Consider the following 57671-nt stretch of genomic DNA (forward strand, 5'->3'; position numbering starts at 1 on the left):
ATCGTCGGGCAGGCCTTCCACGTCTGCGGCCAGGACGAAGCCGGAACTGAACAGGACGACGCCGGCGGCAGCGGCGATGACGATCGGGAGTCGCATGGTCTTCCTCCGTGTCTTCGGGGTTGCACCGAGCATGACGCGCACCGGGCGCGTCGCGGGATGCGCGACCCAGTCCCACCGGATCGATGGCACCGCAGTCCGATCTCCAGTTCCTTGACCGAGATTAAACACGAGCATCACCTCGGCACGCCGGCGACCTGAGCCGCCGGAGGCATGGCCGAGCGCCGCCACTCGCCAGCCGATCGGATCAATGCCGGCATTTCCGCTTCGACGCAGCTGCGTGCTCGCACCCGGCGTGCGACCGTCCAGGGGGAAGGAGCGCGCAAGGGCTTCCATCGCGCTGCAGGCCAGCCGCTCTCGCGGATGCGAAGCCGCTACTCCGTCGCCTGCTTCTTGGCCGGCTCCTCCGCGAGGGCCCAGCCCGCGAACACGACGATCAGGGCGCCGACCACCACCGCGTTCCACATGAGCGCGGCCGACGAACTGAACCCGAGCACCCAGGGCGACACCAGCAGCCAGCAGCCGAGCGCGAGGTTCAGCCAATCCTCCCAGGGTTGGAAGGCGACGAGGGCTGCTGCTGCGAGCAGCGCCACGGCGATGCCGACCAGATAGTCGTCCCACATCGCCGCCGCGCCGACGCCCTCAGCGCTGGCGATGGCTTGCGCAACGGCCCAAGGCGACACGACGACCCAGAGGCCGAGCACCAGGTTCACCCACTCCTGCCAACGATGCTTCTTCATGATCGCGCTCCCGTCGTTGTCCGGTGCCGCCTATCCGCCGCAGCCACCCCTTGCCCATAGACCATCGCGGGGCGCGACAGTCCTTGATCGATGTCTAAGAGCGGGGCCGCACGTGCGCTGGACCGCCGTGTCCACTCTTTGATCGGCATTAAGGACCGATGGCCCGGGACGATGCAGGGTCGTTGCCGGCGGCTGGAGCTGCCACCGCAAGGAAAACCCCCGGGAGGCACCGATGCATCTCTTTCACTGCGACGCGGAGGCCGGGCACGACGAGGCGACGGGCGGGAGAACCTGGCTTGTCGTCGCGGACAATCTCTGTGAAGCCCTTCTCCTCGTTCCGGGCAGCTATACGGTCAAGGCGGTTTCGGTGCAGCTGGCTGCCGCCTCGGGCTCAGCCCGACTCATCGGCTGGATGGGCCCGTCGCCGGAAATCTCTGGGGGCGCGGGGGCCAAGGTGTCGCCAGCGGCGCGGCTGCGCTTCGGCTTTCGGCGCCCGAGCCTGGGCTCGCCACTCCGCGATCCGGCATCCGGACTCGACCGGCAGCCGATTTGAGACGGCCATGAGCACCCGCGAAAGCCGGGTCGACCCGCGGCGCAAGGCGAGCGGACCGGTCACGGTCGTCGGCGCGGGGCCTGCCGGGCTCGCCTGCGCCGTGGCCTTGGCCCGGGCGGGCTTGCCCGTGATCGTCCGCGAGTGGCACCGGGACGTCGGCACCCGGTTTCACGGGGACTTTCAGGGCCTCGAGAACTGGAGCGACGAGCAGGACGTGCTCGACGAGCTGATGGCGGCCGGCATCCGGGCCAGCTTCGAGCACCATCCGGTTTCGCGGGGTATCGTCTTCGACTCCCGGGGCGGCCGCTACCCGGTCCAGAGCCGGCAGCCGCTGTTCTATCTCGTCCGGCGCGGCAGCGACGAGGGGAGCCTCGATCGCGCCTTGCTGCGGCAGGCGGTCGCCGCCGGCGCCGAGGTCAGGTTCGAGGACCGTGTCGGTGCAAGCCGGGGCCCGAGCGTTCTGGCGATCGGCCCGCGGTCGGCCGACGCCATCGCGGTCGGTTACCTGTTCGAGACGGACGGTCCCGACGGAGCGTGGCTGATCCTCGACCATCGGTTGGCGCCGCTCGGCTACGCCTATCTCCTGATCCAGGGCGGACGCGGCACGGTCGCGACCTGCCTGTTCGGCGACTTCAGGCGGCAGGCGGACTACCTCGCCCGGACCGTCGCCGCGTTCCGCGACCGTGCCGACCTGGAGATGCGCGATCCGCGGCCGTTCGGCGGCTTCGTCAATTTCCGCCTGCCGCGCAGCGCGGTGCAGGGCGGCAGTCCGGTCGTCGGCGAGCAGGCCGGCTTCCAGGATGCCTTGGCCGGCTTCGGCATGCGCTACGCTCTGCGCTCCGGTCTCCTTGCGGCGAGGAGCATTCTCGAAGGGACGGACTACACGATCCTCTGGCGCAGCGAGCTGCTGCCTCTGCTGCAGGCGGGCACGGTGAATCGGTTCGTCTTCAACCTCACCGGCGAGCGGGGCTGGCGCGCAGCCGCCAGGAGGCTCGGCCAGGGGGACGCGCGCGAGGCGCTTGGCAGGTTCTATCGTCCTTCGGTGGCGAGCCGGCTTCTGTTTCCGGTCGCGCGGCTCCGCTACCGCGCGCCGCTGCACGATCCCAGCTGCGATCACATCGACTGCCATTGCGTCTGGTGCGAATGCCGAGCGGAGATCGACCGGACGGCAATCGCTTGAGAACGCAAGCTCTCCTCGCCTCCAATGGTGGGTGGCTCCTGGTCGGCCAGCGCCTGCTTAATCGAGATTAAAGACGCACCGGCCTGTCCGGGCGAGGGTGATGCCGTTCGATGCCGGTGCGCGGCTAAGAGGGCCGCTTCAGCCGGGCATGCCGTGGACGAGGCTCTACTTCGCAGGAGCGAGCGATGAACGACCGTAGCGTACACCTGATGCACGATGGAGCTTCGAGAGAATCGGCGCCGGCACAGCGGATAGGAGAAGCTTCGCCTTCGCGCAGCGGTAGCGGGCTCTCGGACGGCGCCGGGATCTACACCTGCCCCATGCACCCGGAGGTCGAAAGCCCGTCGCCCGGGGCCTGCCCGAAGTGCGGCATGGCGCTCGAACTGAAGACGCCCAGTGCCACGCGCACCGAGTGGACCTGCCCGATGCATCCGGAGATCGTCCGCTCGGAGCCGGGCAGCTGTCCGAAATGCGGCATGGCGCTCGAGCCGCGCGAGGTCGGCACGGGCGAGGACGAGGAGAATGCCGAGCTGCGCGACATGACGCGGCGCTGGTGGTGGAGTGCCGGGCTCGGCCTACCCGTCGCCGCCCTCGGGATGACGCATTACGTGCCTCAGCTGATCTCGGACTGGGGGCAGCTTGTGCTCAGCACGCCGGTCGTCTTGTGGTTCGGGTGGCCGATCTTCGTGCGGCTCTGGGCGTCGTTCCGCAATCTCAGTCCCAACATGTTCACGCTGACCGGCCTGGGGATCGGCTTCGCCTACGGCTACAGCGTCGTCGCCATCCTCGCGCCCGGCGTCTTCCCGGCGGTCTTCCGGACCGAAGACGGCCTGCCACCCGTCTACTTCGAGGTGGCGGCAGTCATCATGGCCCTGGTGCTGCTCGGCCAGGTGCTCGAGCTGCGCGCGCGCAGCTCGACCAATGCCGCCATCCGCAGTCTGCTGGGGCTCGCGCCGAAGACCGCGCGCCGCGTTCGTGCGGACGGAGCCGAGGAAGACATCCCGCTGGCCGAGGTGCAGCTCGGCGACCGTCTGCGCATCCGGCCGGGCGAGAAGGTCCCGGTCGACGGCGTCGTTGTCGAAGGCAACTCCTCGGTCGACGAATCGATGATCACGGGCGAGCCGATCCCCGTCGAGAAGACGGCCGGCGAGCGCGTCATCGGCGCGACGGTCAACGGTACGGGCTCGCTGATCATGGAAGCGCGGCGCGTGGGCAGCGACACCCTGCTGGCGCAGATCGTGCGCATGGTGAGCGAAGCCAGCCGGAGCCGCGCGCCGATCCAGAGGCTCGCCGATGCCGTCTCTGCCTGGTTCGTTCCGGTCGTCGTGCTCATCGCGGCGGTGACCTTCGCCGTCTGGGCCTTCTTCGGCCCGGTGCCGGCGCTCGCCTTCGCGATCCTGAATTCCATCGGCGTCCTGATCATCGCCTGCCCCTGCGCCCTCGGGCTGGCCACGCCGATGTCGATCATGGTCGCCTCGGGCAAGGGGGCGACCTTCGGCGTGCTGTTCAAGAACGCCGAGGCGATCGAGACCCTGCGCAAAGTCGACACGCTGGTCACCGACAAGACGGGAACCCTGACGGAGGGGCATCCCCAGCTGCAGGACGTGGTCGCCCTCGGCTCCCATGCCGAGCAGTCGGTGCTGCAGCTCGCCGCGTCCCTGGAACGCGGCAGCGAGCACCCGCTGGCGTCGGCGATCGTCAAGGGCGCCGAGGAGCGTGGCGTGAAGACCTCGCAGGTCGACGGCTTCGAGGCGGTCCCCGGCAAGGGCGTGCGCGGCCGCATCGACGGGCGGAGCGTCGCCCTCGGCAACGATGCCCTGATGCAGATGCTCGGGACCGACATCGCCAAGGCCTCGTCGCAGGCGAACCAGCTGCGCGCGGAAGGCAAGACGGTCATGTTCGTTGCGGTCGAGCGCGGGTTGGCGGGTCTCGTGGCGGTCGCGGACCCGGTGAAGGAGACGACCCCGGCGGCGATCGCGGCGCTGCACGAGGCGGAGATCCGCATCGTCATGCTGACCGGCGACAACGAGACCACCGCCAAGGCCGTCGCGAGCCGCCTCGGCATCGACGAGGTGGTCGCCGGCGTCCTGCCCGACCAGAAGGCGGAGATCGTCAAGCGCCTCCAGTCGGAAGGCAGGTTCGTCGCGATGGCCGGCGACGGCATCAACGACGCCCCGGCGCTCGCCCAGGCGCAGGTGGGGATCGCCATGGGGACCGGCACCGACGTGGCGATGGAGAGCGCCGGCGTGACGCTGGTCAAGGGCGACCTGATGGGCATCGTGCGCGCGCGCCACCTGAGCGAGGCGACGATGCGCAACATGTACGAGAACCTCTTCTGGGCCTTCGCCTACAACGTTCTCGGCATCCCGATCGCTGCGGGGGTGCTGTTCCCGTTCTTCGGGATCCTGCTGTCCCCGATGATCGCCGTCCTGGCCATGACCCTGAGTTCTCTCTCGGTCATCGGCAACGCCCTGCGCCTGAGGACGGTGCGCGTCTGATCGCCGAGGAGAGCGCCTTGCAGACCCACATCGCCCACTCGGAACTCTGGGGCCTGGCGGTCATCATGATCGTCGTGGTGTCCTGGATCTTCTACCGCTATTTCGCGCCGAGCTCCTGGCACGAGTGGGCGGGCGCCGGGCTGGTGCAGGCCTTCGTGATCGCGCTCTACGCCGAGATGTACGGTTTCCCGCTGACGATCTATCTGTCGGTCAGGCTGTTCGGCCTGGACCGCAGCAACCTCGACGCCAACCTCTGGTCGACGCTCGTCGGGATCGGGGAGGTTGGCATGCTGGTCGCGATGATCATCGGGTATGCGCTGGCCTTCACGGGCATAGGGCTGTTCATGGAGGGCTGGCGCGAGCTCTACCGCGCTCGCCAGCAGGATAGGCTCGTCACCGATGGGCTCTACGGCCTGGTCAGGCATCCGCAGTACACGGGGCTGTTCGTCGCGCTGTTCGGCGAGGGCGTGGTCCACTGGCCGACCGTCTTTTCCGTGATCCTGTTTCCCGCCATCGTCGTCGCCTACGTGCTGTTGGCGTACCGGGAGGAGCGGCAGATGCTCGGCCGCTTCGGCGAGCAATACCGGACCTACCGGAAGCACGTACCGATGTTCCTGCCCGGCCGCCGCCGGTGGCGGAAGTTCCTCGCAGGCGCGCAGATGCGGTCTTGATCGGTCGCAGCCCGACCGCGGCCACCGCATGACAGGGCCTGCGCAGCAAACTCGAAGCCGCGCCATCGCCGCGGCAGCCCAACAGGAGGGCCGGCAGATGCATGCAGATGCCATCATGACCAGCAGGGTGGTCACGGCGGATCCCGACGAGGAGGTAGCCGTCGTCGCTCGACGGCTGCTCGACAACCGGATCAGCGCCCTGCCGGTCGTCGGGCACGACGGCAGGCTCTGTGGCATCGTCAGCGAAGGCGACCTGATGCGGCGCGCCGAATGCGGCAGGAGCCGGAGCTGGTGGCTCTCCCTGATGGCCGACGAGACAGCCGACTTCAGGAAGACTCTCGGCACCCGCGTGCGCGATGTGATGACGCACGACGTCGTCACCGTCGACGAAGAGACACCGATCGCAGAGATCGCGCATATCCTGGAGATGAAGGGGATCAAGCGCGTGCCGGTGCTGCGCGGCGGCCGCCTCGCCGGCATCGTCAGCCGGGCGGACCTGCTTCGCGCGCTGGCAGCGATCGGGGATCGAGACGACGTCTCGCCTTCCGACGACGACGGGCAGATCCGGGCGAGGATTCTCGCCCTGCTGGAGCAGAGGACCACGGCTGCGCTTCATGCCGTCAGCGTGATTGTGGTCAACGGCTCGGTCTATCTCTGGGGCACCGCCGAGACGCAAGCCGACAAGGACGCGATCCGCATCGCGGCGGAAAACGTCGCCGGCGTGGCGAAGGTCCACGACTTCCTGAGTACGTTGCCCGAAGTTCTCCGAAGCGTTTGACGTCACCGCCCGGAGCAGACGGGCCGATCCCGCGCATGATCGCACGCCCCGATCGCACAGACTTCGACGGCATTTCCGCCCCGGTCGACCCGCCGCTTCGGCTTTCAAGGTGCTTCGTCTGTGGACGAAGCACGGCGCAGCATGCGGCACTGGCCTTGCCTCTGAAGGCAAGCCGACCTAACGACGGCTGAATGCGGCATAGGAGAAATCCTGGGTCGTGCCGAAGGGAGTCTGATGGGCCTCCGAAGCCTCGAAATCGAGCGCGAAGTCGGCGCCCAGCCGGGCCGCCAGGCTCCCGGGGCTGTACCTCTGGACCGGCAGGCCGCTGCACCTTTCGGGGCCGGTGGGCGCGAAGGTCGCCAGGATCACCGCCGAACCGGCATGCGTCCCGCGCTTGAGTGCTGCGATGTAGGCGTCCTGCGCATCGCGATCCGTCAGGAAGTGGAACACCGCCCGGTCGTGCCAGACGTCCCAGGTCCGCCGAGGCCGCCACCGCGTGACGTCGGCGACGATCCACGCGACCGAGTCTGCCCGTCTTCGGAGCCGGGCCCGCGAGCGGGCGATCGCGATTTCGGAGATATCCAGGACCGTCAGGTCGGAACGGCCGTCGCGAAGCAGCTCGTCGACGAGGCGAGAGGTTCCTCCACCGACGTCGATGATGCCTGCCGACCGCGATGGCGCTGCCGCCCTGATCAGGTCGAGCGAGCGTCGCGGCAATGGCTGATACCAGCTTGTCTGGGTATCCGTCTTGGCCGCGTAGGTGTCGTCCCAATGGTGGCGTGCGTCGGTCATTGGCGTCCCTTCACTCGACGGGTTGAAGTGGCGTGCCCGTCGGTAGTGCTCATCACTCGTCGATGGCGTCAGGCTTCCCCCAGCCGACTGCGAGCTGCGGATCGATTCCCGAGACATCGATCAGCCGGTCCGGGTCCAGGATCGTCAGGCGCCGATAGTGAAAGCCGACGATCCCGTCGTTCCGCAGTTCGCGCAACACCCGGTTGACGTGAACGCCGGTGAGCGCGGTCGCCTCGCCGATATGGGCCTGGGTCAGAGGCAGATTGAGTTCGGCGACCCGATGGCAGGGCCACTGTGCACGGGCCCGCACGAACAGCTCGAGCAGCAGGTGCGCCACCCGCTCGCGCGCGGAACGACGCCCGACACTCGTCAGATGATCGTAGGAGAGGCTTCGATCGGACGACATCACTTGGGCAAGCCTCAGACCGACCTCCGGATGGGAACGAGACAGCCCGTCCAGGGCTTCCTGGGGCAACAGGGAAACGACGGCGTCGGTCAAAGCCTGAGCACCGTAAGCCGCGTTGGCGCGGAGGACCGGGCCGAAATCGAGCACTGCGCCGGGCAACGCGAAATGCAGGATCTGGCGCCGGCCGTCGGGCAGCAGGCTGTAGAGAGACACCCATCCGTCGTCGAGGAGACAGACCCCTCCTGGCCGTCGCCCCGGGCCGAAGATCTCCTGGCCGGCCCGGACCTTTCGGCCATCGGACTTGGCACGGGCGATCATGTTCAGGGCTTCGGAGGAGCATCCCTCGAAGAGCTCTTTCCAAGGCGCTTGCCATCCGCCACCCGGCAGGGGGTCCTTCGAATCATTGCCGCCTTTCGCCATGCACCCACCTCTCGGGGAAGTCCCAATGACCGTCCACGGCCGGCGGGACGCTCCCGCCGGCCGGCGCGCTGCGTTCGCGCAACACACCGGGAAAGAGACGGTTGAGGTGCAGGGAGGATTACATCGGTGCTGTCCCTCTCTCCGGCCGCCGCGCGAATCTGAGGCGCTTCGTGTATTCGCAGCCGCAGTCCAGGTAGCCGTGAATCGGGCAGGTCTCGCAGGTGAGCTCGAGGACGTCTCGAAGCGCCCGGCGAGCGCGATGAAGCCGCACCGAGAGATTGCCGGGCGTGAGCCCCATCGCGGCGGCGACGGCTTCGCGTGACTGTTCCTGCAGGTCGACCCGGCGCAGAACTTCCGCGTATTCCGGCTTCAGCGCCGGCAGCACCTTGTACAGGCACAGACACGCGACGCTGTCGAGCTCGGCCTCGACAGGCGGCAGAGCCGCTTCCTTGCGCGCGAAATCCGCTTCCGCGCGCCGCCGTGCGGCCTGCCTTCGCAGATGGTCGTTGAGAGTGCTCCGCAGCACGCGGCGCAGCCACGCGCGGGCGCTGCCTTCGCGCTTCAGTTGAGAGGACCGGAGCAGGACGCGCGTGTAGAAGTCCTGCATGACATCGTCCGCATCCGCTTCGTTCTGCAAGGTCCGGCGGAGGAACTGCCGAATGTCGGCATGGGCCTCGGCGAGGCCGCGGACGACCGCCGGAGTGAGCTCCGCCAGAGCAGTCTGTTCGGGATCGTCCGCCGGTTTCTTGAAGCCAGCCACTGTCCGGACCTCTTAGCGAAAGCGCTCAACGGTGGCGCTGCCGTCTCTGATCGCAACGACGGAGCTGTCGGCTCATGCCGGCCGACTCAGCAGGCGCATCGCTGGTTCGCCAACCGGACCACCGGATGGGCCGAACGTTGTGCCTGAGACCTGCCGAAATGCGCCGCTCCCGATGCTCCTCGGCGGACTTCCGTGAACGGTGCCACGCATCCATCCTGCGCCTGCCGGGGGCCGTCGACACCGGTCGAAGCGAGACCCCTGTTCAGAGTCTCGGCACCTGGCTCCTGCTCGATGACCCCATACTGGATCCACGACTGCACGAGCCCAGGATCGGCTTCCGCCACGTCTACCAGGCGATCGGGATCCAGGATGACTAGGCGTCGGTAGCTGAACGTGAGGATGCCGTCCTTCTTGAGATCGGCCAGCACCCTGTTGACGTGGACGCCGGTGAGACCGGTCGCGTCGCCGATGTGCTCCTGCGTCAACGGGAGATGCATTTCCTCGATTCGATGGCCGGGCCATTGCGACCGTCGGCGCACGAAGAGCTCGAGCATCAGGTGCGCGACGCGCTCGCGTGCCGATTGTCGTCCGATGCTGGTGAGGCGGGCGAAAGCAGCATCCCGATCACGGGCTATCGACGAAGCGAGATGCAAACCGATTCCCGGATGACGTCTCGACAGCGGCCCCAGAGCCCTGCGCGGAACGACGCAGAATACGGCGTCGGTCAGCGCTTGCACGCCGTAGGTCATGGCCGCTCCGGACAGGCCGTCGAAGCCGAGGACCGCGCCCGGCAGGGCGAAGTCGAGGATCTGCCGCCGGCCGTCCGCCAGGAGCTGATAGTGGAACGCCCAGCCCTCGACGAGGTTGAATATGGCGTCGCAGGGTTCGCCGGCGCTGAACAGGTCCTGGCCGCTCTTTGCCCGCCTGTCGCAGGACTTGTGGTCGGCCATTGCCTGGAGGATTCCTTGCCGATTGTTCGAGCAGAGACCGAAAGCACGGCACCCGCACGACGTACAGGTATCGCCAATGACCTCTGTTTCTTGAGCATGCCTGATCAAGACACCGCTCCTCTTCGCGATCGAAGGTCCGCCTGGCATGGATGTGGGCAATGCGAGCAGCCGGCGAACCAAGTCGTTGCCTAGCGGTCGAACGATCTCTTATGTCCGACCTCGCGTCTTGCCTGCAGGGTCCGGGCTTCGAGTCATCCAACTCGGCGACAGTGCACGGCGCACGGTCCCGACCCGGTCCATCTCGCAGGCAGCGGCGGGGTCCTTTGGCTGTTCCGCCGGTCCGCCGCCTCCCGTCGTTCAGACGAGAGATCTCGGTATCGGCGGATCGCGCTCGAGAATGCGAGCACGCACGCCATGCTCGTTCTGCACCGGGCGCCTCTCCGAGCGTCCGTTCAGACCGGACGAGCCCATGTTCGCTCTCGGGAGAAGGGGCTGAGCATGTGCGGCGTGGTGACAGCCCTCCAAGGCCATCTTCTCGAGGTCGCCACCCCGGTCGCAGGTCCCGGCGGCGTGCGGCAGTTCGACCAGGACGGTTTGGCTGCCGGCTTGGGCTATATCTGCGACGCTCCAGCTTCCGCCCTGCCCGAGCGCGAAAGCCATGACGAGGGCCAGAGTTACCAGCAGTCGCAGCATGCGCGTCCCGATCCGTATTCCTCGTCCTCCCGGCGACATGGGCAGATGCCACGTCGATGTCGGACTGGACCAATGAATCTAGTAGTCGCCTCTCGCTTCGTCCTCATTGACACATGTCAAGCCCTCTTGGGGACGGCGCCAATCCCGACTGGTCGAAATCGCTCGGTGGCTGCTGGGCGACGAAGCGGAAGCCGTGTCGTGGAGAAGCCGTGCCAGTCGCCGAGTGGTTCAGGAGCTACGTCCGCGCCAGGCGTCGGCTCCTATGTTTGACCGAGTTTATAGTTTCGTCATTTCGAATGTGTCCTATGGTGATTCTCCTCGGGGCGAAGGCATCCCGATACTTCGGCGGGGCTGACGGCTGATGACACATAAGACGCTCGAATCCCGTTCCGGGTTGCGCATCGCGGTCACCGTCATGGGGGCCGGCTCAGGCCCGGCACCTTGTCCCTTCTTCGGCAAGTGCGACGGGATCGTCGTGACCGACACCGAATCCGGCGCGCGAGAGTTCCATCAGAACCCGCTTCGCACGCCGGCTACCCTGTGCGACGTGATCCTGGCCAGCGGCGTCGACGGGCTGGTCTGCGGCTTCATCGCCCCACCTGAGGTGGCCAGGCTGAGGGCCTGGGGCATCGACGTGCGCATGGGATCGGGCAGGTGCTCCGTCGACGAGCTCGTTCAGTGCTTCTGCGATCTGCCTGAGGCGTAGGTCGGCGCTGCGGCGCGACGACGGGCCGGGCGACCCGCGTCGACGTCATTCCGCTAGGCATTTAACCGCCATCAAAGAAATCCACCAGGTCGGGTGGCACGATCGCCGCGACGAAGCAGATCGGTCTCGAATCTCGTGACCCCCTGGCCGATCCGGGACGTCGCACGCGCGTGCCGGATCGGCTCGCCCCAATCGAAGGTATGGTCATGACGCGCATCGCCATCGTCTCGAACCGCCTTCCCTCCCTCGATCGGCAGGCGGCGTCGGCCGGTGGCCTCGCGGTCGCCTTGAGCGCTGCCCTGGCGGAGTCGGGAGGGATGTGGCTCGGCTGGAACGGAACCGTTTCTTCAGAGCCCGACGACGGCGTCCGTCTCCGGCAGTCGACGCCATACGAGATCGTCTCTCTCGCGCTTTCGGAGCAGGAGCACGCCGGCTACTACCAAGGCTTCGCCAATCGCGTGCTCTGGCCGCTGCTGCACGGCCGGATGGATCTCGTGCGGTTTGATCCGCAGGAATTCGCGATCTACCGGGGCGTCAATGCCCGCTTCGCGAAACAGCTCGCGGCCCGCGCCGCCGGCGCGGACGTCATCTGGGTCCACGACTACCACTTCCTGCTGCTGGGCGAGGAACTGCGCCGTCTGGGCGTCGGGACGGCGGCGGGCTTCTTCCTTCATGTCCCGTTTCCCGCTCCCGATACGCTGCTCGTCTTGCCGCGCAGCCGGCAGATCGTCCGGGCGCTCACGGCCTTCGATCTGGTCGGCTTTCAGACACAGAACGACCTGCGCAACTTCCGGGAGTTCGTCGTCCGACATCTCGGCGGGACGGTGTCGGACGACGGCTCCGTCCAGGTGCCGGGCAGGCGCTTCGTGGCGGACGCCTTTCCGATCGGGATCGACACGCGGCGATTCACGGAACTGGCGGCATCGAAAGAGGCTGGCCAGCTCCGTGCTCGCCTGAGCGGCTGCCTCGGCGGCCAGCTCGGCATGATCGGCGTCGACCGCCTGGACTACACCAAGGGGCTCGAGCACCGCCTGCTGGCCTTCGAGCGGATGCTGGAGGCTCGGCCCGCCCGGCGCCAACGGGCCTCCCTGCTTCAGATCGCCGCCCCGTCGCGCGAGGGAATCCCCGAGTACCACGACCTGAAGGACAGGCTCGAATCGCTTTCCGGAAGGATCAACGCCCGCCATGCCACGATCGACTGGACACCGGTCCGCTACCTGAACCGGGCGTTCAGCCAGACCCGCCTCGCAGCCCTCTATCGTCTCAGCCGGATCGGCCTGGTGACGCCATTGCGCGACGGCATGAACCTGGTCGCCAAGGAGTACGTCGCGGCCCAGCGTTCCGACGACCCCGGTGTTCTTGTGCTCTCGCATTTCGCCGGGGCCGCCGAGCGGCTTCGCGGCGCCCTCCTGGTGAACCCCTACGACATAGGCAGCATGGCCGGCGCCATGCGGCAGGCGCTCGACATGTCGCTCGACGAGCGCCGCGAGCGCTGGTCGGCGATGATCGCGGAGCTTCGGGACAACGACGTGCATCGCTGGCGGGACGATTTTCTCGGAGCCCTTCTCGCGAGCCGTGCCCGCTCGAATCGAGGGAGTGCGGCACCGGGTCCGTCGGCGGAGCCGAACGACGGCGACCCGTCCGACGGGTGGTCGTGTGGTGCCGCGGTGCCGAGCGACCGTCCGCTGCTCGGGCGGATGACCGCAAGCCGTCGGGACGGCTACGTCGTGCACTTGCAGGGACACGCAAATGGAAGCGCCGATCCCCGTTACCTCTGACGCCGCACAACCGGCACGCCTGGGATCCGGGTTCCGGCGCCCGTTCGGCATTGCGACAAGCGGGCTGCTCGTCTCGGTGCTGCTGCTTCGGGCTCGCCGACAGGTTCGGCGTCGGCGCTTGGGCCGTTGTTGGCGGCCCGGGACATGTGCTCGAGCAATGCCGGGCCGCCGCGGGTCCCCGCAGACGGGAGCCCGTATAGCCCTGAACCCCGAGCGCAAGGCGGCATGACCAAGAAGCATCGGAAGAGCGCCGGTCGAGCGGATCCCGACGGCACCGAGAGGGACGCGTACCGGGACACCCTGCACGCGCTGCAGGTCGAGCTCGTCAAGCTCCAGAAGCATTTCATCCGCTGCGACGACAAGATCCTGGTGCTGCTCGAAGGCCGCGACACCGCCGGCAAGGACGGAGTCATCAAGCGGATCGTCCAGCATCTGAGCCCGCGCGAGACCCGCGTCGTGGCCCTGGGCAAGCCGTCCGACCGGGACCGCACGGCATGGTACTTCCAGCGCTACGTGCCGCATCTGCCGGCAGCTCAGGAGTTCGTTCTGTTCAATCGTAGCTGGTACAACCGAGCCGGCGTCGAGCGCGTGATGGGCTTCTGCTCCGATGCGGAATACGAGGAGTTCATGGAGACCGTGGTCGACTTCGAGCAGATGCTCGTCCGTTCGGGCACCAAGGTCCTCAAGTACTACCTCGACATCAGCCGGCACGAACAGGAGAAGCGGCTGAAGGACCGCCGCAGGGACCCGCTCAAGCAATGGAAGGTGAGTCCCATCGACGCGGAGGCGGTCAAGCGCTGGGACGACTACGGCCTGGCGCGAAACGAAATGTTCGCACGCACGCACAACGCCGTGACGCCTTGGACCGTGGTGCGTGCCGACGACAAGCGCCTGGCCCGCTTGAACCTGATCAAGGACCTGCTGTCGCGCCTGCACTACGGCGGCAAGTCCGATGGACTGCTGCTCGCCGATCCCGAGATCGTCTTCCGCTACCAGGAGGCCTACGTCCGGAACGGCACGATCGCCCCCTGAGCCGGCGTCGGATCATCGAGAAATTCCCTGTCGGGAGCGGCAACCGGGGAGCGCCGCGGACTGCCGCTCCAGCGCTGGGCTACCGGGCGTCAGCCGTTCGAATTGCGCCGCGGCGAGGCCTTGCCCTTTGGCGCTGCAGGGCGCTTAACCGAGATCAAAGACTTGCCCCTATGGGCCGATAGTCTCGCATCGGCACAATGATCGGCGGACGTCGGGAACGGCCCCCAAAGCTCGGCTTTCATGCTGGCCTCGGGAGTGAGCCTGCGCAGGCGCGATCCCGGGTCTTCGCCGGCGGAAGTCTGCGAGAGATTGCATCGTCATGGCTGACAGCACTTACGTCATCGGGTTCGAGGCGCTGCGCCGCCACGACGTGCCGCGGGTCGGCGGCAAGAACGCCTCGCTCGGCGAGATGGTCGGCGAGCTGGGCGCCAAGGGCGTCAAGGTGCCGCCCGGCTTCGCGACCAGCGCCGACGCCTATCGCCGCTTCGTCGCCGCCAACGGCCTGGAGCGGCGGATCGCCGAGGCCCTTGCCGAGCTGGAGGCCGGCCAGGCGGTCCGCCGGGCGTTCCTGCGCGGCGACTGGCCGGAGGAACTGGCGGAAGCGATCCGCGCAGCCTATCGCGAGCTCTGCCACCGGATCGGCCGCGACGACGCCGACGTCGCCGTGCGCTCCAGCGCGACCGCCGAGGACCTGCCCGACGCCAGCTTCGCCGGCCAGCAGGAGACCTATCTCAACATCCGCGGCGAACGCGCCCTGCTCGAGGCCTGCCGGCGCTGCTACGCCTCGCTGTTCACCGACCGGGCGATCAGCTACCGCCAGGCCAAGGGCTTCGACCACATGAAGGTCGCGCTCTCGGTCGGCGTCCAGGTGATGGTGCGCTCCGACCTGGGCGGCGCCGGCGTGATGTTCTCGATCGACACCGAGACCGGCTTCGACCGGGTCGTGCTGATCAACGCCGCCTGGGGCCTCGGCGAGAACGTCGTGCAGGGCGCCGTCGACCCGGACGAGTACGAGGTCTTCAAGCCGCTGCTGTCCGACGGCTCGCTGACGCCGATCATCGAGAAGAAGCGCGGCGGCAAGGCGCAGAAGATGGTCTACACCAACGACGCCGGCCATCCGACGAAGAACGTGCCGACCTCGAAGGCCGAGCGCGCCGCCTTCGTGCTGGAGGACGCCGAGATCCTGACGCTGTCGCGCTGGGCCTGCACGATCGAGGCACACTACGGCTGCGCGATGGACATGGAATGGGCCAAGGACGGCGACAGCGGCGCGCTGTTCATCGTCCAGGCCCGGCCGGAGACCGTGCAGTCGCGCCGCGAGGCCAGCGCGCTCAGGACCTACCGGATCGGCCGCAAGGGCAAACGGCTCGCAACCGGCCTCTCGATCGGCGACGCCGTGGTCGCCGGCCGGGTCTGCGTCCTCGAGAGCGCCCGCGACATCGACCGCTTCGTCGACGGCTCGGTGCTGGTCACCGCGACCACCGATCCCGACTGGGTGCCGATCATGAAGCGCGCCGCCGCGATCGTCACCGACCACGGCGGCCGCACCTCGCACGCCGCGATCGTCAGCCGCGAGCTCGGCCTGCCGGCGGTGGTCGGCACCGGCGACGCGACCCGGGTGCTGCACGACGAGCAGGAGGTCACGGTGTCCTGCGCCGAGGGCGACGAGGGCTTCGTCTACGAGGGCACCGCCGAGTTCGAGGCCGAGGCCCTGGACCTCCAGGCGATCCCGGCGACCCGGACCAAGGTCATGCTCAACCTCGCCAACCCGGCCGCGGCCTTCCGCTGGTGGCGGCTGCCGAGCGACGGCGTCGGCCTGGCGCGCATGGAGTTCGTGATCAACAACCAGATCAAGGTCCATCCGATGGCCCTGGTCCGCTACGACGAGCTCTCGGACCCGCAGGCGCGCGAAGAGATCGACGCCCTGACCGCCGGCTACGCGGACCGCACCGACTATTTCGTCGAGCGCCTGGCCCGGGCGCTCGCCCGCATCGCCGCCGCGCAGCACCCGGCGCCGGTCATCGTGCGGATGAGCGACTTCAAGACCAACGAGTACGCCAACCTGGTCGGCGGCGCGCAGTTCGAGCCGAAGGAGGAGAACCCGATGCTCGGGTTCCGCGGCGCCTCGCGCTACTACTCGCCGCGCTACCGCGAGGGCTTCGCCCTGGAGTGCCGGGCGATCCGGCGCGTCCGGCAGGAGATCGGCCTGAAGAACCTGATCGTCATGATCCCCTTCTGCCGTTCGACCAAGGAGGCCGACCGCGTGCTGGAAGTGATGGCCGAGAACGGCCTCAGGCGCGGCGAGGATGGCCTGCAGGTCTACGTGATGTGCGAGATCCCCTCGAACGTGATCCTGGCCGGGTCCTTCGCCGAGCGCTTCGACGGCTTCTCGATCGGCAGCAACGACCTGACCCAGCTGACCCTCGGCGTCGACCGCGATTCGGAGGCCCTCGCCGAGCTGTTCGACGAGCAGGATCCGGCGGTCAAGTGGATGATCCGCTCGGTGATCGCCGAGGCGCACAAGGCCGGCGCCAAGGTCGGCCTGTGCGGCCAGGCGCCGAGCGACCACCCGGAATTCGCCGAGTTCCTGGTCCAGTGCGGCATCGATTCCATGTCGGTGAGCCCGGACAGCTTCGTCGCCGTCAAGCGCCACGTCGCCGAGGCCGAGACGGAGCCCCGCACGGCAGCCCGGGCGGGTCAGGCCTGATGCCGGAACCCTCGACCCGGGCTCGTTCGACCAGAGATCCTGAAACAGGAGCGAACGCACCCTTTCCGTTCGCCGACAAGCGGCCGGCGCCGGCCGGTCCTGAACGGTGCGGGGCGTGCGGCGATGCAGGACTGCAGGCCGGGGACTTCGACGCGGCGATCTTCGATCTCGACGGGGTGGTCACGCGCACCGCCCGGGTCCATGCGGCAAGCTGGAAACGGCTCTTCGACGAATACCTGCGCGAGCGGGCGGAGAGAAGCGGGGAGGTCTTCCGCCCGTTCGACATAGAAGGCGACTACGCACGCTATCTCGACGGCAAGCCGCGATACGACGGGGTCGAGAGCTTCCTCAAGTCGCGCGGCATCGTCCCGGAGAGAGGCGATCCCTCCGACCCGCCCGATCGGGAGACGGTCTCCGGGCTCGGAAACCGCAAGAACCGGTATTTCCGCGAGACGCTGGAGAAGGAGGGCGTCGAATCATTCGACAGCACGGTCGACCTCGTCCGCCGCCTGCGCAACCGGCGGATCGGCACGGCGCTGGTTTCGTCCAGCCGCAATGCCCGACTCATACTCGAGGTCGCCGGGCTCTCGGACCTCTTCGATGTCTGCATCGACGGCAACGACATCGCCCGCCTCGGCCTGAAGGGCAAGCCGGCGCCCGACCTGTTCCTGAAGGCGGCCGAGCTGCTCGACGTGCAGCCCGATCGCGGTCTCGTCTTCGAAGACGCGATCAGCGGCGTGCAGGCGGGCAGGGCCGGCGGCTTCGGTCTGGTGATCGGAATCGACCGACACCAGCAGGCCTCCGAGCTCAGGGCGAACGGCGCGGACATGGTGGTGAGCGACGTCGCGGACCTGCACATCCGTCTCCGTCCTCAGGCTGCATGTCGCGCCCTGCACCTCATACCGCGCGCACTGGAGTGCTACGCCGAGATCGAGAGCCAGCTCGATGCCAGGCGAGCGGCCGTCTTCCTCGACTACGACGGAACCTTGACGCCGATCGTCGAGCGGCCCGAGCTGGCGGTGCTCTCGCAACGGATGAAGGGCATCGTCGAGCGCCTTACGAGGTTCTGCACGGTCGCCGTCGTCAGCGGCCGCGACCGCGCCGACGTGGAGCATCTCGTCGGGATCGACAGCCTCATCTACGCCGGCAGCCACGGCTTCGACATTGCCGGCCCCGAAGGCCTGCGCATCCAGCATGAGGAAGGAGCGGCCTTCGCCGGCGTTGTTCAGCGCGCGGCCGCCCTTCTCCAGAAAGACTTGGCTCCCATCGCGGGAGCCCTCGTCGAGCCCAAGCGCTTCGGGGTTGCCGTGCACTACCGGCAGGTCGCATCCGGGCAGGTGCTGATGGTCGAGGCGACCGTCGACCACCTTCTCGAAGAAATGCCGGAGCTGCGCAAGACCTTCGGCAAGAAGGTCTTCGAGCTGCGCCCGCGGCTCGACTGGGACAAGGGCAGGGCCGTGCTCTGGCTGCTCCGGGCGCTCGGGCTGGAGCGGGACGGAGTCCTGCCGTTCTACCTCGGCGACGATGATACCGACGAGGATGCCTTCGCGGTGCTGGAAGCGAAGGGTATCGGCATCCTGGTCGGCTGCCCCGCACGCGAGAGTGCCGCGCGCTACGTTCTCGACAGGCCCGCCGACGTCGGCCGCTTCCTCGACCGGCTCGCGACCACGCTGGAGTCCGGTGGCCATGGCTGAGGCCGGCTGGAATCTCGTCTACGACGGCTTCGAACCGTCGCAGGAGCGGCTGCGCGAGGCGCTCTGCACGCTCGGCAACGGCTACTTCGCGACGCGAGGGGCTGCGGAGGGGGCCGACGCCGACGGCATTCACTATCCCGGCACCTACCTCGCCGGCGGCTATAATCGCCTCGCGACCGAGATCGCAGGCCGGACGGTCGAGAACGAGGATCTCGTCAATCTGCCCAACTGGCTGCCGCTCGCCTTTCGCCCGGAGGGCGGCGACTGGCTCGACCTGCCGCACATGGAGCTGCTCGACTTCCGTCAGGAGCTCGATCTCCGGCAGGGGCTGCTAGAGCGGCGCCTGCTGCTCCGCGACGCCGAGGGCCGGGAGACCTCGCTCGTCAGTCGCCGGATCGTGCACATGGGGTTGCCGCACCTGGCGGCGATCAAGGTCGTGTTGCGGCCGGAGAACTGGTCGGGCCGTCTGGAGGTGCGTTCCGCGCTCGACGCGAGAGTGACCAACGCCGGCGTCGAACGCTATCGGCAGCTCGGCAGCCGGCACCTCACGACCCTGGAGCGATCCGCCTTCGGCGACGACGGCATCTTCCTCGTCGCCGAGACGAACCAGTCCCGGCTCCGGATCGCCGAGGCGGCCGTGACGCGCGTCTTCGACGGTGCCGACCTGGTCTCCGTCACGCGGCATGCCGAGGATGAAGAGGGCATGGCGGGACAGCACTTCGTTTTCGCCGTGACCGAGTGCCGGGCTGTCGCCGTCGAGAAGGTCGTGGCCCTCTACACCGCCAGGGATCGCGCCGTCTCCGAGCCGCGCGAAGCGGCGGTCCAGGCCGTCGGGAAGGCCGGGCGCTTCGACGAGCTTCTGGCCTCCCACGTCCAGGCATGGCGTTCCCTCTGGGAGCGTTGCGACGTAGCCTTGGAGAACCATGCTCCCACGCAGACGGCCCTCCGTCTCGACATCTTCCATCTTCTGCAGACGGTTTCTCCGAACACGGTCGATCTCGATGTCGGGGTGCCTGCGCGCGGTCTCCACGGCGAGGCCTACCGCGGTCATGTCTTCTGGGACGAGCTGTTCATCCTGCCTTTCCTGAACTTCCACCTTCCTCGGGTCAGCCGCGCGCTGCTGCTCTACCGCTACCGCCGGCTGCCTGCGGCACGGCGGCTGGCAGGCGAGGCCGGCTACCGGGGCGCCATGTATCCCTGGCAGAGCGGCTCGAGCGGCCGCGAAGAGAGCCAGACGCTGCACCTCAACCCGCGCTCCGGCCGCTGGACGGCGGACAACACGCACCTGCAACGCCATGTCAGCGCGGCCATCGGATACAACGTGTGGCGCTACTGGCAGACGACCGGCGACCGGGATTTCCTGTCCGGCTACGGCGCGGAGATGCTCATCGAGATCGCCCGTTTCTGGGCGAGCATCGCCTCCTACGACGACGAGGCCGACCGATACGATATCCGCGGCGTCATGGGTCCGGACGAGTTCCACGACGGCTACCCCTGGCGGGATGAGCCGGGGCTCGACAACAACGCCTATACCAACGTGATGGCGGCCTGGCTGCTCTGCCGCGCCGGGGACGTGCTGGAGCTCGTCGGCGCCGAGCGTCGTCGCGAGCTGGACGGCCTTCTCGGGCTCGGCGCGGACGAGATCGCGCTCTGGGATCGCATCAGCCGGCGGATGCGTGCCGTCTTCCTCGACGGTGGCATCATCGCCCAGTTCGAAGGGTACGACCGGCTGCAGGAGCTCGACTGGGAGGGCTATCGGCAGAGGTACGGCGACATCCAGAGGCTCGACCGGATCCTCGAAGCCGAGGGCGACAGCGTCAACCGCTACCGGGCGTCGAAGCAGGCCGACGTCCTGATGCTGTTCTACCTGTTCTCCCACGAGGAGCTGCGCGCGCTGTTCGAGCGACTCGGCTATCCCTTCGAGCCGGACTCGATCGCCAAGTGCATCGACTACTATGTCAAACGCACGTCGAACGGCTCGACGTTGAGCCGGGTCGTCCACTCCTGGGTCCTGGCCCGCGGCGACCGGGCCCGCTCGTGGTCGCTGCTCGCGGAGGCCCTGGACAGCGACCTCGCCGACATCCAGGGCGGCACCACGGCGGAAGGCGTCCATCTCGGTGCCATGGCCGGCTCCGTCGACCTCGTCCTGCGGGGGCAGACGGCGCTCGAATTCCGCGACGACGCGCTCTGGATCAGCCCTTGCCTCCCGAAAGAGCTCCAGGGCATGTGCATGAAGCTCCTCTACCGCGGCCACTGGCTGCATCTGCAGATCGGCTGCGAGGAGCTCACGGTCTCGGCTCCTGACGGATGGGCGGGGCCCGGTCATATCGGCGTCCGCAATCGGCTGCACGCCTTCAAGGCAGGAGACGTGCTGAAATTCTCCTGTCGCCGCGTCGACGAGGGCTACAGGCCGGAACCGAACACCGCGGCCCGCGAAAGGGTGATGGCCGAAGGAGAGTGACTCTGTGACCGTGCCTGGGCCTCCGGCGTCGCCGCGAGGCCGCTTGCCGGCGAGAAGCTCGGCAGGAAGCCCGGCAAGAGGAGCCGAGGCCGCTCAGGCCTGACCGCAGGGCGCGTCTCGCAGACCGGTCGAACGCGGGTCGGCGCAGCGAGGAGGGCCTGATGGCGGAAGAACGACGCAGGACCCGGATCGAGGCGACCGGCGCCGTCCGCGCTCTGAGCCGGATTTCACGATCGCTTGCCGTCTTCGCGGCGACGGCGTGCCTGGTGTCGGCGCCGGCCATGGCTGCCGAGCGCGAGATGCTGCCGCCCCGCTACCAGGGCGTCGCCGCGGAGCGGTGCCTGCGCGACCTCGATCGGTTCGACAGGAGCCTCCACGAGGCCGGGTTCGGCGTGCTGGGGCCCGACAGCGACAGCCCCTTCGTGCCTCCTGGCTACTTCGACTCGACCGGCACGCCCCGGCATCGGATCCGCGCCTTGCGAAGCGCAGCCTACGCATTGGCGATGGAGGGCAGCGAGGCGCGGTGTCAAGCCGTGCTCGATGACATGCGGAGCCTGTTTCGCCGACACCAGCAGGCCATCGAGGGCCGGCCGGCGATTGCAGAAGAACGGTCGCGCTGGCGGCACGCCCATCTCGCGCGTTCCCACCCGGTCTCGGCGATGAGCGCACCGCTCCCGGTCGGCGTCCTGATCGGCGCCGACCTCCGGAACCGGCAGGATGAGCGGCTGGGTGAGATCACCGATGTGGTTCTCGATCCGGCCGACGGGCGCGTCGCGTTCGTGCTGGTCGCGCGCGGCGGCTTTCTGGGCATCGGCGCCGACCTCGTTGCCGTGCGCTGGCAGGATCTGCGCGCGACCGAGGACCACGAGACCTTCGTGCTCGACGTGCCGTCGTCGCTGTTCGACAGCGCGCCGCGCGTCGAGAGGCGCTCCTCCACGGGAACCGCCCGCGACGCCTGGCGGGAGCCGCTCGAACGCTTCTGGGGCAGGATCCCGAATCGGGAAGGCAATCAGCGATGACCGGCCGCGCGACCACGGAGCCGTCTGAATGAGGAGCGTCCTTACCGTCACCATGAGTCCGTCGATCGATCTCTCGGCGGCCACCGACAGCGTCGTTCCGGTCCGCAAGCTGAGGTGCACGGCGGTTCGCCGGGATCCGGGCGGCGGCGGGGTCAACGTCGCGCGCGTCCTCAAGCGCCTGGGCGGACACTGCAGCGCGCTCTTTCCGGCTGGCGGCTCGCCCGGGCTTCTGCTTCATCGTCTGCTGGACCGCGAGGGCATTGTGAGCATGCCCGTCGACATTGCCGCCGACACCCGCGAGAGCTTCACGGTCGCCGATCGAGCCAGCGGCGACCAGTACCGCTTCGTTCTGCCCGGAGCCGAGCTCGCCCCCGAGGAGTGGCAGGAGTGCCTCGACCGGGTATCCGCGCTCGCCGAGCCGCCGGACTACATCGTGGCCAGCGGGAGCCTGCCGCCAGGGGCGCCGCAGGACTTCTACGCAAGGCTGGCGCACGTCGCCGCTTCGGCGGGCAGCCGCCTGGTCGTCGACAGCTCCGGGCCGGCTCTGGCCGCCGCGCTCGAGGCGGGCGTCTACCTCGTCAAACCCAATCAGCGCGAGCTCGAGGAGCTGACAGGCTCGCCGCTCGCCCGGGAAGCCGACTGCACGGCCGCAGCCAGACGGCTGGTCGACTCCGGCAGGGCCCAGATCGTCGCGCTGTCGCTCGGAGACCGGGGGGCTTTGCTGGCGAGCCGGGAGGGCTGTCTCAGAGCCGCGGCCATTCCCGTGAAGATCGTCAGCGCCGTCGGCGCGGGAGACAGTTTCCTGGCGGCCATGGTCTGGCGTCTCTCCGCAAGCGACGCTCTCGATGACGCCTTTCGCTATGCGGTGGCGGCGGGGACCGCGGCCCTCCTCACGCCCGGAACCGAGCTGGCCTGCAAGGAGGATATCGAGCGGCTCTACCGAGACGTTGCAGTGGAGCAACCACCATAGACGGGCCGCGGAGATGCCTACACCCCCGACGGGAAGGAGTGCCAGGTGACGTGGTCGTAGACGCCGGCCCAATAGGCTCCGAAGGCGGCGGCGAACAACAGTTCCTCGATCGGGATGCCGGCGACGGTCAGTCCCCACAACGCTGCGAGATTCCATACGCTTTCGATGTAGCCGGGCGCCGTCCATTCGAGTCCGAGCAGGAACAGAGCGTAGTACGCGAGGAAGAGCAGCGCGCCGACCCAGGTCTTCCGGACCAGGTCACGCCGGCAGAGCATCGCTGCGATCGCGCCGAGGGCCATGGCGACGATCGACGGATAGATCGGGTTCCACGGCCAGGGATAGAGGACAGGAAACGCCAGGAAGGGGGCCGCCAGCGCCCAGCGGTGCAGCCTGTGCGGCGGCAAGCGTCGCTGGAGCGGTGGCATCTCCTCGAGCGTCTGACCGGTCAGGATGTTGTAGAGGACCGTGCCGATGCCACCGATTCCGAAGCAGAAGACGAGACTTTCGATGTCGAAGCCGGTGGTGCGCGCCAGGTCGAAGAGGCTCGGCGGATTCCAGTACGCGGGCACGAACAGGGGCTCGGTCAGGCCGAAGGGCGTGGTGAACAGGCTCGCCCAGAGCATGGCCTTCCGGTGGCGCGGCAAGGCCACGTACGCCAACAGCCACGGCACGAGGAACGCGCTCGCCCATGCGAACCAGACATATCGATCCGGCAGCATCCTCCTCCTCCGCCCCGGGCGGCCGCGGGACCGAGCAGCACCTGCAGCCAAGCTAGCGGCGGATGCGATCCGATCACAGACCGCATGTGACGACCGCGACGTGCGCGTGGGGCTCAAGCCATGACGGCGGGGACCGTGCTGCGCCTGCTGGCCGTCATGATCCTCTGGGCGTCCTGCTTTCCCCTCATCACGATAGGCTTGGGGCTGGCTCCGCACCTCGCCTTCGCGACGCTGCGTGCGACGCTCGCCGGCCTCGGTCTGCTGACGCTCGGCGCCCTGCTCCGGCGTCCGGTCCCGCGGGGCGCGCGGAGCTGGGCGCTGATCGCGCTGGCAGGATTCGGCGCCACGAGCCTCGGATTCCTCGGCATGTTCCATGCCGCCGAGTTCGTCTCGCCGGGGCTTGCGACCGTCATCGCCAACGCGCAGCCGATCGTTGCCGCGGTCCTCGCCCACGCCTTCCTGGGCGAACGGCTGACGGCGACCGGAAAGGCCGGCCTGGTCGTCGGGATGGCAGGGATCGCCGCGATCGCATGGCCAGGTCTCGTCGCGGGCGACGTCAGGGGCTACCGCCTTGGCGTCGCCTACGTGGCCCTCGCCGCGGTGGGCGTCTCCATCGGCAACGTTGCGATCAAGCGCCTCGCCGGCCAAGTCGACGCGATCATGGCGATGGGGGCGCAGCTGCTGGTCGGCGCGGTCCCCCTGGCGCTTGGCTCGATGCTGACCGAAGACCTCACGTCGCTGACGTGGTCGAGCGATTTCCTTGTCGTCCTCCTGGCGCTTTCGCTCTTGGGGTCGTCCCTCGCCTTCTGGCTCTGGTTCTCGGCCCTCGAGCGTGTCGAGCTCAACCGGGCCAACGCCTTCACGTTCCTGGTGCCGCTCCTCGGCCTGGGGATCGGCGCTGGCCTGTTCGGTGAGCGATTGCTCTGGGCCCAGGCCGCTGGAGCCGTCCTGGTCCTGGCGGGCATCGTGCTGGTGCAGCAGGCCGCAGCGAAGGAGCGGGCAGGAAGCGGTCGGCCGGAGGCCGGCGACGGATGATTCGGCGAAGGCAGCAAGGGTGTTTCTTTCAGTCGATGTCAGCGCGACCGGTGCCGGAAGGGCGACGACTTGAGAAATCGACCTGCCGGCACCATCATGAATCCGAGCGGTGATCCGGACGAGGTACGGCGGATGCGGGCAGTCGCCCGGCTTTTCACCTCCCTTTGCCTGGCGTCGCGGCGGCTGCGGCCGGCGCGGCGCTCGTTGTGCCGGGCGGTCGCGTTCACGGCGCTCCTGGCCCTGCAGATCGGCCTGGCGCAGCCGGAGCGTGCAGTGACCGCCGAGGTTGCGTCACAGGCAAGCTCGATCGCGGCATTCTCTGCAGCGGGCGTCCCTGGAAAAGCCGCGCTTCACGTCGACCGGGCAGGGTGCCTCCTGCACGCTGGCTGCAGTGTCTTCGCCGTGGCCGGGGCTTATGCCTTGCCCGCCGTTCGGCCGCATGCCTGGCGGATCGGTGCCGCTTCGGACGAGGTCGTCGGACGGATTGCCGCTCCGCACCTGCGTCCCCCGATTCACGCCGCAGTTCTCGTCTGAACGACGACGATCCCGCGCGAGCCCCCTCGGGTGTTGCGCGTGGGAGAGCGGCTTCTCGTCATCACCAGCCCGGGTCCCCGCTTTCGGAGGGGCGCCACGGCGTGCGGGAAGACCAATCGACATAGCAGCCGACGCAGTGCGCGTTCGGCTCCGTCGGACGGGAGGAGGCGGCCATGGCCTCAGCCGCCGAGCAGCTTGCCGCGAACTTCAACTTCGGTGCCATCGCCAAGGCGACGGAGCTCAAGCAGCGGATCTGGTTCACCCTGGGCGCCCTGATCGTCTACCGCCTGGGCAGCTACATCCCGGTGCCGGGCATCGACGCCCAGGTCCTGCAGGACATCTTCCACAGCCAGGCCGGCGGCATCCTGGACGTGTTCGACATGTTCTCGGGCGGCAGCTTGCGGCGCATGACGATCTTCGCCCTGTCGATCATGCCGTACATCTCGGCCGCCATCATCATGCAGCTGCTGACCGCGGTCTCGCCGACCCTGGAGCAGCTCAAGAAGGAAGGCGAATCGGGCCGCAAGAAGATCAACCAGTACACCCGCTACGGCACGGTGGTGCTGGCGCTGTTCCAGGCCTACGGCATCGCCATCGGCCTCGAGGGCATGAACACCTCGGGCGGCATGTCGGCGGTGGTCAACCCGGGCCTGTTCTTCCGGGTCGAGACGGTCATCACCCTGACCGGCGGCACGATCTTCCTGATGTGGCTGGGCGAGCAGATCACCCAGCGCGGCGTCGGCAACGGCATCTCGCTGATCATCTTCGCCGGCATCGTCGCGCGCCTGCCGATCGCCATCGCCCAGCTGTTCGAGCTCAGCCGGGTCGGCGAGATCTCCTGGCCGGTGCTGATCCTGTTCCTGGCCATGGCGGTCGGCGTCATCGCCTTCATCGTCTTCATGGAGCGCGCGCAGCGTCGCCTGATCGTCCAGTACCCCAAGCGCCAGGTCGGCAACCGCATGTTCGGCGGCGAGTCGACCCACCTGCCGCTCAAGCTCAACCCCTCGGGCGTGATCCCGCCGATCTTCGCCTCGTCGCTGCTGCTGATGCCGCTGACCGTGGTCGGCTTCGCCGGCTCGACCGGCGCGCAGCCGGCCTGGCTGACCTGGATCACCACCAACATCGGCCACGGCCAGCCGCTCTACATGCTGCTCTACGTGGCACTGATCGTGTTCTTCGCCTTCTTCTACACGGCGATCGTGTTCAATCCGGTGGACACGGCCGACAACCTGAAGAAGCACGGCGGCTTCATCCCCGGCATCCGGCCGGGCAAGAACACGGCCGACTACATCAACTACGTGCTGATGCGGCTGGTCACCCTGGGCTCGCTCTACCTAGCCGCCGTCTCGGTGCTGCCCGAGATCCTGATCGCACGCTACGCGGTGCCGTTCTACTTCGGCGGCACGAGCCTGCTGATCGTCGTCTCGGTGACCATGGACACGGTGGCGCAGATCCACAGCCATCTGCTGGCGCACCAGTACGAAGGCCTCATCAAGAAGGCCAAGCTCAGGGGCGCGCGCCGATGAGCCGGCGGCGAGGTGACCGTCGGGCAGTGGCCGCTGCAGCCGGAGTGGCGCGGCTCGCCGCGCCGAGGTCGCGGCGCAGGCTGCTGGTCGACGGCGCCTTGCTCGGCCTGGGCCTGAGCTGGCTTCCGGCTGCCGCCCGCTCGGCATCGCTGCCGAGCTTCTCGGGCGGGGGCGCACCGTTCGTCGAGGAGAGTCCGAAGGAGCCGGCGCCGTCCATCCGCTTTCTCGACGACGGCGGCCACGTCCGCTCGCTCGACGACTTCGCCGGCCGCGTCCTGCTCGTCAACATCTGGGCGACCTGGTGCCCGCCCTGCGTCGGCGAGATGCCGGCGCTCGACCGCATGCAGCGCGACCTCGGGGGGTCGGACCTCCAGGTCGTGCCGATCTCGATCGACCGGCCGGGAGCGGCCGCGGTCCTGCCCTTTTACCAAGGCGAGGGCATCGCCGCCTTGCCGGTCTTCCTCGATCCCGTGCAGGCGACGGTCTACTCGAGAAGCACGGGACGGCGCCCCGACGCGCTGCCGCTCTACGGCCTGCCGGTCAGCTTCTTCGTCGACCGTCGTGGCCGGCTGGTCGGCTACCTGGTCGGCGCCGCAGACTGGGATGCCGACGGGCCTCGCAGATTCCTCCGGCACCTGGCCGGGCCGTCGGCATGACGGCTCCGGAGGATGTCTCCCGGGGCGTGCGGATTCGCCGCGTGGCCGCCGTTCGGACAATTTCGAGAATTCGAATATGTCCGAACGGCGGCCCGACGGAACCGCCGTGTCGGGAGGCTTGGCCACCCCGCAAGAGGGTCGGGATTGTCGGGACCGCCTGACGGCGGATCCCGGCAGGCCGGGCCTCACCACCTCGTGAAGCAGGAGCAGAGATGAACCAGAGAATCGACCTTGTCCCTTCGAGCCGTGCCGGTCTGAAGGCCGTCTCGTCCCTGGCCCTGGCGCTCGGGCTCGCCGTCGCGCTCGCCGGCGGCGCCTCGGCGGCCCAGCAGGAGACGAAGGGGCAGCAGGACCAGCCGCAGCCGATGCAGCAGATGCAGAAGGGGATGCCGGCCGGCCCCTCGTTCGAAGAGATGCAGCAGACGATGGAGAAGGCCCGGCAGGCGAAGGACCCCGCCGCGCGCCGTGCGCTCATGAGCCAGCACCTCAAGATGATGCAGGGCAGGATGCAGGCGATGATGGGCATGATGCAGAAGATGCCGATGGGCGGCGCCGGCGGCATGCCCGGCGGGACGGCGGGGGCAATGCCCGGCGGCATGTCGGGAGGCATGTCGGGTGGGCAGTCCGGATCGGCGCCGATGGGCATGCCGGGGCGCATGCACGAGCCGGGGCGCATGCACGAAATGATGGGGCAGATGATGCAGATGATGCAGCTCCACATGATGCAGGCGATGGCCGGCATGATGGACCGCACGTCGATGCCCTGCGCCGGCGGCATGCCGGGGGGCATGCCCGGTCCGATGTCGGGGGGCATGTCGGGCGGGCCCGCCGGCCCGATGCAGAAGGCCATGCCGGGGCGCATGCAGGAGATGGTGGGGCAGATGATGCAGATGATGCAGCAGATGCTCGACCAGCAGAGCATGACCCTCGATACCGACAAGGCCGAATAGCCGGCGCCGGGGGCGGCTGCGCGCTCGGCGCGGCCGCCCGCGCCGGCCGGCAGGAAGGCGCCCCGCGGATTCGCCTTGCCGACGGTCGGTGGAGGGCCGTGGAAGGTGCGGCCCCGTGCCCGGGCAGCGAAGCGGTCTCCGGGGCAGCGTGGGCATCGCCCGGTCGAGAACAGGAGAGGCATGGATGGACATCTCGCAACAGCAAGCCCGCCAGGGCGTCGAGACGGCGCCGGGCGCGCGCTTCGCGGACCGTCGCGCGATCGCGATCCGCAGCGCCAAGGGGCTGGCCGTGGCGCTCGGAACCTTCGGCGCCGTCGGCACGGTGTCGGCGCTCTGGGACAATCCCTTCGTCATCAGGATGACGCCGGCGGGCGGCTGGGAGATCGGCCTGCTCGCCGCGCTGTCCGTCCTGCTCGGGCTCTATACGGCGGTGCGCCGGCCGGCCTGCTCGATCCGCACGGCGGGCGCCAGCGGCGTGCTCGGCTTCCTGGGGGTCGCCTGCCCGATCTGCAACAAGGTTCTCCTCCTGCTGTTCGGCGGCGAGCTGCTGCTGACCTACTTCGAGCCTCTGAGGATCTACCTTGCCGCCCTTGGGGTCGCGCTCGCCGCGCTCGCGCTCGTCCGCGAATGGCGTTCGGCCCGGCTCACACCTGCTCCGCGAGATCCCGCCGGCATCGAGGCCAGCGCCTCGCTCCGGTAGGCGCCACAATCCAGCGGCTGCAATCGCCGATCCGGCAGATGGCACGAGCCCGCTGCTCGCCGTGCTCGGCATCCCGGCCCGCATCAAATGCCTGCGGCGCCAGTTCCCGCGCAGCCTCATTGGAGGTAGGCCTCCACCGCGTACCTGCGCATCATTCGCCGGCCGTCAGGGGACGCAGGGCGGGATTGAGCGTCAATGGGCTGCTGCGGAGATTCTCCCTGGTTTTTCGCGGTCTCTCCTTGTCCCCTGTCGCGGCGTTCGCGGAACTCGATCCGTATGGAATGTGTGCCCCTCCCGAGATCTGACGAGCGACAGCCCCGACCGATTTGCCCAGCATGACGCGCGATTCGTGTCGTAGGGAGGCGACGGGGTGCAGTTCCGCGGCAGCGAGGCGTCCCACCAGCGACTGCTCGAGGTGGGCGTCGGTACGGCGATTGCCCACCACGGCGAGTTGCTGCAGGGCGTCTTCGAGGACGAGCAAGGCAGTCTGCACCGCGGCCTCGTCACCCTGCCGCTGCCCCGGCTGCGGGCGCGCGCGACCTTCTGGCCGAGGAGCGGAGGCGCCGTGGCGGTCCGACCGGCCGGTCGGAGCAAGGCGCAGCGCGCGGCCGAGCTCACGCTCGCCCACCTGGGCTACGCCGGCAGCGGCGGCGACCTGACGATCGAGAGCGATATCCCGCTCGGCCACGGCTACGGCTCCTCGACGGCCGACCTGGTCGCCTCGATCCGGGCGGTCGCCGCCGCTGCCGGCCTCCGCCTGCGGCACTCGACGACCTGCAGGCTGGCGGTCGCTGCCGAAGGCGCCAGCGACGCCATCGCCTACGGCTGTCAGGCGCTTCTTTTCGCCCAGCGCGAAGGCCGGATCCTCGAGCCGCTCGGTGCCGAGCTCCCTCCGCTGATCGTGGTCAGCCTGGTCAGCGGCGGCGAGGGGCCAGTCGATACCGTTGCGCTCACGCCGGCGCGCTACGACAGCGCCGAGATCGAGCTGTTCCGAGCGTTGCGCGGCCTTGTGCGCCATGCTCTCCAGCGCCAGGACGCTCGGCTGCTGGGCCGGGTCGCGACCGTCAGCGCCCGCGTCAGCCAGCGCCATTTCCCCAAGCCGCGCTTCGAGCGGGCCCTGCGGCTGGCCGAGGAGCACGCTGCCTGTGGCCTGCAGGTCGCGCACAGCGGCAGCCTGATGGGCGTTCTGATCGATGCGGGCAACGGCGATGCCACCGCGAGAGCCGCAACCCTGGTTCGCGAGGCGCAACGTGTCGGATTCCGGAAGACATCCGCCTTCCCGCTCGGTGTCGAGGAGGTCCGGCCGCTGTGACCCGGCGCCCGAAGGACGGCTTTCTCGCGGCCTACGAGACACCGCGGATCGTGCGCCTCGCGTCGAACCTGCATGCCGCCTGCTTCGCGCTCATGAAGCTTCTGCCGGCGCGCTTCATGCTCGATCGCGCGGAGGACGACGGGCGCCTGCCGCCGAGCGGCCAGATCGTGGAGACGAGCTCCGGCAGGTTCGGGCTGGCGCTGGCCCTGCTCGCCGCGGTGCGCGGCTATGCGCTCACGCTGGTGAGCGCCTCGAGCCTGGTCGACCCGCCCTTCGTACGCAGGCTGGAGCAGCTCGGCGCACGGCTGCTGCTCGAGCCGGACACCGAGGCCACCGGCGCGCAAGCGGAGCGGCTCGCCCGTCTTCGCGCGCTCCTCCAGGAGCGTCCGGACGCCTTCTGGCCGCGCCAATACGACAATCCGGACAACGCGCTCGCCTACGCGCGCCTGGCGGAGCTTGCCACAGAGGCGATCGGGAGGCTCGACTGCCCGGTCGGCTGCGTCGGCTCGGGCGGCTCGCTCTGCGGCGCCGGCCAATTCCTGCGGACCCTCTTTCCGAGTCTCAGAATCGTCGCCGTCGACACTCACGGCAGCCGGCTCTTCGGCCAGGATCCGGCACCCCGGCTCCTGCGCGGCCTCGGCAACAGCATCCTGCCGGCAAACCTCGTGCACGAGATGATCGACGAGGTGCACTGGATCGGCGCCTTGCCCGCCTATGCGGCGGCGCGGCGGCTCAGCCGCGCCGAGGGGCTCTACATGGGCCCGAGCAGCGGTGCAGCCTGGCTCGTCGCCGACTGGCAGGCGCGGCGCTCTCCGGGCGCGGCAACCCTCGTGATCCTGGCCGATGAAGGTCACCGCTATCGCGACACCTTCTACGACGACTCCTGGCTCGCCGGGCTCGAAGGCTGGCCACCGGCCGAACGGCAGGACCCCGTTCGGCTCGCTCGCGTCGCGTGCGCCGGAGAAAGCGACTGGACCTGCCTCGATTGGGCGCGCCGCCCCCTGGCGGCAGTCTCCGGGAAGAATATGACCAAGAGCTATGTGGCGGTGATACGGTGAATCGTCGGACCGCAACGATGAACCGAGTTCGCCGAGCTGCCACTAAGCAGTGGCGGAATGGCGTCACCACCCGTCGGCTACCCGGCCAGCAGCCGGATCGCGCGGACCACCTGCAGCCGCTCCTGTCCCTCGAGGTTCCGGCGCAGCTCGCCGAAGGAGCCCGGAGCGCGGGCGAAGCGGCGCAGCGCGGTTTCCTCTCCCTCGGCGTCGAGGCAGGCCCGCAGCCGGCCAAGCGCCAGCCGGAAGTCCCGGTAGTAGCAGCTCAGCAGTGCCTCGGCTCGGCCGAGGAGTTCGCTCTCCGGGGTCGGCCGCCTTCCCGGCGGACGGCGCACCTCTGCCGGGAAGGCTTCGCTCGCGATGCCGTCGAGCCAGCGCTTCGCCCGCCCGTGCTCCGCCCGGATCAGGCGCGTCACGCCCCGTGCCGCCTGCTCCGCCTCTGCCGTCGCCCGCAGCGTGTCCTCGACGATCCGAGGTTCCCAGGTCAGCAGGACGTCGCGATGACGCGCCAGCAGCCGCTCGACCTCCTCGTCGTCATGGAGGGGCAGCCTCAAGGGCGCGCGCTGGCGCAGGGGGTAGGCGAGATCCAGCAGTTCCCCGTCCGGCCGCTCGGCACCCGCGGCGGCCGCGCGCTGCCGCTCGGCGGTGGCGGCCCGGCGCTGCGCCGCGTAGGCCTCGATCGGTCCCCTCGCTGCGCCCGCCGGGCGCTCAGGCTGCGCCGCATCGCCGGCAGCTTCCGCCACCTCCGGCCTCGGCACGCTCGTGATCCCGGCCTCGATCCCGACGCCGGCCGGCTCGCCGCGCTCCACCGCGCCGTTGCGTTCCTGCAGAAGCTCCGCCAGTCGCCCGAGGGTCGCGCGGTCGCAGGGCCGCAGCTGGTCGCCTGCGCGATCGGCGAGATCCTGCCAGACCAGGTCGAGGCTGAAGATTTCGGGATTGGGGAGCACACAGGTATCGAAGGGCGGCGCCAGTTCGAGCTCGTCGGATCGCCGGGCGGTGATCGAGACGAGCAGGGGCACGAGGCTGAGCTCGGTGCGCCCGAGACCCGCGAGATCTCCCTCGATCTGCCTGTAGCTCGCGGCGAGACGGCCCCAGGCCTCGTCGATCGCCTGCCGCCAGCTGGACCGCGGGTCGTCGCGGTCGAACGGCTCCACGACCAGCAGAGGTAGCCCCGGCCTGCCGACCACGGCACCTGCCCGGCACGGCAGGACGGCAGCGCCCGGGCAGGCACCGGCCAGAACCTGGCGATAGAGCCCGTCCGGCAGAGCGGTATCGTCGCCGGCGGCAGGAGAGCGGGGCTGGGGTTGGTCCGTGGTCGGCTGGTCCATCGGTACTGCCTGGGCGGTGAAGGGTTGGAAGGCGCGCGCCGACGAGCGGCAGGCGTTGTCGCCTCGTCCGAGGCCCTCCGGTTCGGTGCAGGCCTTCTTCGGAGGCCGGCCAGTGTATCGCGCGGAAACCCGGCGCGCAAAGCCGCGAATGCGCGATTATTGATGATATCGACTTGAGAAACGCTGTATAAGCCGGAGTTGGAACAAGGCTGAGGGTGCCGGCGCGACGCATCGCGCCGGCCAGGATCGTGAAACCGGAGTCAGGTAGCTTGCCGGACAGCCAGGCTGCGTCGGTCGCGGGCGATGGTCCCGTCGGCGGGTCCCCTAGCGGCCCGCCGAGCGTAGACGAGCGGCTGGCTCGCGCCCGGCGAGCGGACTTCGCTGCGCAGCCGGAGGCCGAGCTGTCGCTTCTGAGCGACGGCGAGGTCGAGCAGCTGGCGACCCGCCTCGGGCGGGCGCGCGAACGGAAGCTGACGCTGGAAGGCTGGGGCTTCGACCGGCGAGCGACAGAGGCCGCACTCCTGGCCCAGGTCCCCTTCGCGAGGCTGGCGGACGCGATCTCGGATCTCGGGCCGCCGGCCGCCGACGCCGCCGACGCCCTGGCGATGCTGGCGGCTCGCCCTCTTCGATACAGCGCCGAGCAGCGGGGTCTGTTTCACAACCTGGCGCGTGAGGCCCTGACCGCCTTCGCGAAGAATCTGCCGGACGGCGGAACGGGTGCAGAGGCGCGGAGCTTCGAGGCCGGCGGAGCGAACGGTTGCGGGGTGACGATCCTCAGTCTCGCCGGCGGCGTGCTGATCGCAACGCCGCTGCCGGCTGCGCGCCTTCACCCGGAAGGTCATTGCCCGGAAGGCGATCATCCGGCGGGCACCAGCTCATCGGGGCCCCGGCTGCCGGGCTATGCGGATGCCGAGGGCTGCCTCACGGTGGTCCCCGACGGCGGGCCCGATCGCATCGTGGCGCTCCCGATCGCCGCGCTGGGCGACCGGACGGCGCTCGCCGACCTGCTGCGGGCGCTCGAGATGCTTGCCTCGCGCGAAGCGAGCTCCCGGCCCGGGCCGCAGACGCAGGACCCGCCGGCGCCCGCGGAGCCGCCGCCCGGCCCGTTCGGGCCCGCGGCGGCGGCGGACCTCCTGCATGGCTGGCTCTCCGAGCGCCTGGAGGCCGACGGCGGTCTCACGGCCGACGAGCGCACCGACCTGGAGGTCTGGCTGTCCAGCTGGCAGGCCGGCGAGCGCAGAAGCGGCTGGGCGGCCGCCGGCATCGAAGAGTGGCTGTGGCGGAGCGGCGAGAAGCGCAGCCTCGCCGAGATCGAGACCGCCCTCGCGGACGAATGGCTCGCAGCCAAGGGTCGGTCGCGCGGCCTCCCCGAGCTCGACGATGTGCTCGACGATGTGCTCGAGCGCGCCCGCCCGCTGGCGCCGGGTCGGGCGGGCGAGGCGATCGAGAGCTTCTTCAGCCTCGGCCGGGGGCCGGCGAAGCGGCCGCACGCCCGGACGGGCCCGAGCGTCCGCGGCGCCGGCAGCCCTCGCGAGCGCTTCGCGCGCAACATGGACGCGCTGGAGACTCTCGTGGGCCTGGAGACGGACGGTCGCAGCCCGACCGAGGAGGAGCGTCGGCGCCTTGCCGGCTATCTCGGTTGGGGCGGGGCCAGCCAGGCCTTCGACGGGCTGTCCCAGACCATCGCCTCGAACTCGCGCGAGCGCCTCGAGAAGGTCGCCGGCGAGCGCTTTGCCGCGCTGCGCGCCTCGACACTCAACGCCCACTACACCGACGAGAGGATCGTGCGCGCCCTCTGGGGCATGCTGCGGCGCCTGGGGCTGCCGCGCGACGGGCGCGTCCTGGAGCCCGGCTGTGGGACCGGATGGTTCATCGAAGGCCGACCGGCCGGCCTCGAGGACCTGAGAATGACCGGGGTGGAGAAGGAGCCGGCGGCCGCCGCGATCGCCCGTCTGCTGCATCCCGAGGCGGACATCCGCGCCGGCGCGCTCGAGGAAACCCGGCTTCCCGACGGCTTCTTCGACGCGGTGATCGGCAATGTCCCCTTCGCCGACGTCCGCGTGCCGGACCGGCGGTACGACGCCCTCGCGCCGAGCCTGCACGACTACTGCCTCCTGCGGTCCGTCGATCACCTCAAGCCCGGCGCCTGCGCGGCGATCGTCACGTCGCGCCATACGCTCGACAAGGGCTCGACGCGGGTTCGCCGGGCGCTCCACGACCGGGCCCGGCTGGTCTCCGCCTACCGCCTGCCGTCCGGGACCTTCTCGCACTCGGCCGGGACGGAGACGGACACCGACCTCGTGGTCTTCCAGAAGCGCGCCTGTCCCCTGTCGCTGCTCCCGGACCGGGAGCGCGAAGCGGCGACCGCGGGCGAGACCCCGTGGCTCGATCTCGCCGAGGTGCCCGACCCCCTGGGCGGCGCGCCGATCCCGATCAACCGCTACTTCGCTGCTCACCCGCGCCAGATGCTCGGCCGCATGGAGCGCAGCCATGGCGCCTACGGTGGGCAGGACGGCAAGCGCGAGCCGATCTGCCGGCTGAGGGACGCGGACGGCATCGCGCTGTCGCCGCGGGAGATCCCGGTGCGCGTCGCCGCCGCTCTCGGCCGGGCCGCCGGGCGCCTGCCCGAGGGGATCGCGCTCTCCGGCCAGGCCGCCGCCCGGTCGGCCGAGCAAGGCAGTTGGCCGGAGCGGAGCGTGACCGGGCAGGCCGTGACCGGGCAGGTCGCGCCCGGGCAGGTCGAACTGCCGCGCGAGGGAAGCTGGTTCGAAGAGGATGGACGGATCTTCCGCTCGCTCGGCGGTCGACGGGTCGAGCCCGCGCTGCCCCCCGAGGATGCCCAGCGGCTGGCGCTGCTGCTGGGGATCAAGGCGGCGCTCGCGCAGGTCTACCAGAGCCAGCATCGCGACGAGCCTGCCGAGACGCGGCGACGCTGCCGCGCGGAGTTGAACCGGCGCTACGATGCCTATATCGCCGCCTTCGGCAGGATCAACGGGCGCGCGACCCGCCGGCTGCTGAAGGACGATCCCGACGGAATCCAGCTTCAGGGCCTGGAGACCCCGGCGGAAGCCGGGCAGCCGGCGGGCTGGCGGAAGGCGGACGTCTTCGCGCGCGACGTGCTGGCCAGCGCGCGAACGCCCGAGCGCGCCGAGGATCTCTCGGAGGCCTTTGCGATCAGCCTCGCGGAGAGAGGCAGCGTAGACCCCGTTCGCGTCGCCGGCCTCGTGGGCATGACCGAGGAGGACGCCGCGGCCCGGCTCGTCGAGCACGGCCTGGCCTATCGGGACCCCTCCGCCGGCGGCCGCCTCGTCGAGGCGGCGGCCTACCTCTCGGGAGCGGTTCGCGAGAAGCTGCGGCTGGCCGAGAGCGCCGCGGCCTCGGATCCGGCCTTCCTGCCGAGCGTCGAAGCGCTGCGGGCGGTGCAGCCGGAGCCGATCGGACGCGAGGAGATCTCGGTCCAGCTCGGCGCGTCCTGGCTCCCACCGGAGACGCTCGAAGACTTCGCGGCCCACCTTCTCGGCCTCGCGCCCGCCGCTTCCGGCCGCCCGAGGAGCGGCCAAGCGGGGGCCAACCTTCCGGGGTCCAACCAGTCGAGAGACGCCAAGGCGCCGGTGCGGGTCGGCTACGACGAGCGGAGCCACCGCTGGACCGTCGAGGCCCTGACCGCCGCGGCACGGCGCGCCGAGCGGGGCAATCCCGGCAGGGTCGCCTTCGGCACCCGCAGGGTGTCGGCCCTCAAGCTCCTGGAGCGTCTGCTCAATCGGCGGGTGCTCGTGGAGCGCACCCGGGAAGGCGCAATCGATCAGGCGGCGACCGCGCTGCTCGAGCAGCGAGCGGCAGCGCAGCAGCGGGCCTTCTCGGACTGGCTCTGGCAGGACGAGAGTCGCGCGAAGACCCTCGAGGCGCGCTACAATGATCGCCTGAACGGCTGGCGGCCCTGCCAGTGGGACGGCTCCCATCTCCGGCTGCCCGGCATGAGCCCGCAGTGGGCGGCGCTGCTGCGCGACCATCAGCGCCGCGGCATCTGGCGGGGCCTCAAGGGCAACACGCTCCTCGACCACGACGTCGGTGCCGGCAAGACGTCGGTACTCATCGCCACCGCCATGGAGGCAAGGCGTCTCGGGCTGGCGGCCAAGCCCCTGATCGCCGTCAAGCCGGAGACGCTCGAGGACTTCGCCGCGACCATCAAGGAGATGTACCCGGCGGCGCGCGCGCTGGTCTGGCCGAGCAAGCAGACGGTCGGCGCCGCGGAGCGCCGCACCTTCTTCGCCCGGGCGCGCTCCGGCGACTGGGACATGGTCGTGGTCCCCCACGATCCGCTCGACATGCTCGCCATGACGCCCGAGCGCGAGGCGCGCTACCTGGCGGAGGAGCTGGAGGCCTACCGCGGCGCGCTCGAGAGGGCGCGGGCGCGGGACAGGGCCGAGGGCGTCCGGCGAACGACCCGTTCGGTCAAGGAGCTCGAAAAGGCGACGGCCAAGCTGGACGCGCGAATCAAGCGCTTGCTGAAGGGCGGCCGCAAGGAGGATGCGGTCTACTTCGACGAGATCGGCGTCGACATGCTGCTGGTCGACGAGGCGCATCGATACAAGCGGCTCTACATCGCCACCCAGATGCACCAGCTCCGCGGCCTGCCGTCCGGTGAAAGCCAGCGCGCCGCCAACATGCTCTGGCGCGCGAAGTACCTCGACGAGGCCTCGCGGGCCCGCGGCCGCGGGGGCGAGAACGGCAGCTGGGGCGTCGTCTTCGCCACGGGCACGCCGCTCACGAACTCCGTCGTCGAGCTCTTCAACCTGCAGCGCTTCCTGCAGCAGCAGGCGCTCGAAGGCGCCGGTCTGGCCGCCTTCGATGCCTGGGCCTCGGTCTTCGCGGACGCCGAGACCCGCGTCGAGCGCGACGTCGCCGGGCGCTACCGGCCGACGACGCGGCTCTCCCGCTTCGTGAACCTGCCGGAGCTCGGCAGTCTCTTCGGACAGGTCCAGGATTGCGTGCTCGAAGTTCCCGGCCTCGAGCGGCCGCAGCTGCGCCAAGTGGCCGTCCCGGTCGAGCCCGGTCCGGCGCTCGCCCGCCTGCAGCAGCACCTCGGCGAGCGCGCCGGGCGTGTGGCCCAGGTCGAGCCGGACCAGGACAACATGCTGCTGATCGCGACCCAGGGCAGGCTCGCGGCGCTCGACGCACGCTTGCTGGATGCGCGACTGCCGGACAGCGAGGGCGGGAAGCTGGAGGCGGCGATCGAGACGATCGCGGCGATCCACCGCCTCTATCCGGACAGAGTGCAGTTGGCCTTCTTCGACGTCGGCGTCAACCCGAGCGGGCCGGGGGGCCTCGGCGAGGAAACCCTCTCGGCCTGGCGCGCCGGCAACGACGAGCCCGCTGGCGAGGGCAGCGACGAGGTCCACGGCTTCAGCGTGCGCGAGGCGCTGAAGCGGGGTCTCGTGGCCGCCGGCGTTCCCGAGCGGGAGATCGTCGACTTCTTCGAGCTGAAGGGTGCGGCGCGTGCCGAGGCGCAGGCGCGCCTCCGGAGCGGCGACGCGACCATCGCGCTCGGCTCGACCGAGAAGCTCGGCACCGGCACTAACGTGCAGGATCGCCTGCTCGCCATTCACGACCTCGATGCGCCTTGGCGCCCGAGCGACCTGAAGCAGCGCCTTGGCCGCGGCGAGCGGCAGGGCAACAGGAACTCGGAGCTCTGGAACTACCGCTACGTCACCCGCGGCTCGTTCGACGCCTACCTCTGGCAGGTCCTTGAGGCCAAGGCGCGCTTCACGCGGCAGTTCCGCGAGGGGAGCTTCGAAGGCCGCAGCTTCGTCGACCGCTCCGGCGAACTCAGCCCGGCCGAGCTGCTCGCCGAAGCAGCGGGCAACCCGCTGGCGCTCGAAGCCGGGCGACTGGCGGAGGACATCGAGCGCGCCGACGTCAGGCTGCGGGCGTTCGACAGCGCCGACGCCCGGCGCCGCCAGGCCGTGGCGGCGCTGGAGCTGGAGATCAGGGAACGCCTCGAGGAGCAGGAGGGCCTGTCCGGAGCCGCCGTCGCGGCCGCTGCGGCCTTGAAGGCGCCGGCGGCCCTGCGTCTCGGGCCGGCGGCTCCGGACGGAGACGCGGGCGAAACGGACTCGATCACCGGGCGCTCGGCGGTCGGCGAGGCGCTGCTCCGGCGGTTCAGGGAGGCGGCGGAAGAACGCGCGCGCGCCGGCGGCTACGACGAGCGCCCGGACCTCGAGCTGGGTCGTTGGCGCGGCCTGCCGGTGCTGTTGCGCCAACGCTACCGCTTCCAGCCTCCCGAGCTCGTCCTTCGGGTCGTCGGCAGCACCTTGCCGATCGGAGCGCGCAGCGCCGCCGCCGTGGCGCTTTCGCTCGACGGTCGGCTCCAGCGCCTCCTCGCCGAGCAGCAGCAGCTCTCCGAGCGAATCGCGGAGATCCGCCGCGAGGCCAGCAGTCTGAAACCGGATGGCCGCCAGGCGCAGGCACGCGCGCAGCTCGAGGAAGAGCGTCGCGCGCTGGCAGCCCGCCAGCGCCGCGCGGAGGCTCTGCTGAAGCTGCCGGTGGCCGAGCCGGCCGAGGTCGGCAAGCTGGCGGGGCTGCGCGGCCGAAGGCTCGAGGCGGCGATCGAAGGGCTGATGGAGCGCGTCGACCGCGGTCGGCCCCTCGATGCGGGCGACCAGGCGAGACTGGCGGCCCTGCTGGAACGCCAGCGCCAGGGCGCCGCGGGCGCGGTTCCGGAACCCCGCCGACGACCTCTTCCGCCCGTCGGCCTGGCGCTCAAGCCACTCGCCGGATCGCCTGGGTACGGCCTGGGGGCCAATCGGGGGGGCGAGACGGATGCGCCGGCCGCCGCGGCCACGCCTTCCCGCGCTTCGGGTGCCGAGGCCGGCGAGCTCGTCGCCGCCAGTCTCGGCGACCCCAGTCTCGGCGACCCCAGCGCCGCGTCGGATCCCGCGGAGGATCTTCCGATGGGTCCGCTCAACGGCGCCCGTTTGCGGCACAGCGCTTGGCGGCCCATGGACGGGCTCTGGGTACGGCTGTCGAGCCGGAGCGGCAACGCGCCGCCGCCGCTCTGGCTGGGCAGCGCTTTCGAGGCCGAGCGCGATCCCACCGGCTGCTTCGCGGTGCACCGCGAGCTCGGCCTCGATCAGCTCGCCTCGGGCGGCAACAGTGGCCGGCCCGGCCGGCAGTGGCAGGTAACCCACCTGCCGACGGGCTACAGCATCGCAACGACCCTCAGGTTCACGGACAGGCAGGCTGCGCGCAAGGCGACCCGCGTTCTGAGCCGGCTGCGCCTGGACTGGGGGTCGAGCGACCCGGAGGCGATCAGCGTCGCTGCCAGGCGACTGCCGAAGCTGCGCGACGAGTTCGACGAGATCCGAGCGCTGGCCGCCGATGGGCCGGCCGCCGACTTCTCGCTCGGCGACCTCTTCAACTCCCCGCGTCCGGCGCGGGATTGGACCGCTCTCCCCGCCGTTGCCGTCAAGCTCGCCGACAGCGCCGGCCCGTTCGCCCTCGACGGCGCCGTCTTCGAGGCCGAGGCGCGCGGAGCGCTCGCCGTGTTGCGCGCCCCGCAAAGCCGGGCGCTGGCCTCGGGCGGATTCAAGATCGATCCGCTGCGACCGCCGCGCTGGTGCGTCCTTCACCTCCCGACCGGCCGGCGCGTCGACTTCTGCCGCTCATTCGCGAGCCGCGCAGACGCAAGGTCCTATGCCGATGCGCTGCTGCCGCTCGTCGACTGGGCCACACTCGACCAGCAGTCCGGGTCGGTCGCGCAGCTGGCGCCCGGCGTGCTGCGTCCGACGGCCGGGAGCCTGGCCGAGTATGCCGGTCGCCTGCGCGAGAAGATCGACCTTGAAAGCCGGTTTGCGCGGGGAGACCGGCACCGGCCCCAACCGCCGGCGACCGCCGGTCGCGAGGCCCTTCCCGCGTCGCCGTCTGGTGATCTCCCGGATCTCCGCCTCCTCTCCGGTGCCCAGGATCGAGGGCCCGACTTCGCCGCCTCCTTGGGCCGGCCGACCTCTGGTTTCGACCCGGACGCGCCCGGCAGGCGTGCCGCGACCGGTCACCGTGCCGCGACCGGTCACGACGCTCCAGAATCACAAACGGAACAGGGTCGGAAAATGACGACGACGGGAGCTCGAAACGGCGCCCCGGAGGGGCGCTTCTTGCCGCTTGCGGCCGTCCGAGATCAGGGGGCGGCGGCGCATCAGGGAGCGGCGCCGGGGCGCGGTCTCCGCCGGCTGGCACGTTTCGCCCGCGGCGCAGCGGCGGCCGCCGGCCCGCTCGCCGGTCTCATCTATGCCGTATGGCACCGCAGCGGCGGCGGAACGGCCGCGGGCCCCGCCCTCCGGGAGGTGGCGACCAGCCTCGATCGCTGGCAGGCGGCCGAAGCGGCGCGGACGGCGACGAACCAGGCGACCCTCGCTGCCGTCGACCCGGCCCTCCTGGGCAAGGCGAGCTTTGCCTTCGAACAAGCGGAGGACCTCGCGAGAAGCCTCGCCGATCACGGCGTCGCACTGTCCCAGCTGGCGGCGCGGCGCGACGCGCTCGAGCCGCTCGCGGCGGATGCCCTCCATGCCCTCGAGAGCGCCACGGCACTCGGATGGCAGCCGCCCGGCCAGGCGCCGGCCGCACTGGTGGCCGACACCTATGCGCGTCTTGCGGAAGCGGCTGGCCAGGCCCTGCCGCAGTATCTCGCCGGACTGCCGGCCGGGGAGGAGGCCCGCGTGCGGCCGCTGGTGGAGGCCGCCGTGACGCAAGGGTGGGCCCCCGATCCCGGCCTCCTGGAGCGCGTGGCCGGGCCGCTGGGCCTGGCCTCGCAGGCGCACGGCCTGGAGCAGCAACTTGCCGTCGCCAGCGCTCGCCTCGGCGAGGCCTTCTCGGCGGACTGGCATCATCTTCTGGCCGAGCTGCCTTGGGCCGGCGGCGCCGGCGACAAGCTGCTCGAGGCCTGGAGGGAAGGCGAATCGGTCCGGCAGCTCGCCAATGCCGGTCGACTGGAGACGCTCGACGGCGGGCGCGACCTCGCGACCATGCTGTTCGAGCACGCGGACCGCATTGCGCAGGACGCCGCGGCGCTCGGCATCGATCCGCAGTCCCTCCTGTCCGGAACGCCCGACGGGGGGGCGCTGACGGCGGAGGGCTCGCTGCCGGGCGAGGCGGCCCACGCGCTCCTGGAGAGCGCCGCGCGCACGCTCGACGCGGCCCGCGATCTCGGCTGGCAAGCGCCGGCACCCCTGCCTGCGCCGAGCGTCGCGGAGCACCTCGCGGCCCTCGCGGACAAGGCCGGGCTCTCGCTCGATGCGTGGCTCGCCAGCCTGCCGCAGGCCGAGGCGGCGCGCTGCCGGTCGATCGTGGAGGCCGCGGAGGCCGCCGGCTGGCAAGCGCCGGCGCCGAGCCAGCTGCTCGCTCTGGCGGCCCGCGAGGCCGATACGACCTGGCACGCCCTCTCGCGCAGTCTCGAAGGCCGGCTCGTCGACTTCCACACGCGCCTGGACGACGCCATGCGGGCGGCCGCGCCGGAGGCGGGCAAGGCGCTCGATCACTGGGCCCAGCTGAGCCGGGATCTCGCCGACCGGCTGGACCTCGCTCTCAATGGCCCGGCGCGGCTCGGCGAGGGCGAAGCCTGGCTGGAGCCGACACGCAGCTGGGGCGCCGATCTCGTGCAGCACGCGGCCGTCCTGCTCGAGCGCTCGGGCAGCTACCTCGACCAGCTCTCCCACCACGCCTCGCCCAGCGAGATCCTGGCGAGCGACGCCGTGCAGGGCGCCGGCGAGCTGCTCGGTCGCGCCGGCGAGCTGCTGAGCCATGGCGTGACCGTCGTCGAGCAGTCGCTCGGGATCGACGTCGGCACTCTCGCGCACCAGCTCTCGAGCCTCCAGTTCTCGCTGGGTGATCGGCCGCGAGCAGACAGCACGGGAACGGAGGGACCCGCCGCGGCAGAGGCGGTCGACGCCGCCCTTTCCGGTCTCGCCGCCGTTCCGGGCCGGGCCCTCGCCGCCGGCCTCGGTCTCCCCCCGGCACCTGCGAGCCCGCCGGCCGATCCGCCGGAGTCCTCCGGCTACCGGTCCGGGGCGCTCGCAGCGCTCGCGTGCGGCGGCTCGGTCCTCAGGCCCTCTGCCGAAGCGCATGCACGCGCGCGGCTTCTCGAGGCGGCTCCCGCCGGCGAGCCGGCGCTCTTCGAGCGGCGCGTCGATCTCTGGGCCGGGCTCACGGTTCTGAGAGCGCTGGGCGCGCTCGCGGACGGCGCGACCCTGGAGGGGGTCCTGCCCGAGGGGGACCGGCTTGCCCGCGAACACGCCGCCGCGCTCGATCGCGAGGTGGAGGTGATGCGCGGCTTTCGCCGCAAGGTCGAGATCGACAGGCAAGGGGTTGCGGCCGCCGTCGCGCTCTCGCTGGGCGAGCGCCCGGCGATGCAACCTGCGCTGGTGACGCCGGAGGAGGTGGAGCGCGCGGCGCAGCTGCTGGTCCAGCACCTCGTCGACGACGAGGGCATGACCGGCTCAATTTCCCTGGCGCTGGGGCGTCAGGGCCTCCAGTCGGCCGCGCGCCACTACAGGGCGCTCTCGGAGATCCTCGCGCTCGAAGCAGGTGACCCGCGCTTCTTGCAGCGGGCCCGGCGCATCGCCGCGGAGTCGGGCGGACCCGCCGCGCTGGGAGGCCTCGTCGCCACGGCAGAAGGATTCGAGTGCGACCTCCAGTCGGCGCTCGCCGGCCGTCCGGAGAGCGAGCGCGACAGGGTGACGGAGGAGGTCAAGCCCATCCTCCGTGCCATGGACCACGCCCTTCCCATGGCCGACGCGCTCGCCCGCATCCGGCACGGTGCGACGGCTCGCCTGCGCCGGAGCGGCGGCAGGGGCAGCGCCGGGAGCCCGGGCCCGGCGATGAAGGAGGCGGAGATCCGGAAGGTCGCCTCGGACGCGCTCGCCCTGGCGGGCCCCCGCGGCCTGGGCGCGCTCTCGATGGCCGACCGTGCGGACCGCAGCCTGCGCAGAACGCTCGAGACGGCCGGCTTCCGGCCGGGCCAGCCGGGACCGGCGATCCCGGTGGAGGACCTGGTGTTGGACGAGAGCCGGTCGCGCGCATCCAGGCGCGCGAGCGTCCAGCTCTGGATTCGCGAGGAGGGCGGCACTGCGATCGCCTTCGCGCTCGACGATGCCGGCCGGCTTGCCGCCACGGTCGAGGTCTCGGAGGACGGCCGCTCGGCTGTGGCCGTCGGTTCGCGGTCGATCGAGCCTTCGCGCTTCTCGCTTGGCGCGCCGCCCGCACCCGGGCCGGAGGGGTGGGTCATTCCGGAGCCGCCCGGGCGGCTTCGCCGCGGCGAGCGCGCCGTCGTGCCGGCGGGCATCACCGGGTTGTCCTGGGCCTACCGGGGCTTCGGGAGCGGCGTCGTCGCCGGCACGCTGCAGGACGGCGACTTCGGCAGACGACGCGCGATCTGGATGCACCAGAACCAGGAGAGCCTGTGGCAGCTCCTGCCGCGCGAGCTCTCGGAACAGCATATGGGCTTCGCCGACGCTCTCTTCATGGCGGCCCCGGGCGGCGGCTGGAGGCGCATGGACGCCGCCAGCCTGCCGATGATCTTTTCCGAAGCGGCCGAGGCCGGCTTGCCGGCCCCCCGGCAAGACCGCGGCCTGCGCTTCGCGCCCGTCTTCGCCTTGACGGCGGAGGATCCAGCCGGCCACATCGCCCACGAGGCGCTCCATGTCCATCTGCGCAACGGAAGGATTCCTCTCGATGAGCTCAAGGTCTTCGAAGAACCCGAGGTCCGCGAAGAACTCGACCGCCGCTACGGCCTCGCGGACGCAGGATACGACGAGCGCCGTTTCGCCGAAGAGGGTGCCGCCCATCTCGCCGGCGAGCATTGGCTGCGGCTCGTGCGGTCCGGCGATGCGTCAGGCGCTGGCGACCCTGGCCGCGGAGCCCGAGAGCGAGGCATGGCGGCCGCAGACGCCCGAGGAGGAGGAACTGCTCAGGACAGCGGAGTTCCCGGGCTTCGGATTCGACCCGATCGACAGGACGCGATAGAGGCCTTCCTCGCCCGATTCCAGGTGGGCGCATACGCGAGGCGTGCCGTCGATGCGGCCGTCGTCGAGCAGGCGCTGCTCGACGTCGGTCTGGAGGGCCGCGAGGACCCCCGCATCGGGCGAGTCGGTCCGGCGGGCGAGGTCTACTCGCTCGGCGAGGCGAAGCCCGGGGCCCGGGAGGACCGGACCGCCGGGGCGGAAACGGCGGAGGGCCGCACGCCAGAGGCGGGGGCGGGCGATCGGGGCGACCGCCTGATGGGGCTGCTCGCGGGCATGGGTGCCGGACCCCTGGTCGGCGTCCTGCTCGACGTCTTCGGCCAGGATCCCGAGTCGGGCCTGCCGAGGCTCAGCCCCCGCCAGCGACGCTGGCTGGCCGCTCCGGTGGTCGTGCATGGCGAAGCCGGGCTGAGGCCCGCCTGGATGCCCGCGGCGGTCAAGGCCGAGCGCATGCGCGAGACCCTGGCGGCGGCCAGGGCAGGCAGCGCGGAGATTCGCGTCGGGCCGGTCGAGATCGCGACCGTCATGTACGCCGCCACGCTGCAGCGCCCGCTCGCGCGGGAACTGCAGGATCTCTACATCTGGGCAGCGGCCCACGCCGCGGCCGAAGGCGCTCCGCCGGGCGCGCCGGATGCCGAGACGGCACCGCGTCCTCTGACGGCCGACGGCAAGCCGGCAAGCGCCGCCGAGGTCTGGTGCAGGGTGACCGGCGAGACCACGGCCGCCTTCGAGAGGCTTTCCCGGCGCATCTCCGGCGACGGTGCCTCCTGGGACGCCATCGCCGAGGCGCGGCGGCGGCTGTCTTCGGAGATCGAGCGCAAGGCGCTCGCCCATGCGGCCGTCGTGCCGAGCTCCGCCAACCGCGCCGGGAGCGGGCACGGCGCGGCGCCCGAGGCCGCGCCGGTGATCGAGGCGACGATCGCGCCCTTCTTCTCGGCCAGCCTCGGGCTGCAGCCGCCGCTACAGCTCGACCCGGCGAGCGGCCTGGCGCCGAGCCCGCGGGTCGCGGCCGCCCTCGCCCGCCTCGTCGACGCCGACCTGCCGGCCGACGCCGCGGCTGTCGCGGCCCGTCTCGACCTCGACGGTCTGCCGCTCACCCTTCGATTCGTCCGACAAGACGGCGAGCTTCGGCCGACGGACCGTCTGCCGGCCGGTGCGTCTGCCGGTCTTCGCAGCCTGGCCCTCGCGCTGACCGCGGCGCCTGCCTACCCGGAGCCTGTCCCCCGATCGGTGTCGAGGGCAGGCCCCGGCCCCGAACGGGGAGCGGGGAAGGGGCAGGCCGGCCCCCGGATGAGCCGGACAGAGCCGGACGCCCGGAGTCGCGACCGGGGCGAGCGCTCCCCGACGACCTCGGCGGCGCGCCGCCGCGCATTGCCGCTCGGCGATCGCTGGCGGGCCGCCGTAGCGGCCGAGCTCGCGGCCGTCCAGGAGCTGGAACGGGCGGAAGCGGGCCTCTCGCCGACGCTCTTCGGGCGCCCCGAGCTGAAAGGCGCGCTGACCGTCCTGGCCGGCGGTGGCGACCCGGAGCGGGCGGTGCAGGCGGCGGCCGAGCTCGCGGCCGCGGGCGCGGCGCCGGCGGCGCTCGACGCCATCCGAGCCGCGGGTCGCAGCCTCGCCGAGGCCAGCGGGACCTGCCTGGCGCTGGTCGAGGAAGCGGAGCGAGGCGCGCCCGGCACTCTGCCGGCGGAGTTCCGGCGCGGCGCCGTCGTGCTGCGAGGCGAGCTGCTGCGCGCGGCCCGGCGGATGAACCCGGGCCTCGCGGTCGAGATTGTCGCGGAACTCGCGGGCGAGGGCAGGAGCGTCACCGATTCGGGCGCCTCGTCGCCCGCCCGCCAGCCGGTGCAGGGTCTCTACGATCGCGCCCGGAACCTCGCGCGGATCTCGCTCGACCTGGTGCATGCCAGGGCGCCGCGGGAGGCATTGCACCACGAGGTCTGGCACTCGCTCGAGCGCCTCCTGACGCCGGCCGAACGCACGATCCTGAGACGACGGTTCCCCGACACGCGCGATCGCCGGGATCTCCCGCCGCAGCTGCGGCGTAGCGCCGAGGAGAACGCGGCCTACGCCTTTCAGGCCTGGACCGCCGGCCGACCCCCGGGCGGCGGCGCCCGAGGCGCGCCTTCGGAGGTCGAGGCCGTCTTCCGGCCGATCCGCAGCGTTCTCCAGCGTCTCGGCAGCGGCCTCAGCGGCCAGGGCTTCCGCTCCGCGGAGGATATCTTCCGCTCCGCGGAGCGCGGCGAGATCGGCAACGCCCACTGGCGCCGCCGGCTGCTCGAGGGCCAGGGCCGCGCGCGGACCGCGACCGGCGGCAGCCTGCCGATCGCGGCCAGCCTCGGAGCGGCGGCGGACATCGCGGCCGAGTCGGGCGCGCCGGGGCTGGTGGGGCGTCGGCGCCGGCTGGCGCCGGAGGGCAGGCCGACCTTCCGCGTCGTGTCGCGCGGCGAGCTCGGGCTCGAACCGATCGGTGGAGCGGACCTGGCCGCGGAAGACGGCCCCCGGCTCGCCACGCGCTCGCCGGCCGAAGGGCAAGCGCCGGCGCCGCGAGAGCGCAAGCGCGTTCGGGGCGGACATCCGGCCCGCCCGGGGCAGGGCGCCGCTCCGGCGCGCTCAAGCGCCGCCGAGGGCGCTGCCGGGGGCGACGGCGGCTTCACCGACGAAAACCGGGAGACGCTGCAGTCCCTGCACACGGAGCTCCTGGCGATCGCGCGGCGCCTCAATCCGACCGTCGAGATCGCTCTCGTCGACCGCCTGGTACCGCCGCCGGAGAGCCTCGGCGCGCTGCTCGCCTCCGGCGCCGACCCGGACTCGCTGCCGAGCGAGCTGGCGGGCCTCTACCAGGGCAGCCTGAACCTCGTCGCGGTCGCGACGCACGACCGGCTCGGCGATCCGCGCAAGCACGCCTTCCACGAGACCTGGCACTCTCTCGAGCGCCTGCTGACGCCGGGAGAGCAGGCCGCCCTCAGGGCCGCCTTCCCCGAACAGCGGGACGAGCACGGCCAGGTCCGGCTGAGCCACGAGGAGAACGTGGCCTATGCCTTCCAGGACTGGGCGTTCGACCGGGCCTCCGGCCCGGCGTTGACGCCGGCGGCGGCCGAGGCCTTCGGCCGGCTCGGCGAGGGCTTCACCGATCTCACCTCGTGGTGCCACGCGCGCGGCATTCGCTCCGCGATCGACTTCGCGGACCGGGCCCTGCCGGCGCCGGTCGTCGACCTCTTCGAGCGTGCCTACCGGGGCGAGCTCGGCCTGCGCGCCGCCGCCGGCGAAGCGCGCCGGATCCGCGAGGAGGCGGTCTCTGCGGATCCGGGACTGCTCGGCCACCTCGCCGGCCGGATGACCGAGCTGGTGGAGCGCACGCTGCCGACACTCGAATCGCTCGCGCATCGCGTGGCGAGCCCGGACTTCGCCGTCGGCTTCGCCTCCGGCGCCGCAGGCGGGACGGCGCTCGGGGCGCTGGCCTTCTCGCTCGGCAGCGACGACGGCCTGCTGGGACGGATGCGCGATCGCGTCGAGGCGGCGCTCGCGGACCCGGCGCTCGAGGGCTGGGAGCAGGGAGAGCTCCGGCCGATCGACCGGGGGGGCGCTCATCGGCCGATCCCCACGCTCGTCCGGCCGGAGCTGGAGCCGCTCCATCTGGTTCCCGTCGAGAGCGGCGGCACCCCCGAGGAGAGGTGGGCGCTGTCTCTGTCGGGCGGCCTGCGTCTGCCTCCCGGCAACGGCTTCTTTTCCGTCCGCCATGCCGCGGAGGCCGCCAAGGCGCTGTTGCCGCTCTCCGCCGACTGGCAACTAGCCGAAGCAGAGGCGCGCGCGAACTGGCACTACGAGCGCGCGCTGACCGAGCGGATTGAGCGTGCGCTCGAACCTCACCGCCTCGCCGACCGGCGCGACTACGCCGAGGCCGAGCTCGGCGCGACGAGCCGGCAGGATCTCGAGGAGGACGGCTTCGATACCAGGCGCGTGCTCTGGATGGGCGTTCACGATCCGCTCGCGCCCGAGGTGGACCTGCACCCCCTCCTCGCCGAGGAGCGGGACGTCCTGGAGGAATTCCGAGGGTTCGACGTCGCCCCCGTCTATCTGGTCCGCGGCCTGCGCTTCGCCGATCTCACCTCGCTCAGCGGCCTCGAGCCCGACGCCAGAGCGGCGCTCGAGGCCTTCTTCGAGGCCAACCGGGAGCAGTGCGCCGCGACGATCATCGACGCCGCCTACTACATCCCCTTCTACGAGTCGGGCGAGTGGTCCTACGTGCCCTTCGAATGCCTCGTCTTCCGCGACGGGCAGGGCGAGGAGATCGCTCGGGACAGCAAGCTGGGTCTTCAGCTCTACGCACTCGATGGCGACTTCGATCAGTGGCTTGCCGCCGCCGAGCGCCTCGGTGCCAGCTTCGACTACGACGAGAGCGCGAGCCGCTTCGAGGACTGGTGCCAGGAGCAGCTTCGCACGATGCCCATCGAGGACTTCGCGGCCTACGTCTCCGAGGGGCGTTGGGACGAGATCGGCGGCGAGTTTGCCGGCGAGCTCGTGGACGCTCTCGCCCACCAGATGGCCGCGGCCGGGTTCGACGGCATCCGCTATACGATCGAGTGGCACGGCGGCGACTTCCTGCAGCTGACCAACCCCGCCGCCGTGACGGTCGCCTGGGACGCCTTGGCCGCGGACATCGAGCGGTTGCGGGAAGAAGCGAAGAGGCGCCAGGACCTGGAGGCGACGCGGGCCTCCCGCCGTCGCCCCGAGGAGCTGGAGCGGGCGGAGCGGGAGAAGGAGCGCTTCAATCCCCTGGCGGCCGAGGGCGAGGGCTTCTCCCTCGATCCGGTCTGGTGGGCGCGCTCCAGCGATCCGAAGCTCGGGCGCCTCGAGCTCGACGCCGCCTACCACGGCGGAAGCATGAGCCTGGTCGACCGGCGGCGGCACGCCGCCGCGCTGCACGGCGACGACTCGGTCCTGCCGGTCTACCTCAAGGACCGCAGGTTCGCGCGGCTTCACGACGACGTATGGCCGGCGGCCCTGGGGCGCGCGGCGAAAGCCTTCTACCGACGCAAGGCCGGGCCGATCGCTGAGCTGGGGATCTCGAGCTACCAGGCCTTCAAGGCGCGCCTCAAGGCCGCGGACTGGGACGCTCTCGCCGATCGCGCACGAGGCGAAGCGCCCGAGCAGGCGGCGCGCGCTCTCCTCGGCTCGCTCGCCGCCGACGCGCGAAACGAAGGGCTCGACGGCATCGTCGGAACGCTGCCGGACGGTACGAAGGTCGCCATCGGCGCCGACCGCCGCGACGTGACCGTGGCCTGGGACAGGGTCGATGCGCGCGATCCGCTGCGCCGGCTCGGCGATCTCGGCGCCCAGGGCATGATCGAGGCGGCACGGCAAAGCGGCCGCCAGGCGACGCTCGGCGCGGCGACCCGCCCGCGCGCGCTGGCCGGCAAGGGAGCCTACGCGCGCCTGGTGGGCGAGAACCTGCGGCGGCTCGCCTACCAGGGGGCAGAGGAGGCGCCCGACGGCGAAGCGCTCGCGGGAGAGATCTTCGGTGCCGACGAAGTGCTCGTCGCGCGCGCCGAGCTCTCCCAGATGCCGGAGCTGCCGCCTGCCCTGGCCGAGCGAGGCTGGCGGCCCGTCACGATCGAGATCGCCATGGTGGGTGGAGCGACCCGGGTACCCGCCTGGCTGGCCCCGCCGGCTGAGGGGGCGGCCGAGGAGGCCGGGCCGGCCGGCCTGCTGGCGGTGCATCGCCCGCAAGGCCCCCAGGCCGACCTGGAGCCGCGCTTTACCGTGACGCACGTCGCTTCCGGCACCCAGGTGAGCGGCGTGCTGCTGGCGACGCCGGAAGCCGCGGCGACCGCGGCCGAGCGCATTCTCGCTCTCGACGACTGGGACTGGGCGGGGCTCGACGGCGAAGCCCTGGTCGGCCTGGAACCCGACCGTCTCAACGCGCTCAAGGAAGCCTGCGAGCGCGAGATGCGCGCCGCGCGCAGCCAGGAGCGCGGCGCCGAGTCCGGTCGGGCCGGACAGCCGGAGCCGGACGACGAGGCGGATCCGGAGCTGCCCGGCTGGCGCGCCGACATCGCCCGCCTGGTTTCCGATCCCTCGGATCCCGGTCTGCGCGAGGCCAGGGAAGTCTTGGAGCGCGACGGACTGGCGATCGCCGCGGTGCCCGAGGCGTCCGGCGAATGGCGCCTGTTTCACGTCGCCTCGGGCCTGTCCTTTCCGGCCAGCTTCGCCGATCGCGCCACGGCGGCCGCAGCCGCCGAGACCTTGTCCGGCCTCAAGGACTGGCGCCTCGCGGACCGACACAGCTTCCGCGTCGCCGGCGGCCGCATATTGCTGGCTGACGAGGCGGTCGCGGCGGCCTTCGCGGACCGGGTCTCGGGCCTCACCGGCGCCCGCCTCGACGCGGCCGGCGGCGACACCGCCGCGATCGAGCCCGGCCCGGCCGCGGTCAAGGCCTTCCTGACGGGCGCCGACCGGGCGGCCCTCCTGGAGCTCGGCTACAGCGCCGAGGCGATCTATGGCCTCTCCGCTCCGGCCGCCGGCGAGATCCTGGATAGCGCCGGCTACACGCCCGAGCGCCTGGCCGGCCTGACGCCGATCGACAGGGAGCGCTTCCGGGTGCTGCTCGAGGAGGAGCGCGGCGCACGGCAGCAAGGCGAACAGCCGAACGGCACGTCAGGGCCCGAGGCGGTCCCGGATCCCTTCTCCGATAGACGCCCGGAATCCGCAGCCGACCCGCTGGCGCCGGACCCGCGCTCGCCGGCCGGCGATGCCGTGCCCTCGTGGGTCACCGAGCGGGGGGTTACCGAGCGAGGGGGGACGGAGCGGAGCGAGACAGCCATCCGCATCGAGCCCTCGGGCCCCCGGCCGACCCCGGAGCCGGCCCCGTCAGGGCCCGCAGCCGACCCCGAACCGGGAGCGGGGGTCCGGGTGGCGGCCGCCGCGGCTCCGAACGGCGGCGGACCGGTGGATTCCCGCCCGGCCGTGTCGGCCGTGGTCTTCGAACCGACGCCGCCCCGGTCGCCCGATCCCGTCGTCCTATCGGCCCCGGCGTCCGCCGCTGATCGGGCGGCGACGTCGGAGCCGGCCTTCTTCCCTCAACAGGAGGTCCCGGCGACCCAGCCGCCAGGAGGAATCATGGCCACACGACGTCAGACCGGCATGCGTCCGACAAGCCGGAGCAGCGAACCGCTCGCCGCTCGCCTCAGGCGAGACATCGACCTGGCGCTCGGCAGGCTCGAGCGCGAGTCGGAACCGGGGATCCCGGCATCCGAGATGCAGGCGCTCGCCGGCTCGCTCGCAGACCACCAGGGGCGGCCGCTGGTCAATCTCGCGCTCTACCGCGACATCGCCCATGCCAACCCGGAGATCCTGCCGCTGAGCAGCGGCTATCTGCTCTACCGGGATCCCGACTTCAACGACGCCTGGCGCTACGCCGCTGTCACCGACTTCCTGCAGATGATCGGTCCGGACGGGCCGCTCGGCGACGACGACCGCTTCGCCGATCCCAGGATCATCGACCGCCTTGCCACCTTTGCCGGCGCCTACGTCGGCGCCTGGGGCCAGGACGAGGCGGAGCTTCGCCGCAAGGCCACGGCGATCGCGCAGGAGGTCAATCCCCACGTCGCCGTCCAGGTCGTGGACTCCCTCTACGGGTCCGGCGAGCTGGTCAGCGTCAGCGGCGCCGACCATGAGGACCGCCAGCGCGTCGCCGGCCTCTATTTCCGGTCGGCGGGACTGCTCGCCGTGTCGCGCGACCCCGGTGCCGGCGACCCGATCGCCGGGCTGCGCCACGAGCTGTGGCACTCGATCGCGCCGTTGCTCACCGATTCCGAGCGCCGACGGCTCGCCGACCGCTACGGCGACGGCAAGCGCGGAGAGGAGCGCGCCGCCGAGGCCTTCAGCGCCTGGATGAACAAGCGATCGGGCGACCGCAAGATCCGCACCGACGGGCTCTTCGCCAGGCTCCGGCGCTTCGTCGTGCGGCTCGACAAGGCGCACCGCGCGACGGGCTGGGACCCGGTCGACGCGCTGTTCGACAGCGTCGCGAGCGGCCAGGTGGCGGCGCGAGCGACGCTGTTCGACGTCGCCCGGCCGCTCGGCGAATCGGCCCAGGGCGGCCAGGTCTCGAACGGGCAGGTCTCGAACGGGCAGGCCGGGGACCGGGAATCGGTGGCTGCGAGCCTCGCCGCCGATCCGAGCCTCGCCGGGCTCGGCGAAACCGAGCGGAGGGCCCATGTCGAGCGAGCCCTCGCCAGCCAGGCCGCCCGTTCCTACGCCGAGGGCGCGCGCATCGCGGAGATCGCCGGCCTGGCCGGCCTGGCGGACCAGCTCCGCAAGACGGCGCTCCGGCAGGCCTCTCGCCAGCCGCTCACGGGACGCCAGCTGTACGAGGAGCTGCGTCGCCGTCTGCCCGACCAGCGGATCCGCACGGCCATTCTGTCCGCCGGATACTATGGCGTGCGCGACGAACGCCGGGTCACCGGCCTGAATGCCGAGCTCGACCGCGTCCTGCGCGAGGACCTGCGGGCCGCCTCGAGCGCGGTGCCGGTCGATCTCTCGGTCGACGCCGCGGCGCTCGCCCGCGCCTTCGGCGCGTCGAGCGACACAGGCGGCAGGGCCGGCCTCGCCGCCTCGGCCGCCCGCCTGTCGGACAGCGCCAGCACGGCCGCGCGCCTGCCGTTCGGCCTCGAGCCTCCCGGCGGCCCCGCCGACTGGGAGATCGGGCGGGCGGCCTTCGTCGCCGCCGTCGCCGGCGGCCGGGCTTCCGGGGGCGGCATGGAGCGCGTGCCGGCCAGGACACGCACCGAGCGCGACTCCTACACCGGCCGGGACCGAACCGTCACCGAGGCGCCGGCGCATTTCAGGTATCAGCCGACGGGGCTGCCGGCGATCACCCTCGAGACCGCGAAGGTCGAAGACGATCCGCGGCGGGCGTGCGAGTCCTTCCACGGCTTCATCGTGCGACAGGCTTTCGAGGACGGGCGCTACATTCCCGACGCCGTCCTCGCGGAGTATCCGGAGCTCGCGCAGCGGCAGCGGGCGACGCGCCTGGCGACGGCCGCCCCCCGTTCGGGGCCGGGGGCAGGCGACGCGCGGCGCCGCGATGCGGCCGTGCGCCGGCAGACCGGAGCCGACGCCGCCACGCTCAACGCACCTGCCCTGTCGCCGCTGCCTTCCGACGCCCTCCCCGACCTCGAGGACGCGCGTGCGCTGGGGCTCGGCAGCCGTCTGGCACGGAGCCTGGCGGGATTGAGCTTCTCCCTCGGCGAGGTCGGCGAGGCGCCGGCGCCCGCCGCGCGCTTTTCCCTGGGCGAAGGCTCGCTCGCGGTGCAACGCAGCGGGCGCGGGCCGGCGAGCCTCGTGGCCGAGGGCCCGGACGGACGCCCCATCGAGCTCGCGAAGGCTCCCGATGCGGAGGCCCTCGCCGAGGCGCTGGAGCGCGGCTTCCTCGCCGGCGCGCCTCTCGACCTGCAGGAGCGGATCCGGGCCGCCCTTGCGGGCTGGCAGAGCGACCCGGCCGGCGCGGTCGCCTTCGAGGTCGGCGGTCGCGACGAGAGCAGGGCGCGCTCGGAGCGCGCCTTGCTCGGTGCCGCGAGCCTCGCCGCGCTCGGCGAGGCCGGCCCCGAGCCGCTGCAGGCGGCGGGCCCGGCCGACGGCCGGCGCAGCCATCTGCCGCGCGACGTTCTCCGCCTTGCCCGCGAGCTGCTGAGCGAGGCGGCCGACCTCCAGAACCTGGCGGGCGAGGCAGTCGCGGGGCCAGACAGCGAGGCCCTCGAGCGGCTTCGCAGGCAGGTCTGGCAGCTCGAGCAGGCCGCCGGCGCGAGGCGCGGCCGGACTCGGGAAACGGTCTCCCTGCCGGACCCCGACGGGCGTCTCGCCCAGGCGGTCGAGCGCAATCTGTCCGCGGTCGTGCCGCACCTGACGCGCCAGGAGAGCGCCGATCTGGACCGGGCGGCGGGCGTCGCCGCCGGCGACGCCGCGGCGGCCTTTGCGCGGCCGGCCTGGCAGGACTGGGGCCTGTCCGGCTGGACAGCGGACGGACCGGCGGCCTGGGCGCTCGCCGGTGCGGTCGCCCGGATCTCGGCGGGCGAAGACGGACGGGACCCGGTGCTGTCGCCCGACCTCAGCGATCGGGCCCGCGAGGGCGACCTGCAGGCTTCCGCTGCGCACGCGGAGTCCCGCTACCAGGGCCTCACGGAGGCCCTGCGCGCCGGCCATACCTCTCCCGAGGAAACGCAGGAAGATGCCCGGGGGCGGCCGAACTCCGCCCCCGAAGATCGCACCGCCACCGAAGCGCTGCTGCGCACCGTCGAGGCGCTCGGTGCGATCGGGGGCATCGTCGGCAGGCAGGGCGTGCGCCAGACGGCCGCCGGCCAGCGTGCGGTCCGCCGGCGCCTGGAGGAGCGCCGGGCCGGGAGCCGAGCCGTCGAGGCAGAGCTGAGGGAGGAGCCCGGGCTCGCCGAGCAGCTGGCCGGCGCCCTGGCGGCCGAGGGCAGCCCCGAGAGCAACCGGGACGAGCTGCCGGCGCAGTCCCGCGCGGGGTCAGCTCCGGAGGACCTCCCGAGCGCGACCGAGGGTGCGGCGGAGCGCTTCAGGGCGGACCGGCCCGAGAACTGGCTGGCGGTCGGTGCGGATGGGGAGGCTCTCTCGGCCGATCGGCAGCGGATCGCCGAGGCGGCGGCGCGCCTTCCCGCAGCCGACCTGGTCCGGCTCTACAGCCAGCTGCTGCCCTTGGCGGAGCAGGCTTACGGGCCCGTCCGGGTGGCAGAGAGCGCCCAAGCGTCCAGCGAGGAGCTGCAGCGCCTCCAGCTGCAGGCGGCCGGCCCGGTCATCGCCGAGAACGTGCTGCGACGCACGGCGGCCGAGAGGGGGATAGACCTGTCCGACGCCGTCGCTCACGCCCAGCGGGCCCCGGCTGCCCCCGGCACCCCGGCCACCCGCGGCGCCGAGCGGCGGTCCACCCAGCGGCGCTGACAGGAGCATCCGGCGTCATGTCGACCCAGCTCGCAGAGCGCGAGCGCGAACAGGCCAAGCGGTGGCTCGCGGCGAGCGGCCTGGCCGGACTCGCGGCCTGCTATCTGCTGTCCCTCGCCTATTGGCCGGTCGCACAGCTGGCGCGGCCCTGGGGCACGATCCAGGTCGCCGGCCGAGCGGTCTTCACCGCGCGCGTCCGGGCCCCGGGTCTGAGCCTGCCCTGGCTGCGGGAGACCTGGTCCTGGCTCAGCCAGGGCCTGCTCCAGCACCACGGCGCCTGGAGGTCGGCAACCTGGCAGCGGCTCTGGACCGGCTTCGAGACGCAGGATCCGCTCGCGACGGCATGGCTCGCCCTCCTCATCGCGACGCCGCCACTGCTGCTTCTGGTCGGCTGGGCGCTCAGCCCCTACAGCCTGCGATACAAGGGACAGGGCGACGCCCGCTTCGCCGAGCGCGGCGACCTGGCCAAGCTCGACCTGCTGCAGTCGGGAGGGCTGATCCTCGGCGAACTGCCCCGGCCCGCCTGGATCTCGGCGTTGTTCGGCCACCGGCCCCGCTACCTGCGCAACGCCTCGCCCCTGAGCGTCGGGCTGATCGCTCCGCCCGGCACCGGCAAGTCGGTGCTTCTCAAGACGACCATCCTGGGCGACTGGCACGATCGCCCCGGCTCGCTCTGTCCCTCGCTCGTCGTCAACGATCCCAAGGGCGAGCACTTCGAAGGTACCTCCGGCTGGCGCAGTCGCTTCGGTCCCACCTTCCGCGTCGCCTGGTCCGAGGTCACCGGACACAGCTGGAATCCGCTGTCCCCCGGCAATCTGTCCGGCGGCACTGCGGTGCGCCGTCTGCGCAACGAGCTCGAGGCCGCCCTCGACGCCTGCTACCTCTTGGACGGCGCGCCCGCGGGGCGCGAGGCCCTCTCCCGGGCACTGGCCTGCCAGCGTGACGGCGGCGGTGGCTGGCTCGAGCAGCTGGTGGCGGATCCATCCTCGCTCCATCCGGAAGGTCGCCTGGAGCCGCGCGAGGACGCCGCCGGCCGGCTCGCGGCCCTGAAGCGTTCCCTCCTGGAGTACGCCCAGCACATCGCGAACCGCCAGACCGACGTCGCGCGGATGGCGACGGTTCTCATTCCTGAGACCGTGGAGCAGCACTGGCGCGTCACCGGCAGGCAGGCGTTGCGCGGTTGGATCGGGTTCCACCTCGCGCGCTCCGAGTACGATCCCGACCGCTTCGGCGAACCCTCGTTCGGCAAGATCTACGACTGGCTGACGCGGGTCGAGGCCGATGTGGGGCAGGAGGCCGGGGCGGGGCAGGAGGCCGGGGCGAGAGGCGACGTCGCCGGCGCGGACGTGACCGGCGGGCACGGCTTCCAGGGGCTCCAGGTGAGCGCGGCCGAGCCGGGGGAGGCCGGCGAATCTGGTCCGGGAAGCCTTCTCGAACCGCCGGGCCTCGGCCTGCCGGACCGGCCCAGCGGCGGCGGGGTCGACCAGGATGCCCTGAAGGAGCTGCTCGAGCGTGCCATTGGGGAAGCCAAGGCGAGAGGCTACCCCTCCTACGTGATCTCCGACCTCACGGCGGTGCTCGACAAGCCGCCCGAAGAACGCGGCTCGGTGGTCTCGACCGCCGGAAGCGCGATCGAGATGTTCAACAATCCGGCGATCCGCAGCCGGACGTCCAGCAGCTCCTTCACCATCGAGGACCTGCGCGGGGTCGAGCTGCAGGATCGCCGGGGCCGCAAGCGCGTGCGGCCCGTCACGGTCTACCTGGTGATACCGCTCGCGAACGCCGAGGTCGTCGGCAGGATGACCGGGCTGTTCTTCGAGACGGCCGCCAAGTTCCTGATCAGCCAGGACGAGCCGCGGCTGAAGGCCCGGATCAAGGCCGGCGAAGCGCGGCCCGTCCTGTTCATCGCGGACGAGTTCTGGACGCTGCCGCCGTTGCAGTCCCTGCTGAACCTGCCCGAGCTCGGGCGGTCCTACTACTGCCAGCTCGTCCTCGTCGGACAGTCGTTCAACCAGATCAGCCGCGTCTAC

General features: G+C 71.2%; 32 protein-coding genes (2 of these 32 only partly in view). 22 read left to right on the forward strand and 10 right to left on the reverse strand.

Features of this window, described 5'->3' with window-relative positions; translation table 11 throughout:
• On the reverse strand, positions 1-393 hold the beginning of the coding sequence (locus B9O00_RS13360) for a PRC-barrel domain-containing protein (protein ID WP_085123172.1). Its footprint begins 702 nt before the window's first position; 393 of the gene's 1095 nt are visible here — the first part of the coding sequence; its start codon is at positions 391-393; the stop codon falls past the left edge of the window.
• Between the two features lie 38 nt (positions 394-431).
• Positions 432-797 (reverse strand): SPW repeat protein, encoded by a 366-nt coding sequence (locus tag B9O00_RS13365; RefSeq protein WP_085123173.1) that lies wholly within the window; start codon positions 795-797, stop codon positions 432-434.
• A 232-nt stretch (positions 798-1029) separates the two neighbouring features.
• Between B9O00_RS13365 and B9O00_RS33055 the strand changes: the two genes are divergently transcribed.
• The 5 genes from B9O00_RS33055 (at position 1030) to B9O00_RS13390 (ending at position 6477) form a co-directional block, all read left to right on the forward strand.
• Positions 1030-1350: a hypothetical protein gene (locus B9O00_RS33055; RefSeq protein WP_085123174.1), complete on the forward strand. Its 321-nt coding sequence runs from the start codon at positions 1030-1032 to the stop codon at positions 1348-1350.
• A gap of 7 nt (positions 1351-1357) precedes the next feature.
• Complete coding sequence (locus tag B9O00_RS13375) at positions 1358-2530, forward strand: NAD(P)/FAD-dependent oxidoreductase (RefSeq protein ID WP_085123175.1); 1173 nt, start codon at positions 1358-1360, stop codon at positions 2528-2530.
• Between the two features lie 209 nt (positions 2531-2739).
• On the forward strand, positions 2740-5028 hold the full coding sequence (locus B9O00_RS13380; RefSeq protein ID WP_235017126.1) for a copper-transporting P-type ATPase: 2289 nt from the start codon (positions 2740-2742) through the stop codon (positions 5026-5028).
• Between the two features lie 17 nt (positions 5029-5045).
• The gene (locus tag B9O00_RS13385; protein WP_200808496.1) at positions 5046-5699 is read left to right on the forward strand and encodes a methyltransferase family protein; all 654 of its coding nucleotides are present in this window, start codon (positions 5046-5048) and stop codon (positions 5697-5699) included.
• Positions 5700-5814: 115 nt separating this feature from the next.
• Positions 5815-6477, forward strand: coding sequence for a CBS domain-containing protein (locus B9O00_RS13390; RefSeq protein WP_218822860.1), 663 nt, complete (start codon positions 5815-5817; stop codon positions 6475-6477).
• Positions 6478-6654: 177 nt separating this feature from the next.
• Here the strand turns inward: B9O00_RS13390 and B9O00_RS13395 are convergent, their stop codons facing one another.
• The 5 genes from B9O00_RS13395 to B9O00_RS13415 form a co-directional block, all read right to left on the reverse strand.
• Entirely contained in the window at positions 6655-7269 is a 615-nt protein-coding gene (locus B9O00_RS13395) for a class I SAM-dependent methyltransferase (protein WP_085123178.1), read from the reverse strand.
• Positions 7270-7321: 52 nt separating this feature from the next.
• Positions 7322-8095: a Crp/Fnr family transcriptional regulator gene (locus B9O00_RS13400; protein ID WP_085123179.1), complete on the reverse strand. Its 774-nt coding sequence runs from the start codon at positions 8093-8095 to the stop codon at positions 7322-7324.
• Positions 8096-8213: 118 nt separating this feature from the next.
• Entirely contained in the window at positions 8214-8855 is a 642-nt protein-coding gene (locus B9O00_RS13405) for an RNA polymerase sigma factor (RefSeq protein ID WP_089229704.1), read from the reverse strand.
• 86 nt (positions 8856-8941) lie between these two features.
• Positions 8942-9805 carry a Crp/Fnr family transcriptional regulator gene (locus tag B9O00_RS13410; protein ID WP_200808497.1) on the reverse strand — a complete coding sequence of 288 codons (864 nt, stop codon included), beginning with the start codon at positions 9803-9805 and terminating at the stop codon, positions 8942-8944.
• Between the two features lie 357 nt (positions 9806-10162).
• The gene (locus B9O00_RS13415) at positions 10163-10498 is read right to left on the reverse strand and encodes a hypothetical protein (RefSeq protein ID WP_085123181.1); all 336 of its coding nucleotides are present in this window, start codon (positions 10496-10498) and stop codon (positions 10163-10165) included.
• 361 nt (positions 10499-10859) lie between these two features.
• Here B9O00_RS13415 and B9O00_RS13420 point away from each other — a divergent pair, with 361 nt between their 5' ends.
• The 8 genes from B9O00_RS13420 (at position 10860) to B9O00_RS13455 (ending at position 22865) form a co-directional block, all read left to right on the forward strand.
• Positions 10860-11204 carry a NifB/NifX family molybdenum-iron cluster-binding protein gene (locus B9O00_RS13420; protein ID WP_085123182.1) on the forward strand — a complete coding sequence of 115 codons (345 nt, stop codon included), beginning with the start codon at positions 10860-10862 and terminating at the stop codon, positions 11202-11204.
• Positions 11205-11410: 206 nt separating this feature from the next.
• On the forward strand, positions 11411-12982 hold the full coding sequence (locus B9O00_RS13425; RefSeq protein ID WP_085123227.1) for an alpha,alpha-trehalose-phosphate synthase (UDP-forming): 1572 nt from the start codon (positions 11411-11413) through the stop codon (positions 12980-12982).
• 225 nt (positions 12983-13207) lie between these two features.
• Positions 13208-14014: a polyphosphate kinase 2 gene (gene ppk2 / locus B9O00_RS13430; protein WP_085123183.1), complete on the forward strand. Its 807-nt coding sequence runs from the start codon at positions 13208-13210 to the stop codon at positions 14012-14014.
• 319 nt (positions 14015-14333) lie between these two features.
• Positions 14334-16721, forward strand: a complete 2388-nt coding sequence (gene ppsA, locus B9O00_RS13435) for a phosphoenolpyruvate synthase (RefSeq protein ID WP_085123184.1) — start codon at positions 14334-14336, stop codon at positions 16719-16721.
• Positions 16721-18415, forward strand: coding sequence for a trehalose-phosphatase (otsB, locus tag B9O00_RS13440; protein ID WP_085123185.1), 1695 nt, complete (start codon positions 16721-16723; stop codon positions 18413-18415). The genes ppsA and otsB overlap by 1 nt, the downstream gene beginning before the upstream one ends.
• Positions 18408-20876 carry a glycoside hydrolase family 65 protein gene (locus B9O00_RS13445; RefSeq protein WP_085123186.1) on the forward strand — a complete coding sequence of 823 codons (2469 nt, stop codon included), beginning with the start codon at positions 18408-18410 and terminating at the stop codon, positions 20874-20876. Before otsB ends, B9O00_RS13445 begins: the two co-directional genes overlap by 8 nt.
• Before the next feature lie 161 nt (positions 20877-21037).
• Complete coding sequence (locus B9O00_RS13450) at positions 21038-21895, forward strand: PRC-barrel domain-containing protein (protein WP_085123187.1); 858 nt, start codon at positions 21038-21040, stop codon at positions 21893-21895.
• A 28-nt stretch (positions 21896-21923) separates the two neighbouring features.
• Positions 21924-22865 carry a 1-phosphofructokinase family hexose kinase gene (locus B9O00_RS13455; RefSeq protein ID WP_085123188.1) on the forward strand — a complete coding sequence of 314 codons (942 nt, stop codon included), beginning with the start codon at positions 21924-21926 and terminating at the stop codon, positions 22863-22865.
• Between the two features lie 17 nt (positions 22866-22882).
• Here the strand turns inward: B9O00_RS13455 and B9O00_RS13460 are convergent, their stop codons facing one another.
• Complete coding sequence (locus B9O00_RS13460) at positions 22883-23584, reverse strand: lycopene cyclase domain-containing protein (protein ID WP_200808498.1); 702 nt, start codon at positions 23582-23584, stop codon at positions 22883-22885.
• 135 nt (positions 23585-23719) lie between these two features.
• Here B9O00_RS13460 and B9O00_RS13465 point away from each other — a divergent pair, with 135 nt between their 5' ends.
• From B9O00_RS13465 to B9O00_RS13500, 7 genes are all read left to right on the forward strand, one after another.
• Entirely contained in the window at positions 23720-24619 is a 900-nt protein-coding gene (locus B9O00_RS13465) for a DMT family transporter (RefSeq protein ID WP_235017125.1), read from the forward strand.
• Positions 24620-25326: 707 nt separating this feature from the next.
• Complete coding sequence (gene secY / locus B9O00_RS13475) at positions 25327-26679, forward strand: preprotein translocase subunit SecY (RefSeq protein WP_085123192.1); 1353 nt, start codon at positions 25327-25329, stop codon at positions 26677-26679.
• Positions 26680-26705: 26 nt separating this feature from the next.
• Positions 26706-27335, forward strand: a complete 630-nt coding sequence (locus tag B9O00_RS13480; RefSeq protein WP_159460211.1) for a TlpA family protein disulfide reductase — start codon at positions 26706-26708, stop codon at positions 27333-27335.
• 212 nt (positions 27336-27547) lie between these two features.
• Positions 27548-28285 carry a hypothetical protein gene (locus tag B9O00_RS13485; protein ID WP_085123194.1) on the forward strand — a complete coding sequence of 246 codons (738 nt, stop codon included), beginning with the start codon at positions 27548-27550 and terminating at the stop codon, positions 28283-28285.
• 184 nt (positions 28286-28469) lie between these two features.
• Entirely contained in the window at positions 28470-28985 is a 516-nt protein-coding gene (locus B9O00_RS13490) for a hypothetical protein (protein WP_085123195.1), read from the forward strand.
• Positions 28986-29355: 370 nt separating this feature from the next.
• A complete protein-coding gene (locus B9O00_RS13495; protein ID WP_200808499.1) occupies positions 29356-30297 on the forward strand; it encodes a GHMP family kinase ATP-binding protein in 942 nt (313 codons plus the stop codon).
• Positions 30294-31355 carry a pyridoxal-phosphate dependent enzyme gene (locus B9O00_RS13500; RefSeq protein ID WP_200808500.1) on the forward strand — a complete coding sequence of 354 codons (1062 nt, stop codon included), beginning with the start codon at positions 30294-30296 and terminating at the stop codon, positions 31353-31355. The genes B9O00_RS13495 and B9O00_RS13500 overlap by 4 nt, the downstream gene beginning before the upstream one ends.
• A 77-nt stretch (positions 31356-31432) precedes the next feature.
• Here the strand turns inward: B9O00_RS13500 and B9O00_RS13505 are convergent, their stop codons facing one another.
• Entirely contained in the window at positions 31433-32680 is a 1248-nt protein-coding gene (locus tag B9O00_RS13505; protein WP_143596228.1) for a hypothetical protein, read from the reverse strand.
• Positions 32681-32940: 260 nt separating this feature from the next.
• Positions 32941-33540 carry a hypothetical protein gene (locus tag B9O00_RS32490; protein ID WP_143596229.1) on the reverse strand — a complete coding sequence of 200 codons (600 nt, stop codon included), beginning with the start codon at positions 33538-33540 and terminating at the stop codon, positions 32941-32943.
• Positions 33541-33636: 96 nt separating this feature from the next.
• Between B9O00_RS32490 and B9O00_RS33060 the strand changes: the two genes are divergently transcribed.
• Both B9O00_RS33060 and B9O00_RS13515 read left to right on the forward strand, forming a co-directional pair.
• Positions 33637-55641, forward strand: a complete 22005-nt coding sequence (locus tag B9O00_RS33060) for a helicase-like domain-containing protein (protein WP_159460212.1) — start codon at positions 33637-33639, stop codon at positions 55639-55641.
• Positions 55642-55658: 17 nt separating this feature from the next.
• Positions 55659-57671 carry the 5' portion of a type IV secretory system conjugative DNA transfer family protein gene (locus B9O00_RS13515; protein WP_085123198.1) on the forward strand. Its footprint extends 480 nt past the window's final position, so the window shows 2013 of its 2493 coding nt (coding positions 1-2013); it begins with the start codon at positions 55659-55661; its stop codon lies off the right edge, out of view.

Source organism: Tistlia consotensis USBA 355 (assembly GCF_900177295.1).
GTDB classification, from domain to species: domain Bacteria; phylum Pseudomonadota; class Alphaproteobacteria; order Kiloniellales; family DSM-21159; genus Tistlia; species Tistlia consotensis.

Coding starts and splice junctions, on each gene's coding strand:
- B9O00_RS13505 (WP_143596228.1), bottom strand. CDS start 32,680: ATGGACCAGCCGACCACGGACCAACCCCAGCCCCGCTCTCCTGCCGCC.
- B9O00_RS13455 (WP_085123188.1), top strand. CDS start 21,924: ATGAGGAGCGTCCTTACCGTCACCATGAGTCCGTCGATCGATCTCTCG.
- ppk2 (WP_085123183.1), top strand. CDS start 13,208: ATGACCAAGAAGCATCGGAAGAGCGCCGGTCGAGCGGATCCCGACGGC.
- B9O00_RS32490 (WP_143596229.1), bottom strand. CDS start 33,540: ATGATCGCCTTCCGGGCAATGACCTTCCGGGTGAAGGCGCGCAGCCGG.
- B9O00_RS13365 (WP_085123173.1), bottom strand. CDS start 797: ATGAAGAAGCATCGTTGGCAGGAGTGGGTGAACCTGGTGCTCGGCCTC.
- ppsA (WP_085123184.1), top strand. CDS start 14,334: ATGGCTGACAGCACTTACGTCATCGGGTTCGAGGCGCTGCGCCGCCAC.
- B9O00_RS13400 (WP_085123179.1), bottom strand. CDS start 8,095: ATGGCGAAAGGCGGCAATGATTCGAAGGACCCCCTGCCGGGTGGCGGA.
- B9O00_RS13395 (WP_085123178.1), bottom strand. CDS start 7,269: ATGACCGACGCACGCCACCATTGGGACGACACCTACGCGGCCAAGACG.
- B9O00_RS13490 (WP_085123195.1), top strand. CDS start 28,470: ATGGACATCTCGCAACAGCAAGCCCGCCAGGGCGTCGAGACGGCGCCG.
- B9O00_RS13410 (WP_200808497.1), bottom strand. CDS start 9,805: ATGGCCGACCACAAGTCCTGCGACAGGCGGGCAAAGAGCGGCCAGGAC.
- B9O00_RS13380 (WP_235017126.1), top strand. CDS start 2,740: ATGCACGATGGAGCTTCGAGAGAATCGGCGCCGGCACAGCGGATAGGA.
- otsB (WP_085123185.1), top strand. CDS start 16,721: ATGCCGGAACCCTCGACCCGGGCTCGTTCGACCAGAGATCCTGAAACA.
- B9O00_RS13390 (WP_218822860.1), top strand. CDS start 5,815: ATGACCAGCAGGGTGGTCACGGCGGATCCCGACGAGGAGGTAGCCGTC.
- B9O00_RS13425 (WP_085123227.1), top strand. CDS start 11,411: ATGACGCGCATCGCCATCGTCTCGAACCGCCTTCCCTCCCTCGATCGG.
- B9O00_RS13420 (WP_085123182.1), top strand. CDS start 10,860: ATGACACATAAGACGCTCGAATCCCGTTCCGGGTTGCGCATCGCGGTC.
- B9O00_RS13415 (WP_085123181.1), bottom strand. CDS start 10,498: ATGCTGCGACTGCTGGTAACTCTGGCCCTCGTCATGGCTTTCGCGCTC.
- secY (WP_085123192.1), top strand. CDS start 25,327: ATGGCCTCAGCCGCCGAGCAGCTTGCCGCGAACTTCAACTTCGGTGCC.
- B9O00_RS13375 (WP_085123175.1), top strand. CDS start 1,358: ATGAGCACCCGCGAAAGCCGGGTCGACCCGCGGCGCAAGGCGAGCGGA.
- B9O00_RS33055 (WP_085123174.1), top strand. CDS start 1,030: ATGCATCTCTTTCACTGCGACGCGGAGGCCGGGCACGACGAGGCGACG.
- B9O00_RS13450 (WP_085123187.1), top strand. CDS start 21,038: ATGGCGGAAGAACGACGCAGGACCCGGATCGAGGCGACCGGCGCCGTC.
- B9O00_RS13445 (WP_085123186.1), top strand. CDS start 18,408: ATGGCTGAGGCCGGCTGGAATCTCGTCTACGACGGCTTCGAACCGTCG.
- B9O00_RS13485 (WP_085123194.1), top strand. CDS start 27,548: ATGAACCAGAGAATCGACCTTGTCCCTTCGAGCCGTGCCGGTCTGAAG.
- B9O00_RS13460 (WP_200808498.1), bottom strand. CDS start 23,584: ATGCTGCCGGATCGATATGTCTGGTTCGCATGGGCGAGCGCGTTCCTC.